The organism is Methylobacter sp. Wu8, from assembly GCF_036440755.1.
Classification (GTDB): domain Bacteria; phylum Pseudomonadota; class Gammaproteobacteria; order Methylococcales; family Methylomonadaceae; genus Methylobacter_A; species Methylobacter_A tundripaludum_A.
Genome location: NZ_JAZGVT010000063.1, coordinates 1 through 50629, shown reverse-complemented (window position 1 = coordinate 50629; position 50629 = coordinate 1). Strand labels below are relative to the sequence as shown.

General features: G+C 47.0%; 53 protein-coding genes. 37 read left to right on the top strand and 16 right to left on the bottom strand.

Going from position 1 to position 50629, the window contains the following annotated elements; genetic code table 11:
* The 4 genes from V3O24_RS10220 to V3O24_RS10205 form a co-directional block, all read left to right on the top strand.
* The coding region (locus V3O24_RS10220; RefSeq protein WP_331307161.1) for an energy transducer TonB at nucleotides 1–435 on the top strand (435 nt) is incomplete at its 5' end.
* A gap of 282 nt (nucleotides 436–717) precedes the next feature.
* On the top strand, nucleotides 718–1386 hold the full coding sequence (locus V3O24_RS10215; RefSeq protein WP_104425478.1) for a MotA/TolQ/ExbB proton channel family protein: 669 nt from the start codon (nucleotides 718–720) through the stop codon (nucleotides 1384–1386).
* A 5-nt stretch (nucleotides 1387–1391) separates the two neighbouring features.
* On the top strand, nucleotides 1392–1802 hold the full coding sequence (locus V3O24_RS10210) for a biopolymer transporter ExbD (protein WP_104425477.1): 411 nt from the start codon (nucleotides 1392–1394) through the stop codon (nucleotides 1800–1802).
* A gap of 377 nt (nucleotides 1803–2179) precedes the next feature.
* Complete coding sequence (locus V3O24_RS10205) at nucleotides 2180–4066, top strand: potassium transporter Kup (RefSeq protein WP_331307160.1); 1887 nt, start codon at nucleotides 2180–2182, stop codon at nucleotides 4064–4066.
* A 66-nt stretch (nucleotides 4067–4132) separates the two neighbouring features.
* Here V3O24_RS10205 and V3O24_RS10200 read toward each other — a convergent pair whose 3' ends face one another.
* Nucleotides 4133–4651 carry a hypothetical protein gene (locus V3O24_RS10200; protein ID WP_104425475.1) on the bottom strand — a complete coding sequence of 173 codons (519 nt, stop codon included), beginning with the start codon at nucleotides 4649–4651 and terminating at the stop codon, nucleotides 4133–4135.
* A gap of 274 nt (nucleotides 4652–4925) precedes the next feature.
* Here V3O24_RS10200 and V3O24_RS10195 point away from each other — a divergent pair, with 274 nt between their 5' ends.
* Nucleotides 4926–5528 (top strand): peroxiredoxin C, encoded by a 603-nt coding sequence (locus V3O24_RS10195; protein WP_104425474.1) that lies wholly within the window; start codon nucleotides 4926–4928, stop codon nucleotides 5526–5528.
* A 215-nt stretch (nucleotides 5529–5743) separates the two neighbouring features.
* On the opposite strand, the gene V3O24_RS10190 is transcribed toward V3O24_RS10195, so the two are convergent.
* Complete coding sequence (locus tag V3O24_RS10190) at nucleotides 5744–6529, bottom strand: hypothetical protein (protein WP_331307159.1); 786 nt, start codon at nucleotides 6527–6529, stop codon at nucleotides 5744–5746.
* 11 nt (nucleotides 6530–6540) lie between these two features.
* Complete coding sequence (gene hslO, locus V3O24_RS10185; protein WP_331307158.1) at nucleotides 6541–7410, bottom strand: Hsp33 family molecular chaperone HslO; 870 nt, start codon at nucleotides 7408–7410, stop codon at nucleotides 6541–6543.
* Between the two features lie 88 nt (nucleotides 7411–7498).
* Here hslO and msrA point away from each other — a divergent pair, with 88 nt between their 5' ends.
* The 4 genes from msrA to V3O24_RS10165 all read left to right on the top strand — a co-directional run bounded on the left by msrA (nucleotide 7499) and on the right by V3O24_RS10165 (nucleotide 11017).
* Nucleotides 7499–8137 carry a peptide-methionine (S)-S-oxide reductase MsrA gene (msrA, locus tag V3O24_RS10180; protein WP_331307157.1) on the top strand — a complete coding sequence of 213 codons (639 nt, stop codon included), beginning with the start codon at nucleotides 7499–7501 and terminating at the stop codon, nucleotides 8135–8137.
* A gap of 266 nt (nucleotides 8138–8403) precedes the next feature.
* The gene (locus tag V3O24_RS10175; protein ID WP_104425470.1) at nucleotides 8404–9786 is read left to right on the top strand and encodes an ATP-binding protein; all 1383 of its coding nucleotides are present in this window, start codon (nucleotides 8404–8406) and stop codon (nucleotides 9784–9786) included.
* Complete coding sequence (locus tag V3O24_RS10170) at nucleotides 9764–10312, top strand: response regulator transcription factor (RefSeq protein ID WP_104425469.1); 549 nt, start codon at nucleotides 9764–9766, stop codon at nucleotides 10310–10312. Before V3O24_RS10175 ends, V3O24_RS10170 begins: the two co-directional genes overlap by 23 nt.
* 513 nt (nucleotides 10313–10825) lie before the next feature.
* Nucleotides 10826–11017, top strand: a complete 192-nt coding sequence (locus tag V3O24_RS10165; protein ID WP_104425468.1) for a hypothetical protein — start codon at nucleotides 10826–10828, stop codon at nucleotides 11015–11017.
* Nucleotides 11018–11129: 112 nt separating this feature from the next.
* Here V3O24_RS10165 and lpxD read toward each other — a convergent pair whose 3' ends face one another.
* Together lpxD and moaC are read right to left on the bottom strand one after the other, a co-directional pair.
* The gene (lpxD, locus tag V3O24_RS10160) at nucleotides 11130–12170 is read right to left on the bottom strand and encodes a UDP-3-O-(3-hydroxymyristoyl)glucosamine N-acyltransferase (protein WP_104425467.1); all 1041 of its coding nucleotides are present in this window, start codon (nucleotides 12168–12170) and stop codon (nucleotides 11130–11132) included.
* A 196-nt stretch (nucleotides 12171–12366) separates the two neighbouring features.
* Nucleotides 12367–12858 (bottom strand): cyclic pyranopterin monophosphate synthase MoaC, encoded by a 492-nt coding sequence (moaC, locus tag V3O24_RS10155; protein ID WP_331307156.1) that lies wholly within the window; start codon nucleotides 12856–12858, stop codon nucleotides 12367–12369.
* Between the two features lie 126 nt (nucleotides 12859–12984).
* On the opposite strand from moaC, the gene moaD reads away from it, so the two are divergent.
* The 8 genes from moaD to V3O24_RS10115 all read left to right on the top strand — a co-directional run bounded on the left by moaD (nucleotide 12985) and on the right by V3O24_RS10115 (nucleotide 19018).
* A complete protein-coding gene (moaD, locus tag V3O24_RS10150; protein WP_104425465.1) occupies nucleotides 12985–13218 on the top strand; it encodes a molybdopterin converting factor subunit 1 in 234 nt (77 codons plus the stop codon).
* 2 nt (nucleotides 13219–13220) lie between these two features.
* Nucleotides 13221–13667: a molybdenum cofactor biosynthesis protein MoaE gene (locus V3O24_RS10145; RefSeq protein WP_331307155.1), complete on the top strand. Its 447-nt coding sequence runs from the start codon at nucleotides 13221–13223 to the stop codon at nucleotides 13665–13667.
* Between the two features lie 37 nt (nucleotides 13668–13704).
* Complete coding sequence (locus tag V3O24_RS10140; RefSeq protein ID WP_331307154.1) at nucleotides 13705–14520, top strand: DUF2797 domain-containing protein; 816 nt, start codon at nucleotides 13705–13707, stop codon at nucleotides 14518–14520.
* Nucleotides 14521–14942: 422 nt separating this feature from the next.
* The gene (locus tag V3O24_RS10135; RefSeq protein WP_331307153.1) at nucleotides 14943–16679 is read left to right on the top strand and encodes an acetolactate synthase 3 large subunit; all 1737 of its coding nucleotides are present in this window, start codon (nucleotides 14943–14945) and stop codon (nucleotides 16677–16679) included.
* Complete coding sequence (ilvN, locus tag V3O24_RS10130) at nucleotides 16679–17170, top strand: acetolactate synthase small subunit (RefSeq protein WP_104425461.1); 492 nt, start codon at nucleotides 16679–16681, stop codon at nucleotides 17168–17170. The genes V3O24_RS10135 and ilvN overlap by 1 nt, the downstream gene beginning before the upstream one ends.
* A 53-nt stretch (nucleotides 17171–17223) precedes the next feature.
* Complete coding sequence (gene ilvC / locus V3O24_RS10125) at nucleotides 17224–18240, top strand: ketol-acid reductoisomerase (protein WP_104425460.1); 1017 nt, start codon at nucleotides 17224–17226, stop codon at nucleotides 18238–18240.
* Nucleotides 18241–18437: 197 nt separating this feature from the next.
* A complete protein-coding gene (locus V3O24_RS10120) occupies nucleotides 18438–18704 on the top strand; it encodes an AbrB/MazE/SpoVT family DNA-binding domain-containing protein (RefSeq protein WP_331307152.1) in 267 nt (88 codons plus the stop codon).
* Nucleotides 18698–19018, top strand: a complete 321-nt coding sequence (locus V3O24_RS10115) for a type II toxin-antitoxin system PemK/MazF family toxin (RefSeq protein ID WP_331307151.1) — start codon at nucleotides 18698–18700, stop codon at nucleotides 19016–19018. The genes V3O24_RS10120 and V3O24_RS10115 overlap by 7 nt, the downstream gene beginning before the upstream one ends.
* Before the next feature lie 19 nt (nucleotides 19019–19037).
* Here V3O24_RS10115 and V3O24_RS10110 read toward each other — a convergent pair whose 3' ends face one another.
* Nucleotides 19038–20393: a cytochrome P450 gene (locus tag V3O24_RS10110; protein WP_331307150.1), complete on the bottom strand. Its 1356-nt coding sequence runs from the start codon at nucleotides 20391–20393 to the stop codon at nucleotides 19038–19040.
* A gap of 194 nt (nucleotides 20394–20587) precedes the next feature.
* On the opposite strand from V3O24_RS10110, the gene V3O24_RS10105 reads away from it, so the two are divergent.
* From V3O24_RS10105 to V3O24_RS10095, 3 genes are all read left to right on the top strand, one after another.
* Nucleotides 20588–20809 (top strand): addiction module protein, encoded by a 222-nt coding sequence (locus V3O24_RS10105; RefSeq protein ID WP_331307149.1) that lies wholly within the window; start codon nucleotides 20588–20590, stop codon nucleotides 20807–20809.
* A gap of 171 nt (nucleotides 20810–20980) precedes the next feature.
* A complete protein-coding gene (locus tag V3O24_RS10100; RefSeq protein ID WP_331307148.1) occupies nucleotides 20981–21139 on the top strand; it encodes a type II toxin-antitoxin system HicA family toxin in 159 nt (52 codons plus the stop codon).
* Nucleotides 21136–21468: a type II toxin-antitoxin system HicB family antitoxin gene (locus tag V3O24_RS10095; protein ID WP_331307147.1), complete on the top strand. Its 333-nt coding sequence runs from the start codon at nucleotides 21136–21138 to the stop codon at nucleotides 21466–21468. The genes V3O24_RS10100 and V3O24_RS10095 overlap by 4 nt, the downstream gene beginning before the upstream one ends.
* 98 nt (nucleotides 21469–21566) lie before the next feature.
* Here V3O24_RS10095 and V3O24_RS10090 read toward each other — a convergent pair whose 3' ends face one another.
* From V3O24_RS10090 to V3O24_RS10080, 3 genes are all read right to left on the bottom strand, one after another.
* Nucleotides 21567–23903, bottom strand: coding sequence for a hypothetical protein (locus tag V3O24_RS10090; protein ID WP_331307146.1), 2337 nt, complete (start codon nucleotides 23901–23903; stop codon nucleotides 21567–21569).
* Nucleotides 23904–24157: 254 nt separating this feature from the next.
* Nucleotides 24158–24433, bottom strand: coding sequence for a type II toxin-antitoxin system RelE/ParE family toxin (locus V3O24_RS10085; RefSeq protein ID WP_331307145.1), 276 nt, complete (start codon nucleotides 24431–24433; stop codon nucleotides 24158–24160).
* Nucleotides 24433–24693 (bottom strand): ribbon-helix-helix domain-containing protein, encoded by a 261-nt coding sequence (locus V3O24_RS10080; protein WP_331307144.1) that lies wholly within the window; start codon nucleotides 24691–24693, stop codon nucleotides 24433–24435. Before V3O24_RS10080 ends, V3O24_RS10085 begins: the two co-directional genes overlap by 1 nt.
* A gap of 136 nt (nucleotides 24694–24829) precedes the next feature.
* On the opposite strand from V3O24_RS10080, the gene V3O24_RS10075 reads away from it, so the two are divergent.
* The 8 genes from V3O24_RS10075 to trmL all read left to right on the top strand — a co-directional run bounded on the left by V3O24_RS10075 (nucleotide 24830) and on the right by trmL (nucleotide 32899).
* Nucleotides 24830–25024 carry a type II toxin-antitoxin system VapB family antitoxin gene (locus V3O24_RS10075; protein WP_104425431.1) on the top strand — a complete coding sequence of 65 codons (195 nt, stop codon included), beginning with the start codon at nucleotides 24830–24832 and terminating at the stop codon, nucleotides 25022–25024.
* The gene (locus V3O24_RS10070; RefSeq protein WP_331307143.1) at nucleotides 25021–25410 is read left to right on the top strand and encodes a PIN domain nuclease; all 390 of its coding nucleotides are present in this window, start codon (nucleotides 25021–25023) and stop codon (nucleotides 25408–25410) included. Before V3O24_RS10075 ends, V3O24_RS10070 begins: the two co-directional genes overlap by 4 nt.
* Nucleotides 25411–25586: 176 nt before the next feature.
* Nucleotides 25587–27656 (top strand): carbon starvation CstA family protein, encoded by a 2070-nt coding sequence (locus V3O24_RS10065; protein WP_331307142.1) that lies wholly within the window; start codon nucleotides 25587–25589, stop codon nucleotides 27654–27656.
* Nucleotides 27656–27835, top strand: coding sequence for a YbdD/YjiX family protein (locus V3O24_RS10060; protein WP_331307141.1), 180 nt, complete (start codon nucleotides 27656–27658; stop codon nucleotides 27833–27835). Before V3O24_RS10065 ends, V3O24_RS10060 begins: the two co-directional genes overlap by 1 nt.
* A 213-nt stretch (nucleotides 27836–28048) precedes the next feature.
* On the top strand, nucleotides 28049–28546 hold the full coding sequence (locus V3O24_RS10055; RefSeq protein WP_331307140.1) for a hypothetical protein: 498 nt from the start codon (nucleotides 28049–28051) through the stop codon (nucleotides 28544–28546).
* Nucleotides 28547–28560: 14 nt separating this feature from the next.
* Entirely contained in the window at nucleotides 28561–29802 is a 1242-nt protein-coding gene (locus V3O24_RS10050) for a dicarboxylate/amino acid:cation symporter (RefSeq protein ID WP_331307139.1), read from the top strand.
* A 116-nt stretch (nucleotides 29803–29918) separates the two neighbouring features.
* A complete protein-coding gene (locus V3O24_RS10045) occupies nucleotides 29919–32426 on the top strand; it encodes a glycogen/starch/alpha-glucan phosphorylase (RefSeq protein WP_104425427.1) in 2508 nt (835 codons plus the stop codon).
* 2 nt (nucleotides 32427–32428) lie between these two features.
* On the top strand, nucleotides 32429–32899 hold the full coding sequence (trmL, locus tag V3O24_RS10040; RefSeq protein ID WP_104425426.1) for a tRNA (uridine(34)/cytosine(34)/5-carboxymethylaminomethyluridine(34)-2'-O)-methyltransferase TrmL: 471 nt from the start codon (nucleotides 32429–32431) through the stop codon (nucleotides 32897–32899).
* A gap of 268 nt (nucleotides 32900–33167) precedes the next feature.
* On the opposite strand, the gene V3O24_RS10035 is transcribed toward trmL, so the two are convergent.
* Genes V3O24_RS10035 through V3O24_RS10020 form a run of 4 tightly spaced genes read right to left on the bottom strand, consistent with a single transcriptional unit; the run spans nucleotide 33168 to nucleotide 35500 of the window.
* A complete protein-coding gene (locus tag V3O24_RS10035; protein WP_104425425.1) occupies nucleotides 33168–34166 on the bottom strand; it encodes an NAD(P)H-dependent glycerol-3-phosphate dehydrogenase in 999 nt (332 codons plus the stop codon).
* A gap of 32 nt (nucleotides 34167–34198) precedes the next feature.
* Entirely contained in the window at nucleotides 34199–34666 is a 468-nt protein-coding gene (gene secB / locus V3O24_RS10030) for a protein-export chaperone SecB (RefSeq protein ID WP_104425424.1), read from the bottom strand.
* 42 nt (nucleotides 34667–34708) lie between these two features.
* The gene (locus V3O24_RS10025; protein ID WP_104425423.1) at nucleotides 34709–35152 is read right to left on the bottom strand and encodes a rhodanese-like domain-containing protein; all 444 of its coding nucleotides are present in this window, start codon (nucleotides 35150–35152) and stop codon (nucleotides 34709–34711) included.
* A gap of 33 nt (nucleotides 35153–35185) precedes the next feature.
* Nucleotides 35186–35500 (bottom strand): metalloregulator ArsR/SmtB family transcription factor, encoded by a 315-nt coding sequence (locus V3O24_RS10020; RefSeq protein ID WP_104425422.1) that lies wholly within the window; start codon nucleotides 35498–35500, stop codon nucleotides 35186–35188.
* A gap of 347 nt (nucleotides 35501–35847) precedes the next feature.
* Between V3O24_RS10020 and V3O24_RS10015 the strand changes: the two genes are divergently transcribed.
* The 3 genes from V3O24_RS10015 (at nucleotide 35848) to V3O24_RS10005 (ending at nucleotide 39953) form a co-directional block, all read left to right on the top strand.
* Complete coding sequence (locus V3O24_RS10015) at nucleotides 35848–37119, top strand: peptidoglycan DD-metalloendopeptidase family protein (RefSeq protein ID WP_331307138.1); 1272 nt, start codon at nucleotides 35848–35850, stop codon at nucleotides 37117–37119.
* 69 nt (nucleotides 37120–37188) lie between these two features.
* Nucleotides 37189–38505: a S41 family peptidase gene (locus V3O24_RS10010; RefSeq protein ID WP_331307137.1), complete on the top strand. Its 1317-nt coding sequence runs from the start codon at nucleotides 37189–37191 to the stop codon at nucleotides 38503–38505.
* Nucleotides 38506–38780: 275 nt separating this feature from the next.
* Entirely contained in the window at nucleotides 38781–39953 is a 1173-nt protein-coding gene (locus V3O24_RS10005; RefSeq protein ID WP_331307136.1) for a hypothetical protein, read from the top strand.
* Nucleotides 39954–40557: 604 nt separating this feature from the next.
* Here the strand turns inward: V3O24_RS10005 and V3O24_RS10000 are convergent.
* Both V3O24_RS10000 and V3O24_RS09995 read right to left on the bottom strand, forming a co-directional pair.
* Nucleotides 40558–41010 carry a DUF934 domain-containing protein gene (locus V3O24_RS10000; protein ID WP_331307135.1) on the bottom strand — a complete coding sequence of 151 codons (453 nt, stop codon included), beginning with the start codon at nucleotides 41008–41010 and terminating at the stop codon, nucleotides 40558–40560.
* Nucleotides 40997–42649, bottom strand: a complete 1653-nt coding sequence (locus V3O24_RS09995) for a nitrite/sulfite reductase (protein ID WP_331307134.1) — start codon at nucleotides 42647–42649, stop codon at nucleotides 40997–40999. Before V3O24_RS09995 ends, V3O24_RS10000 begins: the two co-directional genes overlap by 14 nt.
* A 213-nt stretch (nucleotides 42650–42862) precedes the next feature.
* On the opposite strand from V3O24_RS09995, the gene nhaD reads away from it, so the two are divergent.
* The 3 genes from nhaD to rpmE all read left to right on the top strand — a co-directional run bounded on the left by nhaD (nucleotide 42863) and on the right by rpmE (nucleotide 46387).
* Nucleotides 42863–44170: a sodium:proton antiporter NhaD gene (gene nhaD, locus V3O24_RS09990; protein WP_181049957.1), complete on the top strand. Its 1308-nt coding sequence runs from the start codon at nucleotides 42863–42865 to the stop codon at nucleotides 44168–44170.
* A 273-nt stretch (nucleotides 44171–44443) separates the two neighbouring features.
* Entirely contained in the window at nucleotides 44444–45697 is a 1254-nt protein-coding gene (locus V3O24_RS09985; RefSeq protein ID WP_331307133.1) for an AmpG family muropeptide MFS transporter, read from the top strand.
* 489 nt (nucleotides 45698–46186) lie between these two features.
* On the top strand, nucleotides 46187–46387 hold the full coding sequence (gene rpmE / locus V3O24_RS09980) for a 50S ribosomal protein L31 (protein WP_006891794.1): 201 nt from the start codon (nucleotides 46187–46189) through the stop codon (nucleotides 46385–46387).
* 330 nt (nucleotides 46388–46717) lie between these two features.
* Here the strand turns inward: rpmE and V3O24_RS09975 are convergent, their stop codons facing one another.
* Nucleotides 46718–47152, bottom strand: coding sequence for a hypothetical protein (locus tag V3O24_RS09975; protein WP_104425415.1), 435 nt, complete (start codon nucleotides 47150–47152; stop codon nucleotides 46718–46720).
* 281 nt (nucleotides 47153–47433) lie between these two features.
* Between V3O24_RS09975 and amoC the strand changes: the two genes are divergently transcribed.
* The 3 genes from amoC to amoB all read left to right on the top strand — a co-directional run bounded on the left by amoC (nucleotide 47434) and on the right by amoB (nucleotide 50407).
* Nucleotides 47434–48186 (top strand): bacterial ammonia monooxygenase, subunit AmoC, encoded by a 753-nt coding sequence (gene amoC, locus V3O24_RS09970; RefSeq protein WP_104425414.1) that lies wholly within the window; start codon nucleotides 47434–47436, stop codon nucleotides 48184–48186.
* Nucleotides 48187–48307: 121 nt separating this feature from the next.
* Nucleotides 48308–49051, top strand: a complete 744-nt coding sequence (gene amoA, locus V3O24_RS09965; protein WP_104425413.1) for a bacterial ammonia monooxygenase, subunit AmoA — start codon at nucleotides 48308–48310, stop codon at nucleotides 49049–49051.
* Nucleotides 49052–49162: 111 nt separating this feature from the next.
* Nucleotides 49163–50407, top strand: a complete 1245-nt coding sequence (gene amoB, locus V3O24_RS09960; RefSeq protein WP_104425412.1) for a bacterial ammonia monooxygenase, subunit AmoB — start codon at nucleotides 49163–49165, stop codon at nucleotides 50405–50407.
* The last annotated feature ends 222 nt before the right edge of the window (nucleotides 50408–50629 follow it).

Sequence of the window (50629 nt, the reverse complement as noted above, 5' to 3'; positions counted from 1 at the left end):
CCGGTCAAGAAAAAAGAACCGGTCGTCCGCAAACAGGCGGAGCTGCCGAAACCGTTGCCGATGTCCGAGTCAACGCTGCCCGCGCCATCCAGTGCGCCGCCGGTAGCGGCAAGCGCCGCTCCCAGCAAGCCGGCCGCAGCCGCAGCGCCGTTTACCGAAGCGAATTTCAACGCCAACTACGGCTCCAACCCAAAGCCTAAGTACCCGCGTATCGCTACCAGCCGGGGCTGGGAGGGTACCGTGCGTCTGTTGGTCAAGGTCTCCGCCGAAGGCGATAGCGAGGAAATCACCGTGCAAACCAGCAGCGGTCACGACGTACTTGACGAGGCCGCCATCGAAGCGGTCGAAAAATGGAAATTCATTCCAGCCAAGCGGGGCGACACGCCGGTGGCCAGTTCGGTTATCGTACCCATTAACTTTGTTTTGAATAACTAATAAGTAGACGTTCAAAAGTCTTTTAACGTAACCATGAAGAGCATGAAGGACGTGAAGTTATTTTTCTTCTTCATGATCTTCGTGTTCTTCATGGTAAATAAGAAGACACATGTTTTTTCATTGGGTTAAAAAACATTTGCTTACTTACATGTACTGCCCAATGGACAGTGCGAAATTGGAGTGCGGGCTTCGCCTGTCTGGCAAGCGAAGCTTGAACTCCCGTTTTCGCGTCTTTCGTGGACAGCGCTTAACCCCAATTAATAAATAAAAAAGGAGACATTAATGCCCACTCATATTTCGCCGGAAGTCATCATCGACGGCACTTTGTACACACTGCTGATCTTCTCGGTGGCGACCTGGACGGTGATACTTTTTAAAATTTGGGAGTTTGCCAATAACAGCTATCGCAACCGGCGTTTTCACGCCGCGTTCTGGGATGCAGCCGATTTGGCGCAAGCCGAAACCGTGTCTTCGGATGCCGTCGCCATCGGCCCGCAGGCCCGGATCGCGCAAAAGGGCTTCGCCTGGCTCAATGAAAGCCGCTTATCCGACGGCAAGCATCTAAAATACTGCGGCGCTCCGGCCGACTTGCTGGAACAGGCCATGCTTGAGCAAATGCAGCAGGAGCAACACCGGATGGAAAGCGGCCTGACCATGCTCGCCAGCATCGGCAGCACCGCGCCGTTCGTCGGCCTGTTCGGCACCGTATTGGGCATCATGCATGCGATGCATGAAATTACCGCCAGCGGATCGACCAGCCTCGATGTCGTGGCGGGTCCGATCGGCGACGCCCTGGTCGCCACCGCAATCGGTATCGCCGTCGCGGTACCGGCCGTATTGGCCTACAACTTCTTCCTGCGCCGGGTCAAACAGCACCGCGCCGGCTTGGAAAACTTCGTCGCCAGCTTTCTGCATATCGTCTTCGGCGCAGACGGCAAAGATAAGGAATAGACATCATGGCCTTTAAACCCCAATCGGAAGATGAAGGAGCGATGAGCGAGATTAACGTCACGCCGCTGGTCGATGTGATGTTGGTGCTGGTCATTATTTTGCTGGTGACCGCGCCTATGCTGACGCAATCGGTGCATGTCAAGTTGCCGAAAACCGCCGAGACCACGGCGGATACCAAAGATCAGCCGCTACAGCTCGGCATTGATGCGCAGGGGGCGATAACGCTGAATAAACTGCCGATGGCCGACCTGGCCGCATTGGAAACGGCGTTGAAGAACGAGCTCGTGCAAAACCCCGAGATCGGCTTGCATTTATATGCCGATCAGGATGTTGTTTATTCCAAGGTTGCCGAAGTCATGGCGACGGTGCAGCACGCGGGGATCGCCAAAATAGCGTTCGTGACCGAGCAGCAGTAGTCAATTTCTTCGCAGACAAGACCACGAAGAAACGTTCCGCAAAAGCGGTATTCTTCGTGGTTTGCTAATACCCCTATATAATTCTCGACTAGCCGGAATTTCAGCTTTGGTTCAAGCGATGAATACGGCGCGCGGCAATTATGTCGAATTCCATTAGGCTTTGATCAATCGATGCTGAACGCGATGAAAGTGAGCATCGGCGGATGTGATGGTTATGCCCGCCGATAAAAGTTATACTTTTGCCTCCCGTTTGCGTTTTTTGTCGGCGGCGGTACGGGGCGACGTCCACGGTTCTTTTTCTGCAATTTACAGGGTATGCGCTATGTTCAAAACAGAATGCCGGCCCGTTAATTTTTTTCCCAATCCATATTCTTACTATGTCGATCAGCTCACAGAGCCAGTCCAGAAAGCAAGTAACGGTTTTAGCGCTAAGCGCAATCGGCGTTGTATTTGGCGATATTGGCACCAGTCCTTTATATGCTGTTAAGGAAATCTTCGGCAGCCATTTGCCTATTGATAAACCCCATGTATTAGGCGTTCTGTCGCTGGTTTTCTGGGCATTGACCTTGATTGTTGCGATCAAATACGCGACTTTTATTATGCGTGTTAACAATAAAGGGGAGGGCGGCATCATGGCGCTAATGACTTTTGCACTGCAAAGCGCTAATGATAATCCGCAAAAGACACGATTTATCATCACCATTGGTTTGCTCGGTGCCGCATTGTTTTACGGCGACGGCATTATTACTCCCGCAATTTCAGTATTAAGCGCAGTCGAAGGCTTGCAAATTGTTGCGCCCTCTTTAAGTCATTATGTATTGCCCGTCACCATCGCAGTGCTCTTCGCGCTTTTTATATTGCAGGCTAAAGGAACCGGAACGGTTGGAAAGCTGTTTTCACCGATCATGTGTCTTTGGTTTGCGACATTGGGCGGTCTTGGTGTGGTTAATATCGGTCACGCTCCGGGCGTGTTGGTCGCGGTTAATCCCTATTACGCGATTCATTTATTGATCGAATTGGGGTGGCACGGCTTTTTAATTATGGGGGCTGTGGTGTTGGCCGTCACCGGCGCTGAAGCGCTTTACGCCGATATGGGGCATTTTGGATTGAAGCCCATCCGTTACGCCTGGTTCGGTTTTGTTTTCCCCGCTTTGTTGCTTAACTATTTTGGACAAGGCGCGCTGCTGCTTGAGCACCCTGAGGCGGTGAAAAATCCATTCTATTTGCTTGCGCCGACCTGGTCGAGGTATCCGCTATTGATTTTGGCGACAATGGCCTCTGTTATTGCCTCTCAAGCAGTCATATCGGGCGCATTCTCGGTCACCAGACAAGCCATACAGCTTGGTTACTGCCCACGCATGAATATTTCGCATACTTCGGGCCGGGAAGTAGGGCAAGTGTATATTCCCGCGATCAACTGGTTATTGATGGTTTCGGTATTTGTTGTGGTGTTGAGTTTTAAATCTTCCTCGGCGCTCGCTTCCGCTTACGGTATTGCCGTTACCGGCACCATGATTGTCGATACGGTGTTGGTGTTCATCGTCATTCAAGAGCTGTGGCAATGGAAAAAATCGGCCGGCGTTACCTTTTTGACAACGTTTTTAACCGTAGATTTTTTGTTTCTGTCATCCAACAGTCTAAAAATACCGACCGGCGGCTGGCTGCCTTTGGTTATCGGGTGTGTGTTGTTTTTGATGATGACCACATGGATTAAAGGCCGGGCATTGCTGGCGGAGTATATCGATGAGAGACGGATGTTGTTTGAGGAGTTGGAAGACAGGATAGCCAGTCATCGGCCGGTAACCGTTAAAGGCTCAGCGATTTACCTGACTAAAAGTTTACATGGCGTACCGCAGGTATTTCTGCATAATTTTGAGCATAACCATGTGCTGCACGAACAAATCGTCGTATTAACCATAGTGACTAAGGACGAGCCATACGTTGATGTGGCGCATCGGATCAAGATTCGCTCCTTTGGCAAGGAGGGCAATTTTTACCGGGTCAAGCTTTATTATGGCTTCCAGCAAAGCCCGGATGTCAGGCAAGCCTTAGAACAATGCGCTCAGGAAGGATTAAATATCGATTTCAAGCTGACATCGTTTTTCATCGGTAGCGAACGGCTCTCTTTTAGGAGAAAAAGTTCGATGCCTCAATGGCGCAGGCCTTTATTCAGGTTTTTATTCCACAATGCCTCAAGCGCGATAGAATTTTTCAAAATTCCGGTTGATCGCGTCATTGAATTGGGCATTCGCATCGAACTTTAGCGGTTCATGAGAGCCGGTTGTTTAGCAGGCCAACTGCCCGCCCGGCGTCTAACGCGGAATCTTCGCTTATGCCATCGCTACTGCGTTCAAATTCTCGTCATCATACAGACGTGTTTTTTTCCAGCCTGCAAATTTGCCGTCATAAAATTCAAGGTCATTATCAATTGAATATTCATAGCAGCTTCTAAACAGCTTGGCGGTGCGGAATGCATGCAATTCATCGTCCGCCGTTACTTTATCGACATTGCCGACCTGGAAGGTTTTATTCCTGGATTTGCCGTTACTGACCCAAAAAACGGTATAGCAAAGGTAGCTTTTGTCTTTACGATGATCATACTTGACGGTTCTGGACACGCCTGTGACACCGGTGGTGGTCTTGTTTTTCGGTGGTTTAAGAAAACGTGTCTTGCTGCCTTTTAATACGGTCAGCATCTGGTCGCGCCAAGTTATTGCGGCTTTCAGCGATTTGCCTTTGTTACCCCACAGTTTATGTGAAAAATAACGGCTGCTCTCCTTGCCGCGTCTTACGATGCGTACTTGAAAACCAAACACATCGGGTTCGGTAATATGTTTATTTTTTGCCATGATAGAATTCCATTAAATGAATTAACCAAAATGAATTTAACAGCCAGGTTAGGGCGACAAGCTTCAAAAAACTCTGGCGAGAGTTAATGCCCGACATTATTGTAAGCTATTGATGACAAATTATGGCTAAAATTGAAATTAAAGCAAGCTAAAAATCATAACAATTCGACAATTTCCTACTAAACTGATGTACAATTTCATCAATCCACTGCTTCAGTGGCTAACATCAAGTTAACAGTCTTTTGTTTTTTTCACTATTTATTGGAGATAATCAATGAGCGTATTAGTCGGTAAACAAGCACCTGATTTTACAGTTCCTGCCGTTTTGGGCGATGGTCAAATAGTTGATTCATTTAGCTTTTCTGAGGCTACTAGCGGCAAGTATGCGGTAGTGTTTTTCTATCCGTTAGATTTCACTTTTGTTTGTCCAAGCGAGTTGATCGCTTTGGATCACCGTATCGATGAATTCAAAAGCCGTAATGTTGAAGTGATCGCCGTCTCTATCGACTCTCATTTCACTCATAACGCATGGCGCAACACACCTGTTAATAAAGGTGGTATCGGCCCTGTTCGTTACACAATGGCTGCCGACATATCCCATTCTATTTGTAAAGATTATGATGTTGAAGCCGGTGGCGGCGTGGCTTACCGCGGCACATTCCTGATCGATCGCGCCGGTCTGGTTCGTCATCAGGTTGTTAACGATCTGCCTTTAGGCCGTAACATGGATGAATTGCTGCGCATGATCGACGCGTTACAATTCCACGAAGAACATGGTGAAGTATGCCCGGCCGGATGGCGTAAAGGCGATTCCGGTATGAATGCAAATCCTGACGGTGTAGCGGAATACCTGGATAAAAATGCTGACAAGCTGTAAATAACAGCTAATTATTGTGTCGGTCCAACCGGTTTGGACGGCATCAAACAAAGGCCTAGGCAGTAACTGCCTAGGCCTTTTTTATTGCCCAAGGGGATGTAATTTATAAAAATGGATCGCGGATGCCAAAACTGGGCGCTTATAGACGAAGCGGATTAGGCATAATAAATGCTGATTTAAAATCCGCCCAATCCGGGGGCTCATCGATGATTTTGTTACTCGGGATTATTTTTTGCGACAGCCGGCGCCTCGTCCAGAAATTTACGATAATTAATGGAAACCTTAAGTCCGGCAAAGCGTCCCGCCATCCTAATCAACTCCTGCGTTTTCTTGTCAAAGGTGATTTTGACTTCGTTTAAGGCGCGATCCTCATAACCTTCTTCTATGCGATGAGTTTCCAGCAGAAAACGGTAAATATACACCTCCTGTTCCCCTTCATCTTTAATTTCAAAAGGGGCGCCCAACTGCGCCAGAACGGCCGGTTTTCTGGGCAAATCGTCGGATATTTTTTCCAACAATGCGGAGTTGGCTTTAAGTTGCTGCTTTTCTTTATCGATTTCGGCGCCGCCGATAGAACGTAAAGAAACCTCTAAAAACTTGGGCGGGGCAATGGCTAAAAACAGCGAAGAAAACGACCAGGCAATCAATCGGTTTTCTTTATTGAAGCTCAAATCCGAGTAAAACTTTATTTCCGGCTTGATCAGGTTGTTGTTGCCGTCAACCTTACGAAACCAGTATCGCCAGCGTCTCCCTTCCGGCGTAGGATCATCCTGGCTGGCATACAGTTTGGACAGGGAAACAAAGTCCTGGCTGTAAAGAATGGGATCTTTGAAGTGTAAGGTAAATTCATCGGTGGTCTCTACGGAAAAGTGGCGGTCAAATTCATCCATTTGCAGGTAGACTTGGTAAGCCCGAATCCAGTACATGCAACCGGATAATGAGGCTGTCAGCGCCAGCAAAAAAATAATGCGAAAACTGCGTTTAATTATTCCGGTTTTCATAGGATGAGTTATCAATGTCGTGTTTCGAAGTCAGTAGCGGTGTTTTTCTGAGACAGGATATTTTCGACATCAACTTTATCGAAGCGGTAGTGTTCGCTACAGAATTCGCAAGTGACTTCAATAATGTCCCGCTCCTTTAGAATATCTTCGAGTTCAGTCCGGCCCATGGCGAATAATGTTTTCTCGATGTTTGACCGTGAACAGGCGCAGCTGAATTCAACCGGTTCTGGATCAAAGAGTCTTACTTTTTCCTGATGGAACAATCGGGACAGCAGCTGTTCGCAATCCAGGTCGAACAGTTCCTGCTCGGTCACTGTATTTGCCAGTATTTCGATATGTTCCCAATCAGCCTGGTAATTTTCCTGCGCCGGCAGTTCCTGTAACAATAATCCTACGGCATGGGTGGCACTGGCGAATAACCACAAGCGGGTCTTAAGCTGCTCCGATTGCTCAAAATAGGTTTGCAAGGCGGCGGCCAAATTACTACCGTGCAGCGGAACGATGCCTTGATAGGGATGGCCGTTTTGCGATTCGATAGTGAGTACCAGCCGTCCGTGTCCGAACATGGATTCTAATGAGCCGACAGTCACGTTTTCCTTGCCTCTTACCAAGCCTCTGATTTTTCGCTGATCCGTTGCCTGAGCAACCAGCGTCTTAATATCGCCGTCGCCTTGAGCCTGAAGAATCATCGAGCCTTTAAACTTGACCGTAGCCGACAACATGACAACGGCTGCGAGAGCCTGTCCCAATTGTTGCTGCACATTTTCAGATCCGCGCTGATGCTGTTTTGCGGCCTGCCAGCTGGTGGTTAATTTAACCCACTCTCCTCGAACGCCCAGTTCTTCAAATAAAAAACGGCGTAGTAAATCTTGTTCTATCATGTTTCCCCGGTTAAAAAAATCGTGCATTTTACGGCATCAGGCTCATAATAATGTTCGCCCAAAAAGTCTTATAAAAATACCACAGGCTATGATTTTTTCATCTAAAAAACTTATTTTACCCGATCCTAAAGAAGCCTTGCCCGGCCGAAATACGCCCATGTCTGTTATCAACAGGCATTTCGTGACAGGCAACCCGATAGTTCCGCCGTTTCCGGAAAACATGGAGCAGGTTGTGTTTGGAATGGGGTGTTTCTGGGGCGCGGAGCGGAGGTTTTGGCAATGCCGTGGCGTGTTTAGCACGGCAGTCGGTTATACCGGCGGCTACACGCCTAATCCGACTTATGAGGAGTTATGCACCGGTTTAACCGGGCATAATGAGGTCGTCAAAGTGATTTATGATCCGGCTATTATTTCATTCCGTGACCTACTTCAGGTTTTTTGGGAGTCCCATAACCCGACGCAGGGCATGAGGCAAGGCAATGACATCGGCACGCAATATCGATCCGGGATTTATACCTATACTCAGGAACAATTTGATGAGGCGCTGGCATCAAAACAACACTACCAGAATCAACTCACTCGAGCAGGATTCGGCCAAATAACCACAGAGATTATATCGGTTGGCGAGTTTTATTATGCCGAGGATATGCATCAGCAATATCTGGCCAAGAATCCTATGGGGTACTGCGGTTTAGGAGGGCTGGGAGTGGTTTTTGATCAGGTTTGATTTCGCCGGGCAAAAAAAAGGCGGTTTAAAAAAACCGCCTTGGAATATATTTAGGAAGAATATAACGCAACTTTTCAGCTATGGTGCTCTACTAGAGCCTTAAAAGTTAGGTTAATAATATCAACAAATATTTCAACATAAAATGTGACATATTGTCGCAGTTGTGTATTGGTTATTTATATTTAAAAAATCCAACCGATAATATACCTAAATATTGTTAGTTTCTTGATTTAGGATATTTCTACAACATACCGTTTTAATAAAAAATGCTTTCATACGCCTCGCATAAATCAGAACTTTCCGCCCGACAAAACCTGAAATGGCTGTTTATTCTCAGGAATTTGATGATACTCAGTGAGGTTATACTCATTGTTTTATCGGTATATGGCCTTAATATTCGCCTGCCTGAGCAGCCGCTCTGGCTGGTGATATTGTCGATAGGCGCGGTCAATGTCTATACCTCAATGCGTTTACAGACGGAAGATCCGGTTACGGAGCTGGAAATTTTTTCCCAGTTAGTTATTGATGTTTGTGGCATTACAGCATTGCTGTACCTGACCGGAGGCGCCTCGAACCCGATTACCTGGGTATTCCTGTTGCCGTTGATTATTACCGCCATCATGCTGCATCAATCCTATGCTTGGTATATGGTGATTTTAACCACGTCCATGTATACGGCGCTAATGGCCTACAATATTCCTTTGCCGTCGATAGAACCCCACATGCCCAACCCGGAAATGCGGTATTCCGATGCAAAAAATTATGAGCTGTTGCAGCATGTGCATTCGATGAATGACAGTCAATATTTTAATCTTCATATTTTCGGCATGTGGTTCGGTTTTGTATTCAGCGCCGGCTTAGTCGCATTCTTTGTCGTTGAGCTGGCTAAAACGCTGAAAGCCCAGGAACGCAGTTTGGCCGAAGCACGGGAAAATGCGTTAAGGGATGAGCGTGTTGTTGCTTTAGGGACATTGGCGGCTAGCGCCGCCCACGACATGGGAACGCCATTAGGCACTATTGCCATTGTGTCGCATGAGCTTGAGCAAGAGTACCCGACGCATCGTTTTCCAGATTTGCATGAGAAACTATTGATCATGCAGCAACAGATTGATCGCTGTAAAACAGCGCTGTCGGTGATGTCGGCTTCTGCCGGCGAAATGCGCGCAGAATCCGGTCGAGCCATGCTGCTGACCGATTATATTGATGAGGTCATCAACCAGTGGCGTACTCACAAACCGACGGTAAAACTGAGTTTTTTTATCAATCCTGAAGTTGAGACGCAGGCAAAAATTATTGCCGAGCTCACGCTGACCCATTCGATTATTAACATTCTGAATAATGCCGCTGAAGCATCTCCCTCGGAAAAAGGTATCGAATTTCATGCGTCATGGGATTTAGACCATGTGGTTATTAAAATCAAGGATTTTGGCCCAGGCTTGCCCCCGGAATTGATTGATTTTGCCGGTAAACAACCCGTTGTCAGTAAAAAGCGCGGCTTAGGGGTGGGGCTATTTTTAGCTTATTCCACTATTAATCGACTGGGCGGTAAAATTAATTTTTACAACAGCGAGGCGGGCGGCGCCTGCGTGGAAATCATCTTACCCCTTTTAAATACAGAGAATAATCATGACAACCCAGGAAACGGATAAACCACGGCTGTTGCTGGTGGATGACGATGTGACTTTTTGCAATGTATTGAAGAGTGCATTGGAAAAAAGAAATTATGAGGTATTGGTCGCCAACGACGTTAAAACAGGCATATCGTTTGCCGAGCGTTATCTGCCCGAATATGCCGTGATTGACTTGCGTATCGGTCATGAATCCGGCCTGGAGCTGGTGAAAACGCTGATCTCTTTGGACGACAATACCGTTTGCGTGATGTTAACCGGTTTCGCCAGCATTGCTACAGCGGTGGAAGCCATAAAGCTGGGCGCCACACATTATCTAACCAAGCCGGCCAATGCGGACGAAATTGTAAACGCCCTGCATAAAAATGATGGCGACTCATCGGTCTCGATTAGTGAAAACCCCTTGTCCGTAAAACGCCTGGAATGGGAGCATCTGCAAAAAGTGTTGATGCAGCACGACGGCAACATTTCCGCTGCCGCCAGGGCGTTGAACATGCACAGGCGCACGCTGCAACGAAAACTGGATAAAAAGCCGGTCAGAGAGTAGCGGATCATTATCAGGGCGTAAAGCCCATCTTCAATTCTTTCGGGAAATGAATGGCCCTGTTCTTCCGCGTTGAAGCAAAAAATACTTTCGTATTGCCTCAATTAAATCGCCTGTGCTCTCATGTATCCGATTTGTAGTGCGATTGGGTTCGGCAATTTTAGACACGATTATCTTTCCAATGCTGGTGGCTTGATTTCCGGTCGAAACGAGTCAATCGGCAGCAATGCCCTAATATCGTTTGAGGCTCCGGTATATTTTCATTAGTTTTCATTTGGTTGCCGAGCATCATCTTGCCGTTTTTAATTGTCAGAAATCTTCTTTACCTCATGGAGCCTGATGCGATTGGTGTTTTTTTATTTATAGCTTTGACATAACGCCGTATCTCATGATAAAAAGTACCCTGTCGTTTATTACTTAATTCGACAAGCAACTCAATAACACAGTTATTGAGGAGCTCCCTTTGAGGAAAGGGAATACAACAATATAATTAAATAAACTTTCGAGGATTTTAAAATGGCTGAAGAACAAGAAAAAGATAACACATGGTTGATTGCTGGTGTTGCTATTGCTGCTGTTATTGTTTTAGTTGTATTGCTGAAACAAGATGAAACTAAACACTTACAAAGCGGTAGTGTAGCTCAGTTGCAACAAGAAACTTTCTCAAACATCGAGAAAAGAAAAACCAGCAACAAAACCGCTCAGTAAGACTACAAACCTAGTTTAACTGGAAAAAACCCTCCATCGTTTCGGTGGAGGGTTTTTTTTGCTTTGCAGTTTTTGTTTCGAAACGCTAGGTCGGAAGCCTTTGATGCGTGGACTATGAATTGCCTTCCAGCATCTGGATTTTTTCCTCCAGCATTTTTACTTTCTTCAACAGCTCGGGCAACTTGCTGATTGCGATCTGCTCTTTATAAGCTGTTTTCTTGTCTTTTGCCGGACTGCCGAAAACCTGGGCGCCTGCCTGGACGTCGCCCGCCACGCCGGAACGGGCCATGACAACTGCGCCTCGGCCAATCGTAACGTGATCGGCAATGCCAGAGCTTCCCGCCAGAATCGCATAGTCTTCAATGTTGCAAGAGCCGGATACGCCCGTTAAGCCGCACATAATGACGTTTTTGCCGACTTTGTTGTTGTGCCCAATCTGCACCAGATTATCGATTTTGCTGCCGGCTCCTATTAAGGTGCTTCCCAATGCGCCTCTGTCTATGCAGGTATTGGCGCCAATCTCGACATTGTCTTCGATAACCACATTGCCGACTTGAGGGACTTTGACATGCGCGTTATTCCGAAACTTATAACCAAAGCCGTCAGCGCCAATGATGGCTCCCGAATGAATAATGACATTATTGCCTATGACCACATCGTCATAAATAACGGCATAAGGGTAAATCCGGCAGTTTTTGCCTATTTTGACATTTTTACCGACATAGGCCCCCGCATGTATCTGGCTGTCATCGCCTATGCTTGAGTCTTCGCCGATGATGGCGTAAGGGCCTATATACAAGTTATTACCTAAGATTATATTGGCCTCAAGCACCGCCTGCGGCGCAATTTTCTGTTCGTAAGTTCTGGCAGGATGCAGTAATTCGACCGCTTTGATAAAGCTGAGCTCAGGATCGGGGCAAATTAACAGCGTCATGCTTTCCGGTACATTTTCAACACCGAAGCCTTCCGCAATAAAGCAGGCGGAAGCCATTGAATGTTTAAGGTGCCGGGTATAGCGACTGTTGGTCAGCTGCGTGACTTGACCTTGATGTGCAGAGGTGATTTCTGCCGCTGAATGGATGGTTGCTGATGAATCGCCGCCTTCAATCCGCGCGCCACAAAGATCGGCCAGTTCTTTTAATATAATCGACATAGTTGTCTCTGCTGTTATTTGAGATAACGCCAAAACAATCGGCGCCTTGTTGCAAAAATAAGTTTAGTGTAACAAATCTGATAGGCATCGACATTACCTGTATCGGCTTGCTCGTCAGAATGATAAGGAGGGCAGTGTAGCCGGTTTGGTTTTTGTATTCTGTTTTCCAGCGCCCAAATGCACAATTTAGGCTGTTTCAGGCAACATTCTGTTGATCGTATTGCCAGTGTCCCGATTTGCCGCCATCTTTTTCCAGTAGCCGGACTGACTGGATAACCATGCCTCTATCTACGGCTTTGCACATATCGTAAATGGTCAGTAAGGCAATTTGCGTGGCGTTTAGCGCTTCCATTTCTACGCCGGTCTGCCCGTTTGTTTTTACGGTGGTTTGGCAGCGTATCCGGTTGTTGTCGATTTCAGCGCTCAGCTTGATTTCAACATGCGTTAGCGGCAGCGGGTGACAGAGCGGAATCAGGTCCGCAGTTTTTTTGCTGGCCATGATGCCGGCAATTCTTGCTATAGCCAGCACGTCGCCTTTTTTGTGGCCGCCGTCTACGATCAGCTTGAGCGTTTCCGGCTGCATTTCAATATAGCCTTCAGTGATCGCGGTGCGCTGGGTGATCGCCTTCTCGCCGACGTTAACCATATGCGCTTCGCCGGATTGATTAAAGTGGGTTAATGCAGTCATTTTTCTGTAAAATTAGCAGCGAAACAGTCAAGTGGTTTTTATTATAACAACTGCCGGTTAAGAAAACTAAAAAGGAGGCCGGTCTCCCGTAATGCACCTGGTGCCCGTTTTATTGAGTGAATGACTATGTCGATTAAGGTGCGGTATTTCGCCAGCTTGAAAGAAAGTATCGGCCGTTCGGAAGACAATCTGGAGATTGCAGGCTTGGCTACAGTCGGCGACGTGTGGCGCTACGCCAATCCGAACAAAGTGCTGCCGGATAATATCCTGGCGGCGGTGAATATGGATTATGTCGAATGGGACGCTGCTGTTAATGACGGCGATGAAGTGGCTTTTTTTCCGCCGGTGACCGGAGGTTGACCGTGGATATAAAAATTTGCCCTGAGCCTTTCGATCCCTGGCGGGAGGTTCAGGCGCACCAGTCTTCGGCAACGGACATGCCCGGCAAGTTCGGCGCAACCAGCATTTTTATTGGCACGATGCGCGATTTCAATGAAGGCGATGATGTAAAGGGCATGACGCTGGAACATTATCCCGGCATGACCGAAAAACAGCTGGAAAAAATCGTCGCCGAAGCCATGCGGCAATGGCCGGTCATTGATGCGTTGGTGGTGCATCGGGTGGGTGATATTCTGCCGAATGAGCCGATTGTGTTGGTGGCGGTCTGGACATCGCATCGAGGCGATGCCTTTGATGCGAGCCGATATATTATGGAGGCGTTAAAATCGAGAGCGCCTTTCTGGAAAAAGGAGCTGTTAAAATCCCAATCCGAGCGTTGGTTGGTAAAAAATACCGACGGTTATCTTTAACCGGTCCATTGTTATTATATTTTTAGGGAATGTCTGAATGCAGGGGCAATTAAGAAAAATGCGCGTCCGACTGGAGCAGCAGGTTCAGTACGAGCTGCCGGTCGGTGATCAATCGGTTTCGTTAAATCCGCTGATCGGCAAGCCGGTTAAGCTGACGTATACCGGAAAAATATTTTGCATGCACTGCAACAGGGCGATTAAAAAGAGTTTTAACCAGGGCTATTGCTACCCCTGTTTTACCTCGCTGGCGCAATGCGACATGTGCATCATGAAGCCGGAAACCTGTCATTATGAGGCGGGTACCTGCCGGGAACCCGCATGGGGAGAGGAGTTCTGTTTTCAGCCGCATGTGGTTTATTTGGCCAATTCCAGCGGTATTAAGGTCGGCATTACCCGTCAGTCTCAAATTCCGACGCGTTGGATAGATCAAGGCGCGGTGCAGGCGCTGCCGATTTTTAAGGTGCAGTCGCGTTATATTTCCGGCCTGATTGAAATCGCCATCGCCAAACATGTCAGCGATAAAACCAGCTGGCAGCAAATGCTTAAAAGTAAGGCCGAACCTGTCGATCTACTTGTAAAACGGGATGAATTAGTCGCGGTTTGCGAGGCGGAGTTGGCCGGCATTACCCAGCGTTTCGGCCAACAGGCGATTGAGTGTTTAATCGATCAGCCGGTGGTGGACATTCATTTTCCTGTAGACAGTTATCCGGTCAAGGTTAAGTCGTTTAATCTTGATAAAGACGCCGAAGTATCAGGGGTGCTGCACGGTATTAAAGGCCAGTATTTATTGCTGGATACCGGCGTGATTAATATCCGCAAGTTTGCCGGTTACGAGGTTGAATTTTCAGCGTAGTCGAGGCCTGTTCCAGAAAAACAGTTAGTCCGCGAAAGACATAAAAAGCACAAAAAATACAAAGGCACGCCAAACTGTCGACATGGAACAACGCCGTAATCGCGTCATCGGGCTCAACACCGGTATTGCACCAACTTTCCTTTAAATTCACCGGCAACACTTTTTAACGATATTTTTATCCGGCGGCTAATGATGAGCTGTAATTGATTGTTATCGGCCGGGCAAGAATCAAAAAGGATAAGAGATGCGTGTACAATTCGACCAAAAACCTAGTAAAATGCTTGCATTATGCCGTCTGAACAAGGCGGCTGCCAGCAGCAGTTTATCTGGCGTCTTTAAAAACACACCGGGTATTTGGGGGCTTGAGTTTTTTAAAACGCAGTTAATCGGCTTAATTCGAAAGTCTATTTGAGGGTATTAGCGTGGAGCTAAACGGCGCACAAATCGTAGTTCAGAGTCTTAAGGACGAAGGCGTAGAATATATTTTTGGCTATCCCGGCGGGGCGGTATTGCATTTATACGATGCTCTTTTCCAGCAGGATGATGTCAAACACATTCTGGTTCGGCACGAACAGGGCGCGACCCATGCGGCGGACGGCTATGCCCGCGCTACCGGCAAACCGGGCGTAGTTCTGGTTACTTCAGGCCCTGGCGCAACCAATGCCGTAACCGGCATTGCCACCGCTTATATGGACTCCATCCCGATGGTGGTTATTTCCGGGCAGGTACCGTTGCCGGTCATCGGCAGCGATGCGTTCCAGGAAGTCGATATGGTCGGTATTACCCGGCCCTGCGTGAAGCATAATTTCCTGGTCAAAGACGTCAATAAACTGGCTGAAACCATCAAGAAGGCTTTTTATGTCGCGACAACCGGCCGCCCCGGTCCTGTTGTTGTCGACGTGCCTAAAGACATCACCGATCCCAGAATCAAAGTGCCTTATAAATACCCTAAAAAAGTATCTATCCGTTCTTATAACCCTGCGGTTAACGGTCATAAGGGGCAAATTAAAAAAGCCGTTGATTTATTATTGACCGCACAAAAGCCGATCATTTATTCCGGCGGCGGCGTGATTTTAGGCGAAGCCAGCAAGGAACTGACCGAATTTGCTCACACGCTGGGTTTTCCGATCACCAATACCTTGATGGGCTTGGGCGCTTATCCTGCAACCGACAAGCAGTTCGTCGGCATGCTCGGGATGCACGGCACTTATGAAGCCAATATGGCGATGCATGACAGCGATGTGATTATCGCTATCGGAGCGCGTTTTGACGACCGCGTTACCGGCAAGCTGGACGAATTTTGCCCGCACGCCCAGATTATCCATATCGATGTCGATCCTGCGTCTATTTCCAAAACCGTTAAGGTTGCGATTCCTATCGTCGGCGAAGTTAAACCGGTATTGGAGCAGATGCTGGAAATGATCAGGGAAAGCAAAAAGAAACCGTCCAAGAAAGCCTTGGAAAGCTGGTGGAAGCAGATCGACCAATGGCGGGCCGTCAAGTGCATGGAATACGACCGCAGCAGCCGTTTGATCAAACCGCAATACGTGATCGAACAGTTGTACGAAGTCACCAAAGGCGAGGCCTATGTCACATCGGATGTAGGGCAGCATCAAATGTGGGCGGCCCAGTATTATCCGTTCGACAAGCCGAGGCATTGGATTAATTCGGGCGGTTTGGGCACGATGGGATTCGGCTTGCCTGCGGCCATCGGCGTTAAGCTGGCGTTTCCCGATTCGGACGTCGCCTGCGTGACCGGCGACGGCAGCATCCAAATGTGCATTCAGGAATTATCGACTGCATTGCAATACAATGCGCCGGTAAAAATCATCAACCTGAACAACAGCTATTTGGGCATGGTTCGCCAATGGCAGGAATTTAGCTACGAAAGCCGCTACTCGCATTCGTACATGGATACTATCCCGGATTTCGTCAAACTGACCGAGGCATACGGCCATGTCGGCATGCGTATCGACAAACCGGAAGATGTCAGGCCTGCGCTGGAAGAAGCGTTTGCGATGAAAGACCGCACGGTATTTTTGGACATCCTGACCGACCGGACCGAAAATGTTTACCCGATGATTGAAGCGGGCAAGGCCCATAACGATATGACCTTAAGAGTCGCGGACGGCACATCAACCGACAGGGAATTGGCGTAATGAGACATATTATTTCTATCCTGATTGAAAATGAATCCGGCGCGTTATCGCGGGTCGCAGGCTTGTTTTCCGCGCGCGGCTACAATATCGAGTCCTTGACCGTAGCGCCTACCGAAGACCCCAGCCTGTCGCGTATGACCCTGGTCACGCGCGGCAGCGACGACATTATCGAGCAAATCACCAAGCAGCTGAATAAACTGATTGATGTGGTTAAACTGATCGACTTGGTCGAATCCGTTCATATCGAACGGGAACTGATGATGGTCAAGATCAGGACCACCGAGCACACACGCGAAGAAATCAGAGGTATGGCGGATATATTCCGCGGCAAGATTATCGACGTGACGCCAACCACTTATGTCGTGGAAATGACCGGTCCGTCCAGTAAACTCGATGCGTTTATCGCAGCCATTGACGGCGACAGCATTATTGAAGTCGTCCGTTCCGGGCCGACAGGTATATCGAGAGGCGAAAAAGGGTTGCATTTGTAAGCTTTAGCTTTTCGTCTAATTAATTTTAAAAACACCAAAAACAGGAAAAAACCATGCAAGTTTATTACGACAAAGATGCCGATCTTTCAATCATCAAAGGTAAAAAAGTGGCCATTATCGGTTACGGATCGCAAGGCCATGCCCACGCTCTTAATCTAAAAGAATCCGGCGTTTCGGTTGTCGTGGGCTTGCGCGCAGGATCACCTTCAGTGGCTAAGGCTGAAGCGCATGGTTTAATCGTACAGCCGGTTGCACAAGCGGTTGCCGGTGCGGACATCGTCATGATTCTGACGCCTGATGAATTCCAATCAAAATTGTACAAGGACGAAATTGAACCGAACATCAAACAAGGTTCAGTATTGGCATTTGCCCACGGCTTCTCAATTTTGTACAACCAAGTCGTGCCACGCGCCGATTTGGACGTGATCATGATCGCGCCTAAAGCCCCAGGCCATACCGTTCGTTCTGAATTTGTACGCGGCGGCGGCGTTCCCGACTTAATCGCAGTTCATCAAGATGCTTCAGGCACAGCTAAATCGATCTGCTTGTCTTACGCGTCAGCCATCGGCGGCGGCCGTTCAGGCATCATCGAAACCACGTTCCGCGACGAATGTGAAACCGATTTATTCGGCGAACAAGCGGTATTATGCGGCGGTGCGGTTGAACTCGTAAAAATGGGTTTTGAAACCCTGGTTGAAGCGGGTTATGAGCCTGAAATGGCCTACTTCGAATGCTTGCACGAATTGAAGTTGATTGTTGATTTAATGTTTGAAGGCGGTATCGCCAACATGAACTACTCCATTTCCAACAATGCAGAGTACGGCGAATACGTTACCGGCCCAAGAGTCATCAACGAAGAAAGCCGCTGGGCGATGCGTGAAGCGTTGAAAAACATCAGAAACGGCGAGTACGCCAAGCAATTCATTATGGAAGGCATGACCAACTATCCTGAAATGACCGCCAAGCGTCGTTTGAATGCAGAGCACCCGATTGAAGTCGTCGGCGCGAAACTGCGCAGCATGATGCCTTGGATCAAAGCCAACCAGATTGTTGATAAAACCAAAAACTGATTTTATCTTCCTCTCTTGCACCTTCTCCCTTGAGGGAGAAGGTTGGGATGAGGGGTATAAATCTATAGTCAGTTTAAGCGTTTAAAAAAGCCCGTCTTTATGATGGGCTTTTTTTTGCGCTAAAGTGAATTTGACCACCGACCTCAAAAGTAATTACAATGTAACTATATTTTATTAAGGGCTAAAAGGAGTCAAATATGGCGCATTTAATCAAAATAGGAAATTCTCAAGGCATCAGGATACCGCAACCGCTTATTAAACAAGCCAATCTTCAAGATCAGGAGTTTGAAATTCACGTTGTAGATAATGGCTTATTAATTACTCCGATCAAAAAAACCAGACAAGGCTGGGAAGAGCAATTCAAAAGAATCACCGCAGCTCAAATTGAGCAAGATTTTAACAAAACCCATAGCAATCTTGACCATAGCGCGGAACTTCCGACCGGCGAGGCGTGGGAATGGTAGTCAATCGGTTCGAGGTTTATCTGATCGAGCTTGACCCGGCTATGGGCAGTGAAATTAAAAAAAACAGACCCTGCGTTATCGTTTCGCCCAATGAAATGAATTGCTTGAAAACGGTTTTAATCGCACCCATGACTACTAAAGGGTTTCATGCGCCCTCAAGAGTTGAGCTTGAGTTTCAGGATAAGACCGGGCTGGTTTTGCTGGATCAATTGCGGGCGGTCGATAAGTCCAGGCTGGTTAAAAAGCTCGGGACTATAGATGCTAAAGCACAAAAAATGATTTCATCAACTTTGGTTGATATGTTTGAGTTTTAAATTCAACTGATCAGCGCAACTAATGATGTCTGCTTCGAACGACTAACTTCGCCGGAACCCCGCCCTTAGGCTTCAGAGTCACCGCCATTTCAATTTCGGCTTCATCCGTATCAAGCAACTGCAAATCAAAATGCTGAAGTATCATGCTCAACAAAAGCTGGCTTTCCAGTAACGCAAAATGGTTGCCGATACAGATGCGTTCCCCGGTTCCAAACGGCATGAATGAAAACCTACGGCTTTCAGTATTTAAAAAACGTTCGGGATCGAACTGTTCAGGCTCTGGCCAGAAATCCGGATGATGGTGAATATTGTAAATACTGAACATCGCCAGCCTGCCTTGCTTTAACGAATGCCCGTCAATCTCAGTATCTTTAATAATTTTGCGCATCATAATGCCGACAGGCGGACGCAGGCGCATCGATTCGTTCAATACGGCTCTGGTATAGACAAACTGCTGCAAGTCTTCCGCCGTTGGGATTTCGCCGTGCAGCAATGTATCGAGTTCTTGACGCAGTTTAGCCAGTACATCCGGGTGGCGGGCCAATAAATAGAGGGTCCAGGTTAACAGGTTAGCGGTGGTTTCATGGCCTGCGGTAAAAATGGTAATGACTTCATCGCGAATCTGTTTATCGGACATAAGTTCGCCGTTCTCATCGCTTGCGTTCAGCAACATATCCAACAAATCGCTGTGTGCTGCCGGCTGGGCGCGGCGTTGCTCGATGATCCCGTAAATGAGATCATCCAATAGGGAGCTTGCAGCATTGAATTCCCGATTGGCCTGGGTGGGGATAAATAACGGAATGCGCAAAGGATTGATTACGGATTTGGCCGCATACCGCAGCAACGTGTCTAAAGCAGGCGCAATGCGTTCAATTTTATCGAGGACGCTGGTGCTGAACATGGTTTGAGTGATCACTTCAAGCGTTACCTGCATCATTTCATCAGAGAGATTAACATGAGCCCCGTCGCCTAATAGCCGCCATCTTGCCAATAAGTTATTGCCGGCGGTGACAATTTGCGGGAGCAATAAGGCCAAATTACGCCTCTGGAAAACCGGCTGCATTAACCGCCGCTGCTGTTGCCATAACTCGCCCTGACTGGTCACTAACCCTTGTCCTAAGACCAGTGCCAGACCGGTTGGTTTTTTAGGGTCGTACATTTTGACAAAGATATCGCTTTGTTTGATTAAAGCCTGTTCGATCAGCTTTGGGTGGCTGATTAAATAAAAATGGCGAACCGCCAGTCTGAAACTCACCAAATCGCCGTAATCACGCCGCCAGTCGCAAAGCGCTTGAAACGGATTGGCTTTCATCTGCCGTAAATTGCCGAGTAGAAATTCGCCTTTGGTTTTTGGGATTGTTTTGTTTTGGGGCATGGTTAATACGGTTAGAGGTTTTAGTTTCGGCAGAACTAAGTTCAATAAAATGACTTACAAGGCTAACGAGCTGGTTCTTTCATCGCCGCATTGTTGCCGAGCCGACGGAATGTGTGATTGCAAGAGCAGTGCTTTTCCTTTAAGGTTAAGCTGTCCGTGGTAAAGACGCAATATCAATCACAGGTACTTCCTATATGAGCATCGAAGAACTTCACAAGTTATCCGCCGTAGAAAAGCTAAAGATTATCGAGGCGCTTTGGGGTGATTTGGTCGGTGATGAAGATAATCTCTCCAGCCCATCCTGGCATGAAACCGAACTCATAGAAACTGAAAAACAATTTCTCTCCGGCGACATTGAAGTAATGGATTGGCAGCAAGCCAAGAAAGAATTGCACTCAACCCCGCTTGAAAAGTAACCTGACTTCTTTTCGCTTTTTGCGACTTACAAAATATAGATTACATTGCTATCGATATTTGGTAGCTTTTTGCCCCATGAAAGCCAAACACCTAAAAACCTTGCATTCCGTATTTGCCTTGCCTACACAAGCGTCTATTGTCTTTGCCGAGCTTGAGGCACTGCTAACGTATTGGGTGGAGAAAAGACCGAGCGCGAGGGTTCGCGTGTGAAATTCACGCTACAGGGCATGGAATGGCATGCGCACCGGCCTCACCCAGGAAAGGATGCCAAGAAATATCAGGTTGAGCAATTACGCGAAATGCTGAGCAAACTGGAGATTAAACCATGAACACTATGACTTATAAGGGCTATACAGCCCGCATTGAATTCGATGAGCGCGATGCAATTTTCGTGGGCCGTGTACTTGGAGTAAAAGCCATCATCGGCTTTCATGGCGAAACGGTAACCGAATTGCGTGCAGACTTCGAGGCCGCCATCGACTTCATGATTGATGATTGCAAGGCGCGTGGCGAGACGCCGGAAAAGCCTGCCAGCGGCAAGCTGATGCTGCGCGTGCCACCAGAGGTTCATGCGGCGGCGCTGGTAGCCGCTCAGGCTACCGGCAAAAGCCTGAATCAATGGGCTGCCGAGATACTTGGAAAAGCAGCTCATGTTTAAAGCATAAAAGTTGCGTAGCTCGTATGTAGCGTAGCGAAATACGGGATGATTGAAACCACGAAGCACCGGATTCCGCAAGCCCCATCCAGGTTACTCGCTCAATTATCGGATGATTTACAAAGTGAAATATAGTGATACGGTAGATCATCTTGATCGATATTTTTTGCTATGACTAGACAGCTTTTTACATGCTCTGGTTTGAGCCCAGAAGCAGCAGCATTTTCTATAAACTCATACCGTCTATGTGCATTGCCATCCTTAAATAAAACATAAGCAAGTGCATACTCCGACGCCTCAGGTGGGGCATAAATTATTGCATTTTTATGCCCTTCCTTTTGCCATGTTCTGCTAACACCTTTTTTAAGCATCTCAACAGCTGAAGCTAATTTCGATTGATCATTAGGTGAAAACATATTCAACAGAACACCAATCTCTGTCCATTGAGGAGTGGATCGTTCTTCAAGCTTGCGAAAAATATCATTAAACAGTTTGGAAATTTTTGGTCTTGGCTTCTCAAGAATTATTCCTTCATCCCTTGACATATAATACTTATCAAGTGGAGCTGACATCTCAGAAATTATAATTTCTGTTTTATCTTCCGACTGCATGCTTCCTAAATTAAAAAGTGTCATTGCATATAGCCCCATAAAATCCAGCTCATCGCCTAGGAAGCTAACATGCCCTTCTAGTTCGGTTCGACGCTGAAGATAATGGATTATTTGCACTGGATGATCCAAGAAATCGAACAAGGTCTCGAAATCCGCCAAGTTCATCGTTGGACATGGATAAAAATCTTCTGGTAGCCATTCAGTATCAATAAATCTGCTGAAGTTTGCTTGAAGAGAGGCAAAATCTTCTAAAGATACAGAAACTCGCAGCACTTTATGTATGCTACTCAGATCAACGGGTAATCTATCCCTCAAGGCATCACTGATGGTTGCGTCCAATCTCAGTTCATTCAGCCTGTTTTCTAAGCGCTTAGATTGAATGCTTGGTTCTACCAATATCTCCTTGATGTGGCGCTTTATCCGGTCAGGTGCCCCTCTCAAGGCTGACTTACTTATTTTATGAGCCTTTGCTTCGATTATGATTGCATGGGAATCAATGAAGGTTATTAAGTCTGTTTCAAACTGTTTTTCATCTACACGCCATTTAACACACGATACCGTTAAAGCTTCGGGGAATCGCCGCTTTACTATTTCTTCGATTTTCTCTTCCAAATAGTTTGCTCTTCTATCATGAAGCTTATCTTTATTATTTTTTTCAATAACTTCATCTAGTGACGAAAGCACAAAACTAAAAAATAATTGTGGCATGGGACAAAAATACGCTTTTTCATCCTTTATGATGGGTTTATTCCATACTGGGTTATCAAGAAATAAAAATTCGGTTTTATGAGTTTCTAAAGCTCCAGGAGAATATGAAAAATAATCTAACACTAAGTTGGTGCTTTCAGAATCAATCCCAGTCTTGGAAGAGACTGCCTCTGCCGTGAAATAAAAAGAGTCTGACATTCCAAGATCATAGTGGCTCAAAAGCATTAAAAACAAACTCTTTATTGGGAGCTTTGAAATGCCATCTACTTCATAAAACTGGTCGGCTTCCTCTTGTCCCTGACCAATGAGCTCATGATATTTTAAGACTAATTCTTTTGGTTTTTTGATGGCTTTAAGCTTGCTTAATGCAACATGCCTTTCTGTCAAAGATTTTTCCATTGATCTGAGCATGAAATTGAATGTTTTTATAATCGTGGTCGCGCTAAATTCATGCTTATCAAGCAGTATTTCATCAAAGTAACTATATAACTCCGTTGAAATGTTAAATACCTGAGAATAATAGCCCCAATTCCTGACGGTTTGTGTATTGCTCCTAACCAAGAATTGTATGCAATCGATAGCTTTACCTTTTGCACTAGCATCTAGGCGCCCGTTATTCATGCCACTGAAGGAAAAAGCTCTACCTAATTCGGTTAATGTATCGAATCCTTTCTGAACCACATCAGGTGTAACTGGATTTGTTCCCCAATCACTCCTTGGTATTTGTAAAAGCAATGCTTGAAGCATTTCGACGTGTGATTGGGTTATTAGCGCACGCCCCTCATTAGATTGAACCCCCGTGTCACCTGCTCCCACACTCAAGCCATACCCAGAAATTATTGCTAATAAGGTAATTGGATCATGCGCTTTTAATAAATCTTGGATATTATTCAGAGATTTTTGAAATTTCTTCTTATTGTCCTCTCCTATCTGCCAAATCAAATCTCTCCTCTGAGTATCAGTTAAATTCCTGAGCGGATTATCCAACATAGTAAACACTGGTGATGATAGGCTAGATTTGGTGATAGTCTTACATGTCTGTTGAGCCCTTAGTTTTTTAAGTTTTTTTGTTATTTGATTCTTTTTTTCAGCTCTACGAGCTTTATTATTCTTTCCCACAAATAATTCCTTTTGATAAAAGATCAAAGAACTAGTTTCTTAGCTCAACCGACAAAATATCCAGGTAGCCTGGTAGGGTATGCAGAGCGTACCTTAAAATCTAACGTATCATATTATGATCTAAAGTGTTCGGTTTGCACGACTGGGAGTCATTAGGGTCAGGCCTTACATTTTACGTGCCTGCAAAAAAACAAATGTAATTTGTAATGTCCGCTCCTACAACGCTTAATTTAATGGCATTGTCTCTAACATAGCTATCGATCTTCGCGCGTATGCCACAGCCGCAATATATAGATAGTGGAATCCTGAATCTCGTAACGCATTTCATATCGTTCAACCAAGATACGGCGAACCTCACGTGGTTCGAACTCTTCCAATTTTTCGCCGATATAGGGTTGTTCAAGTAGCCGAGTGGGGGCGGCGGTTAATAATTGCACTGTGCGGGCTGCCGCCGGTTTGTTTACCGCTGCTAAAAACTCATAAAGCCGCGCTAGATCGTCCAGCGCTTTGCTCGTCCACTTCAACCGCATCAGCGCGGAATCGGCAGCGGCTTGTCGGTATCGAGGCTATTGGCCCAAGCTTGCACCGCTTGGTGGTCGATGACGTGTCCGGTGTCAACATCTGCCAGCGCTTCCAACGTCAGACGCCTGCGCTCTTCTTCTTGTCCGAGCCAATCCGCCAACGCCTGTTTGATAACCCAACCGCGTGAGCGATCCAAGCGAGCGGCTATTTGGTCAACTTTGTCGGCCAGTTCTTCTGGAACATGTGCGCTAATGACTTTGGTGTTCATTGTTCACTCCATTAAAATCGGATTTCATCATATAGAGTAAATTTGGTTATTTCAATGGCTTATATAATATTGAATGATGTCAATAGACATGCTCTAATGTGTATTGTTTATAAATTCCTTACACAAGGGTAATCCGATGCGAACCAATATAATCATTGACGACACCTTAATGGCCGATGTTTTAAAAGCGACGGGCGCAAAATCCAAGCGCGAAGCGGTAGAGCTAGGTCTAAAAACCTTATTGATGTTGAAGCAGCAAGAGGGCATCAAAGCTTTTAAAGGCAAATTGAAATGGGAGGGCGATTTGGAGCAAATGAGGACTGATCGGTGATCCTGGTCGATTCCAGTGTCTGGATCGATTACTTTAACGGCACAGAAACACTGGCAACCAAAAAGCTGGATAACTTACTGGGTGTACAGCCGGTATGTATCGGGGATTTGATTCTGGCTGAAGTGCTGCAAGGATTTAGATCGGATTCCGATTACCAGACCGCAAAAACCTTGCTTTGCTCCCTGCCTGTCCACGCCATGTTGGGCGTAACCCTCAGTTTAAAGAGCGCTGAAAATTTCAGAAACTTGCGTAAACAAGGTATTACGACCCGAAAAACCATCGACACGATGATTGCTACTTACTGCATTGAAAACGAATTGCCGTTATTGCATTCGGACAAGGATTTTCAACCCTTTCAGCAGTTTTTGGGCTTGCAGGTTGTATAGAGGTTCTCTTTATGCCTTCATTTTTTAAATAGCGCGTCATTCCGGCAGATACTTGTGAATAAAAACGAGCGCTGTAGCGTGGGATCTGACCATAATCCTATCGCAATTTAGCCATTTTCAAGGATAATCTCCTTGGTTTTACCATTAAAACATCAATAATAAATAGAAGATGCCTAATGAATAATCTACTGAAAAACTCCATCTGGGTACTGATTGCCGCGCTCGGCGCGGCAGCTGTCGGCGGCATTGCCTTGAACCGCGGCGAGCACATCAACACGTTGTGGTTTATAACCGCCGCCTTGTGCGTTTACGCCATTGCCTACCGTTTTTACGCGGCGTGGATTACTGCGACGGTATTGGTGGTTGACGAGACGCGGGCGACACCGGCCGAACGTTTGGATAACGGCCGAGATTTTGTGCCGACCAATAAATGGATCGTGTTCGGTCATCATTTTGCGGCGATTGCGGGGCCGGGGCCGCTGGTCGGCCCGACGCTGGCCGCGCAGTTCGGCTATTTGCCGGGCACATTGTGGATATTGTTCGGCGCGGTGCTGGGCGGTTGCGTGCAGGATATGACGACACTGTTTTTGTCCACCCGGCGCGACGCCAAAAGCCTGGGCCAGATGGCGCGCGACGAGCTGGGCGCATTGGGCGGGACGGCGGCGCTGATCGGTACGTTTGCGATTATGATCATCCTGATTGCGGTGCTGGGGCTGGTCGTGGTCAACGCGATGAAGCACAGCCCGTGGGCGACGGCTACGGTGTCGGCGACGATTCCGATTGCGATGATCGTCGGCCTGTACATGCGCAGTTTCCGTCCCGGCCAAGTGCTGGAAGCGTCTGCGTTGGGCGTGACTTTGCTGTTGCTGGCCGTGGTCGGTGGCGGTTGGATCGATCACAATCCTACCCTGCGCGTTTGGTTCGATCACGAAGGTTTGACGCTGGCCTGGTGGGTGATGGCTTACGGTTTTGCGGCGGCGATTTTGCCGGTTTGGCTGTTGCTGGCGCCGCGCGATTATCTGTCGACTTACGTTAAGCTCGGCACGATTACTTTGCTGGCGGTGGCGATTATCATGTTGCAGCCGACCGTGAAGATGCCTGCGTTGACGCAGTTTATCGACGGCACCGGGCCTATTTTCGGCGGCAAGTTGTTCCCGTTCGTGTTTATTACCATTGCTTGCGGGGCTATTTCCGGTTTCCACTCGCTGATCGCTTCCGGCACCACGCCGAAACTGCTCAGCAACGAGCGTGATATACGCATGATCGGCTACGGCGGCATGTTGCTGGAATCCTTTGTCGCGATCATGGCAATGATGGCGGCGACCGTGCTTGATCCGGGCGTGTTTTTTGCGATCAACAGCCCGGCGGGCGTGGTCGGCAAGGAGGCTGTTGACGCCGTTGCCAAGATTTCCTCGTGGGGCTTTCCGGTTACTGTAGAGCAGATGCGGTTGTTGGCCAGTCAAATGGGCGAGGCGACGCTGTTCGCCAGAACCGGCGGTGCGCCGTCTTTGGCTGTCGGCATGGCGAGTATTTTCGGCAGCGCGTTCGGCGAGAGCATGCTGGCTTTGTGGTACCACTTTGCGATCATGTTCGAGGCTATTTTTATCCTGACCACACTGGATGCCGGAACCCGCGTCGGCCGCTTCATGTTGCAGGACATGCTCGGCAATATCTGGCCGAAAATGGGCGAAACTTCGTGGACGCCTTCGGTTATTTTGACCAGTGGGTTGGTCGTGGCAGGGTGGGGTTATTTCCTTTATATCGGCGTGATAGACCCGAACGGCGGGGTCAATATCTTGTGGCCGCTGTTCGGCATTGCCAACCAGATGCTGGCCGCGATTGCGCTGTGCGTGGCGACCGGCATTTTGGTTAAATCGGACAAATTCAAATACGCTTGGGTGACCGGCTTGCCGCTGACCTGGCTGGTGACGATCACCAGCACGGCGGCATGGGAGAAAATCGTCAGCGACAATATACGCATCGGCTTCTTTTCCGCGGCCAACGATTTGGCCGACAAGCTGGCGGCAGGTGCGTTGCCGCCGGAGAAAACGGCTGTTGCGCCGCAGTTGATCTTCAACCTGCATCTGGACGGCTGGATAACGCTGTTTTTTGTGGCCTTGTTGTGGTTGATCGTGTTCGATATGCTGCGGGTTTGCAGCCGTTATCTGGCAGGAAAACCGGTGCTGCCGCTGGCGGAATCGCCGCATACGCCGAGCCGTCTGGTTGAAGACTGGGTGAGGGACTGATGTTTAGCAAACTCAAAACCTTTTGGCGGGTGGTGCGTCGTCTTTCCGGCGATGACGCTTACGAGCGCTATTTACAGCACCATGCAGAACATCATCAAGCCGATATGCCGCTGAGCAAAGAGGCTTTTTTCAAGCAGTGGCAGGATGAAAAGTGGAACGGGATTAAGCGGTGTTGTTAGCAGACCTTCCAGGTCTCTAAGACCTGGAAGGTTTTACTCTCAAGGTTAAATATGTCAAAAGAAACGCTCTTAATTAACGGCCACTACTATCATATCTACAACCGAGGCAATAATGGCGAAAACTTGTTTCCCGAAGAACGGAATTATCATCATTTTCTCAAACTTTACATCCGTTATATTTATCCGATTGCCGATACCTACGCGTATTGTTTGATGAAAAACCACTTTCATTTGTTGGTTAGGATTAATCCGAAACCAGACCTTCCAGGTTCTAAAAACCTGGAAGGTCTAAATCTGAGCCGGGAACCAAACCTTCCAGGTCTTCAAGACCTGGAAGGTTTAATTCGGCACAATTATTCGCAATCTTTTTCAAACTTGTTTAATGCTTATACCAAAGCAATTAACAAGGCTTACGGTCGTTCAGGCAGTTTATTCGAAAAAAACTTCAACCGCATCTTGATCGACACAGACCGCTATTTCGTTCACTTGGTCAGCTATATTCACCGTAATCCGCAAAAGCACGGGTTTGTCGACGACTTTCGCACTTATCCTCATTCTTCCTATCAAGCGATTCGACAACAGAAACAAAGCCGCATTGAACAGCAACAAGTTTTACAATGGTTCGGTAGCATGCAGTCTTTTGAGAATTATCATCAGCAATTCGACGAAAGCCAAATTCAGCACTTAATTGAAGAAGACAACTTTAACTAGGCCTTTTTAAGTTTATGACCTCTCACATCCAGCAGCCCAATCGCCAAACCCTTTATGTCGCAGTAGCATTAATCATAGGTATCATCGTCGGCGAGCTGCTTAGCCTGACCTTGGGCGGAACCGAAACGCTAAAGCCGGTTATCGCTGTTTTCGCCGCGCTGACCGATATTTTCCTGCGTCTGGTCAAGATGATTATCGCGCCGCTGGTTTTTTCGACGCTGGTTGTGGGCATGGCCAAAATGGGCGACATCCAAACCGTCGGACGGGTCGGTATCAAGGCGATGTTGTGGTTTTTCTCGGCGTCGATTTTCAGCCTGCTACTGGGGATGCTGCTGGTGAATGGCTTTGAACCGGGCAGTTCGCTGCACATGGCGCTGCCCGAAGTCGGAGCGAAAACCGGCTTGCCGCAGGCTGCCCCGACACTGGGCAATTTTGTTTCGCATATGTTCCCAAAAAGCATCATCGAAGCGATGGCGGCCAACGAGATATTGCAGATCGTGGTGTTCTCGATGTTCTTCGGCGTGGCCTGCGCCTCGTTGGGCGAACTCGCTCATCCGACCATCAAGCTGCTCGATTCATTAGCGCACATCATGTTGAAAGTCACCGGCTACGTGATGCACACCGCCCCGGTTGCGGTTTTTTCGGCGGTGGCTTCGGTTATCGCGCAAAACGGCATCGGCGTGTTGCTCAGTTACGGCCGGTTTATCGGGGAGTTTTATTTGGGGCTGGTGCTGCTGTGCGCTGTGCTGGGCTGTGTCGGCTTCCTGATTCTGGGGCGCAAGATTCTGTCACTGATTCGCCACATCCGCGAACCGATGCTGCTGGCGTTCGGCACCGCCAGCAGCGAAAGCGCTTACCCGAAACTGTTGCAGCAACTGGAACGCTTCGGCTGCGATGAAAAGGTCTGCGGGCTGGTGCTGCCGTTGGGTTATTCGTTCAATCTCGACGGCAGCATGATGTACATGACCTTTGCGGTGCTGTTTATCGCCCAGGCCTACGGCATCGACATGGCGCTGGGCGACCAGCTGATCATGCTGTTGACGCTGCTGTTCACCAGCAAGGGCGTGGCCGGGGTACCCAGGGCTTCGTTAATTGTCATTGCGGCCACGTTGTCGATGTTTCATATCCCCGAGGCCGGTTTGCTGTTGCTGCTGGCCGTCGATCAGGTGCTGGATATGGGGCGTAGCGCAACCAACGTGTTCGGCAACAGCATCGCCGCCGCGGTCGTAAGCCGCTGGGAAAAAGCCCTGCGATAGGATTAAAAGACGGCTGTATGAAGCGGAAGCCCGGTAGCGGCGCGTCGAATAATTTTGGTCAAATAACAAAAAGTCGTTAACATCAACCTAATATCAACTTTGTAGTATTTAAGAATATGCCGCACAGAAGTTTTAAAACAAGCAAACCGAAATCCACAATTACTATACTCCCTGAATTGGGCATGGCTGAGCAGGATTTTGTTGCCGATTTCAAGCGTTATTACAGCCACCGTTTGGGTAGGGATGAAAACTGCACGTCGCCGCACTATGCTTATGAGGCGCTGTCGATGGCTATCAGCGACCGGCTCATAGAGCGCTGGAAAAAAACTTACAATACTTATAAAGAGACGGATTGCAAACGGGCCTACTATCTGTCGATGGAGTTTTTAATGGGACGGACCCTAAGTAATGCGATGCTGAATCTGGGCATTACCGAGGCGGTTGAACAGGCCATGTACGATTTGGGCCTTGAGATGGAGGAGCTGGTTGAAAGCGAGCCGGATGCCGGTTTGGGCAATGGCGGCCTGGGCCGTTTGGCGGCTTGTTTTATCGATAGTTGTGCAACCTTGCGGCTGCCGGTGACCGGCTACGGTTTGCGTTATGAATACGGGATGTTTTCTCAGGATATTATCAATGGCGAGCAGGTCGAAAAACCGGACCATTGGCTGCGTAACGGCAATGTCTGGGAAATTGAACGTCCCGAATACACGCACAGGATTAAATTCGGCGGGCGCACAGAGTCGCATATCGATGAGTTCGGCAACAAGAGGACCAGCTGGATGGACACGCAGGATATACTTGCGGTGCCTTACGATACGCCGATTCCGGGATACAGGAACGGCACCGTAAACACGTTGCGCTTATGGAAAGCCACGGCGACTGAAGAATTTAATTTGCAGGAGTTCAATGCCGGCGATTACGCCGAATCGGTCGCGGCAAAAAATACCGCTGAAAATATTACGATGGTGCTGTATCCGAATGACGCCAATGAAAATGGTAAGGCCTTGCGCCTGCGTCAGCAGTACCTGCTTGCTTCCGCCAGTTTGCAGGATGTGATCGGTTCCTGGGTTGGCCGTCACGGCAATAATTTTTCCGAGTTTGCGGCGAAGAATACCTTTCAGTTAAACGATACGCATCCGAGCATAGCGGTTGCGGAACTCATGCGCTTACTGTTGGATGTCCACGGCTTGGTTTGGGACGATGCATGGGCGATTACCCGCAAGACGATGGCCTATACCAATCATACCTTGTTGCCGGAGGCCCTGGAACGGTGGTCGGTGAGCCTGTTCAAGCAGCTGTTGCCAAGGCTGATGGAGATCATCTTCGATATTAACGCCCATTTTATGGCCGAAGTCTCCGCGCATTGGCCGGGTGATACCGACCGGTTAAGACGCATGTCTATTATTGAAGAAGGTGACGAGCAACATGTCAGGATGGCCTATCTGGCTATCGTCGGCAGCTATTCGGTCAACGGCGTTGCTGCGTTGCATTCGAAATTATTGCAGCAAGGTTTGTTCCGTGATTTTTACGAGTTCTGGCCGGACAAATTCAACAATAAAACCAATGGCGTTACCCCGCGTCGCTGGCTGGCGGCATGTAATCCCGAGTTGGCCGAACTGATTACCGCTACGATAGGCAACGGCTGGCTGACGGATTTGTCGCAGTTGAAGAAGCTCGAGCCTTTTGCCGAAGATAAGAAGTTCCGCAAGCGCTGGCATGAAATCAAGCAAGGTGCAAAGCAAAAACTGATCGATTACAAGAAGCATGAACATGACGTCGATTTTAATGTCGACGCCATTTTTGACGTGCAGGTTAAGCGCGTTCATGAATACAAACGCCAACTGTTGAATGTGCTGCATGTGATTCATCTGTACGACCGGATTAAGCGCGGCGACACGGCGAACTGGACGGATCGTTGCGTATTGATCGGCGGGAAAGCTGCGCCGGGCTATTACATGGCGAAAAAAATCATCAAGCTGATCAACAATGTCTCAAACGTGATTAATTCCGACCCCGACGTGGGCAGAAAATTAAAGCTGGTTTTCTTGCCCAATTACCGGGTTTCCGCGATGGAGAAAATCTGTCCGGGCGCCGACCTTTCTGAGCAAATTTCAACGGCCGGTAAAGAAGCTTCGGGTACCGGCAATATGAAGTTTATGATGAACGGCGCGTTGACTATCGGCACATTGGACGGCGCCAATATTGAGATTCGCGAAGAAGTCGGGGATGAGAATTTCTTCCTGTTCGGTTTGACCGAAGAGCAGGTTGAAGAAATGAGCCGTCACTATGACCCTAATGCGATCATCAATCAGGATGAGGATTTGCTGAGGGTCATTAAGCTGCTCGAGTGCGGGCATTTTAATCAATTCGAGCCGGGTATTTTCGATGATATTCTGGCCTCAATAAAAAGTCCTCACGATCCCTGGATGACGGCAGCCGATTTTCGCAGTTTTATCGATGCACAAAAACGCGTGGAAGCGGCTTACAAGGATCAGGATCACTGGACCAAAATGAGTATCTTAAACTGCGCCGCCAGCGGCAAGTTTTCCACTGACAGAACCATCACCGATTACAACACCGAGATATGGAAACTGAAGCCGGTCAATATCGATAACAAGTTCTGAGCATGTTTCATATCGTTTTGTTTGAGCCGGAAATTCCCGCCAACACCGGGAATATTATCCGGCTATGCGCCAACGCCGGCATGCAGTTGCATTTGATCAAGCCGCTGGGTTTTGAATTGGATGACAAAAAACTGCGCAGGGCCGGGCTGGATTACCATGAGTGGGTGGCGGTTAAAGAGCACGACTCATTGGCTGATTTTGTCGACAGCATTAAGCCGGGGCGGATGTTTGCGCTGACGACCAAAGGGAACGCTTGTTACAGTGAAGTGAGTTTTCAGCCGCAGGATGCTTTTTTGTTCGGGCCTGAGACGCGCGGCTTGCCTGCAACTGTATTGGCGGACTTAGGTGTCGAGCGATGCTTGTATTTGCCGATGCAGGCGGAAAGCCGCAGTCTGAATTTGTCCAATACCGTCGCTATTGTCTTGTATGAGGCTTGGCGGCAGCTGGGTTTTGCCGGAGCGGCGATAAAATAGGCTTAGGAACAGACATCAATTAATTTACGCAATGACCATGAAGGACATGAAGACATCAATCCTTCATGCCTTTCATGTTCTTCATGGTTTAAAAATAAAACGTGCTCAAGTTATTCATGCACATTCCTTAATAGCTAGAGAAATGGAATACGGATGACACTGATGAGACGGGTTTAAACGGATTTGATTTTCTATAAATAGTTTTTCCGTATAAAATTTTTATCTGTGTTTATCAGTCAAATCCGTGTCATCCGTGTTCTGTTGTAAATTACGACTCGGCTTTTTGTTCGCGGGCCAGCAGGTTTTGCACGGCCTCCAGCGGGGCCAGACCTTCATATAAAACCTTGTAGGTTTGTTCGGTGATAGGCATGTCCACGCCATGCTTTTTAGCCAGCAAAAAGGTTTCTTTTGCCGCTGAAATGCCCTCAATTTCCTGGCCGATTTCCTGTATAGCCTCTGCCCGGTCTTTGCCCTGTCCCAAGGCTAAACCGAAGCGCCGGTTTCTGGATTGGTTGTCGGTGCAGGTCAAGATAAGGTCGCCAAGGCCCGCCAAGCCCATAAAGGTTTCCTGTTTGCCGCCAAGTTTGACCCCGAGCCGGATAATTTCGTTTAGCCCACGGGTGATCAGTGCCGCCCGCGTGTTGGCGCCTAAGCCGAGGCCGTCGGCAATGCCCGCTGCTATCGCCATGACGTTTTTGACGGCGCCGCCGACTTCTACGCCGATCAGATCCGAGTTGGTGTAAGTTCGGAAACGCTCGCTATGCAGGATGTCGGCCAGAAGCGCTGCAAAATCCGGCTGGGGCGAAGCGATCGTGATGGCTGTCGGCAGGTCGGCCGCGACTTCCGCAGCAAAACTGGGGCCCGAAAGCAAGGCCGCCGGAGTTTGCTCGGAAAAAATATCGGCTACGACTTTGTGCAGCAAGGAGCCGTTATCGGAATTAAAGCCTTTGGTTGCCCACGCTATTTGTATGCCATCGGGCAAATACGCTTTGAGTTTAAGCAGGGTGTCTTTAAATGCATGACTGGGAACGGAAACCAGTATCAGGTTGCAAAAACCCGCCACTTCAGCCAAATCGGAAGTCACGCTGAGGTTTTCAGGGAAAACCGGGCCGGGTAAATAGCGTTTGTTTTCCCGATCTTGTGCCAGCGATGCCATGTGTTCCCGGTTATGACCCCATAAAAGCGTCCGGCAACCATTTCTGGCTGCCAGAATCGCCAAAGTCGTTCCCCATGAGCCAGCACCAAGGACGGCTATTTTTTTATTCATCGAGCGATCCTTCGACAAGCTCAGGACGGAGGTTAGTTGATGGCGTCGGAGCCTGGCGCTTGCTGTGCTTGTTGTAAATGCTGCGAGTATAACGCGTCGAAATTTACCGGGGCTAAAACCATCTGCGGAAAGCCGCCTCTAGTGACGAGATCGGAAATAGCCTCTCTTGCGTAAGGAAAAAGGATATTGGGGCAAAAACTGCCAAGCATGGGTCCCATTTCGGCATCATTAAAACCGGCTAAAGCAAAAATTCCTGCTTGATTGACTTCAACAAGATAGGCTGTCGCGTCGCCGTTTTTTACGGTGATGGTTACCGCAAGGGCTACTTCGTACATTGAGTTATCTAAAGGCAAAACATGGGTGCCCAGATTAAAGTCGACAGCGGGCTCCCATTTTTCGGTGAATACCTTGGGCGAGTTGGGGGTCTCAAAAGACAGGTCTTTGGTATAAATTTTCTGGATGGAAAATTGTTTTTCTACTGCGTTGCTTTCTTCGGTCATGATGAATTTTTAAGATTAGGGCTAATGAATGGGAGTGTCGATTTAGTTTTTGTGTTTACCGGCTGCTTTGATAGGCAATTTGTAGTCGTTTTCCCAGGCCTGCATGCCGCCGGTGATAACGAAAACCTGTTCAAATCCTGCTTTAGTTAATATTTTTCCTGCGGATGCGGAGCGGGTTCCGCTTTGGCAGGCAATAAGGACAGGTTTGTTTTTGTCAGCTTCCAGTTTTGACAGGTGAGCAGGCAGGTTGCCCAACGGGGTGTTGATCGCGTTTTCAATATGGCCGGCAAGGAATTCCTCCGGCTCGCGGACATCAATGACGACTGTATCGCTATCATTCATTTTAGCGACAGCCAGTAAAGGAGAAATCGCGCCGAATTTCTTGAATGCGGCATCGAATAATTCCTGGATTAATAAGTAAGTAACGACTGCCAGAGCGAGAGATAAGATGTAGTGATTTAAAATGAATTCTAGGTAACGTTCCATGGATTTGTTGTAAAAGTTAAGTGAAAAGATGAATTAACGATTGGGGCAGAAGACTTCCTGCATCATTTTAATGAGTAACAGCATACGGGCATCGTCAATATAGTAATAAACGCGGTTAGCCTGTTTTTTGGAGCCGAGAATATTTTTCTCCTTGAGAATAGCCAAATGCTGGGAAATATTGCTTTGGCTGGTGCCGACCTGATCGACGATGTCTTGTACGCAGATTGAATCATTGCCCAGAACACACAATATTTTCAAACGCAATGGATGCGACATTGCCTTTAAGCAGTAAGCCGCCCTGGCTATATCGGCATCGGTTGTGTCTGTGTGCTGGTCTTTAATTTTCATAGGTGGGTTAACGCTTCTAGTTTATTGAATTTGATTAAAAAAGAACCCGTGAAGAATTATTTATACACAACTGTTGTCAACGTGTATTAATATAATGACTACTTGATTGCACAATTGGCACCAGCCAAAAGATAAAAAACCAGTAAATCTGGCAAAATAATACATCACTACAACCATTTTTGGTAATGAAGAATAAAATGGGGCGCAAAGCAGTTTGTTTTGTAGAGATAATAGTAATGTGGATTTTTTTTAGTATCGGGAGATAAAGATAAAGATGTTGAATCGGCCAAAGCCTCTGGTATTGCTGATCCTTGACGGATTCGGTTACATGTTGGACAAAGAAAACAATGCCATTGCAATGGCTGATGCACCTTTCAAGTCTGTTTAATCTGTGGATGATAAAGAAGCTGGTTTTTTGCCTTTTGCTGAGTGCGTTTGTTCATGAAAGTAATGCGGAAATCTCGGAAAAAAGCGAAGAGCTAAATGAAGTTCAGTCGGGCATAGCAGAGGCCGGACAAAATAGGGAGCGGATTCAACAGCAGCGAAATACGCTAAACACGCAGTTGGGTGAGGTTGAAAAACTCTACGGGAAGACGGCCGCTTTATTAAGAACATTGCAGACCCAAGTTGAACAAAAACGCCAGAATTTGACCAGGATTCGCCAGGAAAAGCAGCGTCTTCAAAATGAAGTCGCTAAGGAAAACAAAGAATTAGCAGGTCAAATAAAAGCCGCCTATGCAATGGGGCAAAAGGAACAGTTGAAGCTTCTGCTCAATCAGCAAGATCCTACATTATCCAGTCGGATGCTGGTTTATTATGATTATCTTAATAAGGCGCGCTTGACAAAACTGGCCAGTATTTCTGAGTCTGTGCGGCATTTGGATCAATTAGATGAGCAGCAACAGCAGGAAACCGAGCTTTTAGAGAAAAGTCTTGAGCAAAAGAAATCAGAGCAGATAGTCGCAGACGGCGTAAGAAAACGAAGATCTGAACTGCTGACGCAATTAAAAAGCGATTTGTCTTCAAATGAACAGCAAATAATTCACTTGAAAGAAAGTGAAAACAAGCTGAAAAATCTGGTATCGTCATTGCAAAGATCAACCAATGATCTTTCTTTTGAGGTTGAGCAATCCAAAAAATTGCATGAGGCTGTTGAGGCTCCGGCCGAGCCGGCCAAAGACTTGCCGGATTCCAAGGATGATTTTCCCAAGCTTAAGGGCGACTTTTCGTCACTTAAAGGACAACTGCCTTGGCCTGTCAAGGGGCGGTTAACCAACAAGTTCGGCAGTGTGCGGGCGGAGAGCACGGAGAGCATTTGGGATGGCGTGTTAATTGACGCCAGTGAGGGAACGGAGATACGTGCGATTACCAGCGGGAAAGTGGTATTTTCCGATTGGCTGCGCGGTTTTGGCTTGTTGATTATTATTGATCACGGCAAGGGCTATATGACCCTTTATGCGTTTAATCAGAGTTTATATCGGCAGGTTGGTGAGTGGGTGGATGTCGGTGAAGTCATTGCTTCCGTTGGGCAAAGCGGTGGGCGCAGTCATTCCGGGTTATATTTTGGAATACGCAACAAAGGTAAGCCGGTTGATCCGCTTGAGTGGTGCCGAAAGTAATCGGGATCAAGTTAGTTAACTGTGTATGGTCATGTTTTAGGAAATCCAGTGTTTGGAGTTGTAAGGTACATGTTAAAAAAGAAAAATATTTTCATTTTGTCCTTAGGGATTATGTTGGGTGTTTTTATGGGCATCTGCGGCAGCGTCTTTGCCGAGCGGGGTAAGGCAGAGCCTGTGGCTGAAACAGAAACCCTGCCTTATGAAGACTTGCGCGCATTCACGGAAATTTTCGGACGAATCAAAAGGGACTATGTAGAGCCCGTTTCCGACAAAAAATTATTGGAAGATGCCATCCGCGGCATGTTGAGCGGGCTTGATCCTCATTCCGCTTATTTGGTTGCCGAGGAATACCAGGAATTAAAAGAGGGTACAACCGGGCAATTCGGCGGCCTGGGCATCGAAGTTACGATGGAAAACGGCTTTGTTAAAGTGGTTTCCCCCATTGATGATACTCCGGCCCAAAGAGCCGGCATTAAAACCGGAGACCTGATTGTCAGACTTGATGATCAGCCGGTAAAAGGCATGACCTTGGCGGATGCGGTCAAGCTTATGCGTGGCGAGCCCGGCAGCAAGATTTTGTTGACGGTTGTTCGCGAAGGGATGGAGGCTCCTTTAAAAATCAACATAACCCGCGACATTATAAAAGTTAAAAGCGTAAAAAACCGGATGCTGGAAAAAGGTTACGGCTATGTGCGGATCAGCAGCTTTCAATCAGGAACCGGGGAAAGCCTTAAAGAAGCTCTCGCTGCATTGAAAAAAGAGAATGGGGGCAGTCTTAAAGGCTTGGTGCTGGATTTAAGAAACAATCCCGGTGGCGTGCTGAATGCAGCAGTTGAAGTCAGTGACGCGTTCATCAAGAGCGGCCTGATCGTCTACACCGAAGGCCGTATTGAAAACTCGGAAATGCGCTTTAATGCCGCTCCCGATGACCTTATTGACGGCGCGGCGATGGTCGTGTTGATCAACGCCGGTTCCGCCTCAGCCTCGGAGATTGTAGCCGGAGCCTTGCAGGATCAAAAGCGCGCTGTAATCATGGGTGAGAAATCGTTCGGTAAAGGGTCGGTGCAGACTATATTGCCAACCAGTAACGGTTCGGCGGTTAAGTTGACGACGGCCAGGTACTACACGCCTTCAGGCCGCTCCATCCAGGCCGAGGGTATTGAGCCGGATATCGCTTTGGGCCGCGTTAAGCTGGAGTCGTTGGAAAAAACGGAATTCAAGCCGGTCAAAGAGGCTGATTTGTCGCGTCATTTGCAAAACGGCAAAGGAAAAAGCACCGATGGAGAAGGCGAGCAAGGCGAAAACAAGGAAGCTCTGGAAACGAAGGATTATCCTTTATATGAGGCGCTGACCTTGTTAAAAGGCATGAGCATTATGCATAAATAAGCATTAGCTTGTAGCGGTAATCAAAAGCCCGGATTTTGGCAGGCAGGGATGTTTGCTGGGATTCGGGTTTTTTTGTGGGTTGAATTTGTTGGGGTGAGATTGCGGGTTGGGTTTGCCTGAAAGGTTGCTATTAATTGGTTGTTATAGCAAGATGGCTAGCGGATGTCTGGGGGGATTTTGTGCCCAGAATTGAAATTAATATGCACCTAAAAAGGTGTCTACTTTATATTAGGTTGAAATAATTCCTCACTAAATGATGAGGCATAAGAGTTTTTATGCAGAAAAACACTAATATATTCATGGTGGCACCCAAATTTATAGCTTTAGATTCTTCGATATTGAACTATCTTGCTAAGGACTACTTTTCATTGGATACATCAAAACAAAAGGATTCTGCAAATTTTTTAAAGTGTTTAGCTGATAATGCTTTTATTCCTTTCCTATGTGTACATCATTTTCATGAGCTTATTAAAATTCGCGATGACAAAGATGCAAAAGACAGATTTAATTTTCTTCGATTGCTTCCGCAAGTAGCTTGGGTATCAAGCATTCACGATAATCAGCTTGGGTCGATTGTTGATGTTTTGGTTGCAGAATGCCAAACGGTATTGCAAGGAAATAAACTTTCTTTGCTGGAGGTGCGAGATAAAACGCGCAACTCATTAATTCGTTTTGGCACTGGCATTGAAGCTATGTCTTCATATGAGGGAATCTGGGAAAACGGGCATCCGTATCGTCCATATCTTTGGCTGCAAGAAGCAAGGACAAGAGAAACCGTAGTAATTAGAAGATCTAAAGTAAATGATATTTCTAAAAAGCGAATAAGTAATTTTATGAACGGATCTATCCGTGAACAAAATGAAGCAATCGCTTTTCTTAAGCAGCTTAAAGCTCAAATGACTGAAGAAATTCAGCATCATGGCGATAAACGAATATCTAGTCCTAACGAGGTAGCAGAGCGTTTTTATGACGAAATAGCAGATAGCGAAGAGGTTTTCCATCTCAAAAACGGGGGATTACAGCAATTTCTATATTATCTTGAAATTGATATTGAAGAACTTGGCAAAAACGCTGTTATGGAGGATTTACTGAAGCTCATAGATTTTCGAGCGAAACTCAAGGTTGCGCATAAAAGGTTCAATATGCCTTGGGAGTCTTTTAAAAAATCAATTCAGCCAGAACAAATTCCTTCTTGGGTTATTGAAAGCTCATTATTCTTGCACTCCCAAGAGCAACCCGAATACAAGGGAAGTGAACTAAACGATTATTGGCTTGCATGTTTATCACCGTATGTCGATTTAATCTATGTTGATAAACGAGTAAAAAATGATTTTGAACGTGCTTTTAGAAAGGACTTGGTTTTTCGTGAATTTCTAAATAAAGTTAAAATCGAAAAAGTTCGTCCTTATAAAATCCTTCAAGAGCAAATTGAAGCAATGGGCTTATAAATTAGTTGTTCTGTAGGCTGAGCTGAATGCAATAAAGCCCAACATTAACAATGTGTCGCTACCGCGACGATTGATTTAATCGGGTTCTCGGACCCGAGGGCGAGATACTTTCTTTTGCTTCGCCTCGGTAACTGCTCCTGCGTTGCTCTACCTCCTGCATCCATGCAGTCGAAAAGAAAGTATCCAAAGAAAAGGCGACCCGGTTGCCGCTTATTTCCTCCGTTCCTCGCTTTCGACGGGGGTTGACGAAAGGGGCTCCTGCCCCTTCGTCAACGTGCGGCATCCCTGCCGCACCCCTAACGGGCTATTCCCGCCGAAAGCTCCGGTACTCGGCGCGGCATACGGGATTAAATCCGTACCACAGGCAAAATTTCTTCGCTCTCACTCGGCGTGAGAACGAGACAATTATCTCCACGTTAGAATGTGTAATCGAATGTCTGGTAACGAAAAGCCAGCGCGGTAGGATGGGGTGGAGCGTAGCGAAACCCATCACATGGAGGGTGGAGGGTGTTGGATATGATGGGTTTCGGCTACCGCCTCTGCCCATCCTACACCACTTCGTGTTCTTCGTGCCTTCGTGCCTTCGTGGTGAGTTTAACGCAAATTAACGAATCGATTTTTGATAATTGACGCTAAAGTCATTCAGGTTAGACAGCGCTACAGGCAGGTCTTCGGTTTTCTCAAGGCTGAACGCATTAACGCCGACACGAGACAAATAATACACCTGATCCCGCATGAAGTGGCCTGTCGCCCTGATTTCGCCTTGATAGTTGTAGCGGCCTCTGAGCAGCCAGGCATGGGAAAACATGCGGCCATCGGCAAAGGCGGGAAAATCCAGCTCGATTAATTGAATGTCCTTTAAATCGGCGGCGATGTCTTCAAGCGAATCGGCGGGTCCGATTCTGACGCCTATCTTGCCGTTAGATTTAAGCAATTGTTGCTTGTCTTTTTTCCAGCGGGCTAATGAAACGCTGATGTCGCCGTCTTTGAGTTCGGCGTCATCGGCAATATAGCTCCAGCTGTCGTCAACAATCTGTTTGTCTTTAATTATCTGCATAGACTTGCTCTTTGAATGGGTTGATGCCAACGCGCTTTACCATGTCCAGAAAGGACTCGTCTTCCAGACGTTGCTTGATATAAACGTCCAGTATGGTGGTAATGGCTTGGGTGACCTGGTCTTTGGCAATTGAAGGCCCAAGGCGTTCGCCGATAGCGGCCTCGTTTTCGGAGGAGCCGCCCAAGGTCAGCTGATACCATTCAACGCCTTTTTTATCGACGCCCAGTATGCCGATATGGCCGACGCTTTGATGTGCGCAGCCGTTCATGCAGCCGGACATGTTGATTTTTACATCGCCAATATCATGTAGGTAGTCCATGTCATCAAGCGCTTCGTTGATTTCTTTGGCGATGCCGATAGAGCCGGCGTTGGCGAGCGAGCAAAAGTCGAGACCGGGGCAGCAAATCATATCGGTTGCGGTGCCGATATTGGGTGTGGCCAGTTTCAGTGCGTCGAGTTGTTGCCACAGCGCGAACAGGTCGGCTTGTTTGACGTCGGCAAGAATCAGGTTTTGCCGGTGCGTGCTTCTGAGTTCGCCAAAGCTGTATTGATCGGCCAAGTCGGCAACCGCGTCAAGCTGCGTATCGGTCATGTCGCCCGGAGGCGAGTCCGGTGCTTTTAGAGAGATGAATGCGGCGCGGTATCCGGGTACTTTATGATCGGCAGTGTTGTGTTTAACCCAGGTGGCAAATGCCTTGTTTTCGAGTTGTTGCTGCGCAAAGCCGGTGTCTTGCGCGGCATCTGTCTCGTAAGCAGGCGGTGCAAATTGGGCTTTGATGGCTTCTATGCGATCAGGCGCCAGTTCCAGGTCGTCGCGGATTAGCAGCCATTCTTTTTCGACTAATTCGGAGAATTTCTCCATGCCCGATTCCTTGACCAGGATTTTAATACGCGCTTTGTATTTGTTGTCCCGGCGGCCAAACAGGTTGTATATCCGCAGTATGGCTTCCAGATAAGACAATAGGTGTTTCTTTTCTAAATAGGGTTTGATGACTTGGCCTATGATCGGCGTGCGTCCCAGGCCTCCGCCGACAAGCACTCTAAAGCCGGTTTCTCCTGCGTCGTTTTTAACCAAGTGCAAGCCGATGTCATGGAATTGGGTGGCTGCTCTATCATGCTTTGCACCGCTTACCGCAATCTTGAATTTTCGCGGCAGGTAGGCGAATTCTGGATGCAGGGTGGTCCATTGCCGGATAATCTCGCAATAAGGGCGGGGATCTTCAATCTCGTCGATACAGACACCGGCCAAGTGATCGGTTGAGGTGTTTCTCAGGCAGTTGCCGCTGGTTTGGATGGCATGCATCTGGACTTCGGCCAATTCTTCAAGAATATCGGGGACTCTTTCCAGTTGGGGCCAGTTGAACTGGATGTTTTGCCGGGTCGTAAAATGACAGTAATTTTTGTCGTAGGTACGGGCAATGTGCGCTAATTTTCGAATTTGTTTGGCGTTAAGCAGGCCGTAGGGGCCGGCTATCCGCAGCATCGGGGCGTGAGTTTGAATGTAGAGGCCATTCATTAAGCGCAATGCGCGAAATTGATCGTCAGAAATTTCGCCTTTTAAAAAGCTTTCCGTCTGCCTTCTAAATTGAGCTACCCGTTGTTCGATGAGTGTTTGGTCGGTGTCGTTATACTGATACATAAATAAGCGCTTAGTGCCTGTCCAGGCGAGTAATTATAACCAATTATCATATACTGCGGGTCATAAAATGACAAAGGTTATTGTATGGTGCTAATATTGTCCGCTAAATTTTGGGTGTTTTTGGTTAATTTATTTTGAAATAAAAATTAGGGGGTTATTTTGGTGCGGTCATTGGTTGTCTTGTTGTCTCTATTGCTGTTGCCTGGAATGGCGATGGCGGGTGGTTTTGAAAGTCTCGGGCTGACGGGGACGGAACGGGGTGTTTATACTGTTTTGATCTTTATCATTGCCTATGGCTTTGTTATGGCGGAAGAGTTTACTCATCTAAGCAAGTCCAAGCCGGTTATTCTGGCCGCCGGCATTATTTGGGCGAATGCGGCCGTTTTAGCTGCTCAAGCGGGTGTTTCTGCTGAGGACATGCACGAAGCTTTCGAATACAATTTGAAAGAATATGCAGAGTTAATGTTATTCCTGCTGGTTGCCATGACTTATATCAACTCAATGGCCGAGCGTAACGTGTTTGAGGCTTTGCGTTCCTGGCTGGTAAGAAGGCAGTTCGGCTATCGCAAGCTGTTTTTGATTACCGGCGTTATTACGTTCTTCTTGTCCTCGGTAGCTGATAACTTGACGGCGGCTTTATTGGTCGGCGCGGTGGTTATGGCGGTAGGTGCGGATAATCCGAAATTTGTCAGCATCGGTTTTGTTAATTTGGTGGTTGCGGCTAATGCGGGTGGTGCGTTCTGTCCTTTTGGCGATATTACTACCTTGATGGTTTGGCAGGCTGAGTACGCGGAGTTTTTTGATTTTTTCAAATTGTTTATTCCATCTGCGGTGAATTACGGGGTGCCGGCGGCAGTAATGTATTTTGCTGTACCTGATGAGCAACCGAAGGTTTCCGATGAGGCGGCGGTGCAATTAAAACCGGGTGCGATAGTGGTTTGTGTAATGTTCTTGTTGACTATCGTTACGGCGGTAAGCTTTAAGCAGGCGCTGCATTTGCCACCGTTTATGGGCATGATGGTCGGTCTTTCCGTGTTAATGCTTTACGGGTATCGTTTAAAAACTGTCTATCGCGTTGAAGGTGATGATGCGTTTGATATTTTCGATAAAGTGCGTCATGCCGAATGGGATACTTTGTTGTTTTTCTTCGGTGTGGTATTCGCTGTCGGCGGTTTAGGCTATATCGGTTATCTTGAGCTGCTGTCCAGCGCTATGTACGATGGTCTAGGCGCTACAACTGCAAATATTTTAGTGGGCGTGATTTCGGCGATTGTTGATAACATTCCTGTTATGTTTGCGGTGCTGAATATGAATCTGGATATGGATCTGTATCAGTGGTTATTGGTGACTTTAACTGCCGGTGTTGGTGGTTCGCTGTTATCGGTGGGTTCTGCTGCCGGGGTCGCCTTAATGGGGCAGTCCGATCATAAGTATACCTTTTTCAGTCACTTGAAATGGACGCCTGCAATTGCCGGTGGTTACGTGGCGAGTATTGTTGTTCATTATCTGATTAACGGTTAGTTTTTGCTAAGGCGCCGCACTTTCAGTGCGGTGCTGTTGTTTTGTAAGGCCGGATATTACGAATTGATGTTCGGCTTTTCTCATTTGTGTTTAGTTAATAGCTGGGCATGAAGTATTCTGATTCCTCTTAGCTAGTCTTTTGATTTTGGCTCTATTCAGTAAAAATGGCATGGGGCTGTTTATGGCTGAATTATTTGTCTGTCAAACTCTCAAAATTTAAACCAGTATAAATTTAGTCGCATCGTTGCGACATGTCGCTTTTAGAGGTGTTCTGTGGCAAATAATTCAAGCGTCAAACAGGCGTTCTTTAATAGGCGAATGCTCATTTGCGTTTTCACTGGATTTAGCTCTGGTTTGCCTCTGTATATTCTAATCGGACTGTTGCCGGCATGGTTGCGGTCTGAAGGCGTGGATTTAAAAGCCATAGGTTTGTTTGCTCTAATTCAATTGCCGTTTACCTGGAAGTTTCTTTGGGCGCCGCTGTTTGACCGCTACATTCCACCATTTGGGCGAAGGCGGGGCTGGCTCTTAATCACGCAAATAGCATTATTGTCATCCATTCCTGCATTTGGAATGCTGCATCCTGGCCCGGATTTATGGGCAATTGCCTATCTGGCCGTTGTGGTGGCATTTTTCAGTGCATCGCAAGATATTGTATTGGATGCCTATCGACGTGAATTGTTGCTGGATAATGAGCTGGGCCTTGGTAACGCTGTACATGTTAATGCATACAAAATTGCGGGTTTGATACCGGGATCTTTATCGCTCATTCTGGCTGATCATTTGCCGTGGAGCAGCGTGTTTTTTATTACTGCTTTGTTCATGTTGCTGGGTATCGCGATGACACTTTTCGTGAGTGAGCCGGTGCTTAAGAATGGTGCGCCGAAAACACTTAGGGCGGCCGTGGTTGAGCCATTTCAGGAATTTATCGGTCGCAACGGCTTGAAATCAGCGGGGCTGATACTCGGCTTCATCTTTTTTTACAAGCTGGGCGACAGTATGGCCACAGCGTTGGCTACGCCGTTTTATCTGGATATGGGTTTTAGCAAAACAGAGATTGGGCTCATCGCTAAGAATGCCGGTTTGTGGCCAAGTGTTGTGGGCGGGCTGCTCGGTGGTATTTGGATGGTCAAACTCGGTATTAACCGGGCCCTGTGGGTTTTTGGCTTGGTGCAGATGATTGCTATTTTAGGCTTCGCTTGGCTTGCGTCGGTGGGTCACAGTCTGCTGTGGCTGGGCATGGTTATTGGTATTGAGGCGTTAGGGGTAGGGTTGGGGACGGCGGCCTTTGTTGCTTTTATTGCTCATGCCACGCACCCGCTTTACACTGCAACGCAATTTGCGTTATTCACAAGTCTGGCCGCCGTGCCGCGCACGTTTGCTAATGCCGCAACGGGTTATTTGGTTGAGTGGTTCGGGTGGGTGGCTTTTTTCCTGTTTTGTTTCGTCATTGCGATCCCTGGGATGTTGCTTCTATTTAAAGTTGCGCCGTGGAATGGGCGGCAGGAGCTCGAAAATGCGCAATAGCCGGATTTGGTAAATAGAGGCGACTTCTTCATAAGTGAAGCTTGAAAACTTGTGTCTTTGCCAGATGAGTCGGAAGGTAAGCAAAGCGAAATGACGCTTAAATTTCCAAATTGAGCTTCGATAAAACAACTTTCTACGTCGACTTCCCGTCAGCCGATACCGTTAATGATTTTGTCGGGCTGACTTTTGCAGTATAAAGCCAGCCCGCTATAACCTTTTTTCTCATGCATCATAATAGAAGTAGCGGGGCAAAAAGGGGGGGATTAAGTCGATGTAGTTGGGCTTTTGTTTCCTAAATGCAAATAATGTCAGCGGTTTGTTGGCGCATTCGTGTGAAGAACTTTTTACGTTCCGCGGAGCGGACGCCGTTTGCATTTAAGGTGATAATGCGTAGGCGTATAAATTGAGTTGCGAACTTCTAATGAAAAACGTATTATACGAAGTTCTTCAATAAAGTATGTGGCCCATTTAAGGGTATGTGAAAGTAATATGAAACCAGAAATTCATCCAGAATATAAGCAAATTACTGTGACCTGCGGTTGCGGTAATAAATTTGAGACCGGTTCTGTATTGGGTAAGGATTTGCAAGTTGAGGTTTGTTCTTCATGTCATCCTTTTTATACAGGGAAACAACGCGTAGTTGATACCGCGGGTCGCGTCGATAAGTTCCGTAAAAAATATGGCAAATAAATCCTTTGCGGATTTTTGCTTGGATGGCTAATTTTGAGCGTGAGCACAAAAGCCATTGGTTATGATGAAGATGCAATAAGAAAATTGGTTTTGATTGATGTTGTAATGTATTAATCCTATCTAGTTTTGCATGGCAGTCAGAAAATAAAAAAGCCAGTACAGCTTGTTGTACTGGCTTTTTTATTTTCTGGGACTTGGTTTTTTAAAGGTTCATATTGTTCAAGTTGGGTAAGAGTTTTGTTCGGGCTTCGGAATTTTTTGTGGGTCCTGCACTGGATGTGAGAATGGTTCGCGATTTGGAGGGATTAAGTCATCGATTACGAGTCAGTTCTATAAATCCAGACCGGACAGTCCTTCAATGGACCAGTTGGCAAAATCATTGCTGCCTTCTGTGTCGTCGCCGTTTTTATAAGTAATACGGCAGGCATATTTTTTACTGACAGGGTTTGTATTCGTGCTGGTGATGTCGATTTCGCCGTTAATGACGTATTGGTAATTGCCGAGGCTCCAGGCATTGATAGGTTTTTCGGCGAAGTTAACGGATGTATCGGATCCAAGTTTTGATTTGATGTAGGTATTGCAATGGGCGAAAGCGAGTCCGGTTAGTGGTGTTGAGATAGGGGACTGGCTTCCTTGGTCTTTGCTGTCAACAAGAAATAAATCTGACTGGATTACTTTGTAAACGAGAGGCATGGCGATCTCTTTTTGAATCAAAAGGAGCGCTGTTAGGCCGACAATAAAGATTAAGATGGAGTATTTTTTCATGATTTAGGATGATTGGGTTGAAAATAAATAAAATTAATTTTAACAGGAATCAATGTTTTAAGTGTAGAGGAATTTATTGGCTAAGGATTGGGTTCAAGGAAATGAATTAGGCGTTTGTTTTTGACTTGACAAGGCTAATCGAACTGGTAGACTGACGGCTCACTAAATTGACTTGGTGGTGCTTGGTTCTTGGTATATCTAAGGCCAAGTGGGAAAATGGAGTTGTAACTATAGCCCCTGTCCATAACAAGTCAGGGATTTTATAATTTTTGGAGGTAGAAATGGCAGCTACAACTGAATCAGTGAGAGCTGATGCTGCGGAAGCACCGCTGTTAAATAAGAAAAATTTGATCCTGGGATCACTAGTATATGTAGTGTTCTATGCTTGGGTTCGTTGGTATGAAGGTATTTATGGCTGGTCAGCTGGTCTGGATTCATTCGCACCTGAATTCGAAACATATTGGATGAACTTTCTTTATATTGAGTTCGTTCTTGAAGTGGCTACTGCAGGTATCCTGTGGGGTTATATCTGGAAAACTCGTGATCGTAAAGTGATGTCAATAACACCAAGAGAAGAGTTGAGAAGACACTTTACTCATTGGACTTGGTTGGTAATGTACGCTTTCGCTATTTACTACGGCGCTAGCTACTTTACAGAGCAAGATGGTACATGGCATCAAACTATCGTTCGTGATACTGACTTCACACCAAGTCACATCATCGAATTCTATTTGAGCTATCCTATCTACATCATCACTGGTGGTGCTGCTTTCTTGTATGCAAAAACAAGACTTCCTACTTATCAGCAAGGTCTGCACCTTCAATATATGGTGGCAGTTGTTGGTCCTTTCATGATTCTGCCAAATGTTGGCTTGAACGAATGGGGTCACACTTTCTGGTTTATGGAAGAATTGTTCGTTGCTCCTTTGCACTATGGTTTCGTATTCTTCGGATGGGCGGCTTTAGGCGTAATGGGTGTTGTGAACACAGAAGTTGCAGCTATTGCTAAACTTTTGAAAAAAGACTTAGCTTAATAATATAAGTCTTTGGTTGTAATTACTATCTCCTCGGCTGTTTCGCTTTTTTTCAGGGTGAAACAGCTAAAGTTAGATAGTTATTAATAAAAATAATTTAAATCCTTTAGGAGGTAAGCTAATGAGCGCATCTCAATCAGCTGTACGTTCACGCGCTGAAGCAGTTAAAGTTTCACGCACGTTCGATTGGCTAATTTGCTTTACATTGTTCTTCGTAGTACTTGGTGGTTATCACATTCACTACATGTTAACTGGTGGTGACTGGGATTTCTGGACTGACTGGAAAGATAGACGCTTATGGGTAACCGTGGCTCCGATCGTTTCAATCACTTTTCCAGCAGCTGTTCAAGCTGTATTATGGTGGCGTTACCGTTTGCCTTTTGGCGCAGTGCTTTGCATTTTAGGTCTGCTGTTGGGTGAATGGGTCAACAGATACATGAACTTCTGGGGTTGGACTTATTTCCCTGTAAACTTCTGCTTCCCATCAAACCTGATGCCAGGCGCTATCGTTATTGACGTTATCTTAATGCTGACAAACAGCATGACAGTTACAGCAGTACTTGGTGGCATGGCGTGGGGTCTGTTGTTCTATCCAGGCAACTGGCCAGTTATTGCTCCATTACATGTTCCTGTTGAATACAATGGCATGATGATGACACTGGCTGACTTACAAGGTTACCACTATGTAAGAACTGGTACACCTGAGTACATCAGAATGGTTGAAAAAGGTACATTAAGAACTTTTGGTAAAGACGTTGCTCCAGTATCAGCGTTCTTCTCTGCTTTCGTGAGTATCTTGATTTACTTCTTGTGGCATTTCTTCGGTAAATGGTTCGGTGGCACTAGCTTCACTCAAAGTTCTTAAGAACCTTGTTTGTAGAAATTCACACAAAAAGACTGGTGTTAGCAAGAGAAAATCGACTGTTGGCACTAGATACTCTGAAAACTATAGATTCTCTATTATAGAGGAGGATATATGAAATTAATAAAAGACAAGGTTGCTAAATTATCCTTTGTCGCACTGCTGATAACTGTTACAGCAGCGATGTTTTACGCACCAACTGCATCTGCTCATGGTGAAAAGTCGCAAGCCGCTTTCATGCGTATGCGTACAATTCACTGGTTTGACCTGAACTGGTCAAAAGATACTGTGGCTGTTAACGACACTATGACAATTTCTGGTAAATTCCACGTTTTCGCTGGATGGCCTGAAACTGTTGATAAACCAGAAATATCTTTCTTGAACATCGGTATTCCAGGTCCTGTATTTATTCGTCAAGGTTCTTGGATCGGTGGTCAATTAGTTCCTCGTTCAGTTACTCTGGAACTGGGTGATACCTATGAGTTTAAAGTTTTGTTAAAAGCGCGTCGTCCAGGTGACTGGCACGTACACACTATGATGAACGTTAAAGGCGGTGGTCCAATCATCGGTCCAGGTAAATGGGTAACTGTTACTGGTACTATGGGATCATTTGTTAATCCAGTTACTACGTTGTTAGGCGATACTATCGACTTAGAAACATACAATCTGAGCAACACTTACTTCTGGCACGCTTTCTGGTATGCCTTAGGTTTGGCTTGGGTAGCTTATTGGATTCGTAAGCCTGTATTTGTTCCACGTCATATTGCTGTTGAAGCAGGTAAAGCAGACTCTTTGATTACTGCTGGCGACAGAAAAGTTGCTATGGGTTTTGCAATAGGTACAATTGCGATTGTTGCTTTCGGTATGAGCAGCACAAACGCAGCGTATCCTGTAACAACTCCATTGCAAGCTGGTTTGTTGCGTGGCATGAAACCAATTGAAATGCCTGCAAAAACTGTTAACGTTAAAGTTGAAGATGCAACTTATCGTGTACCAGGCCGTGCTATGCAAATGACACTGACTATCACTAACAATGGTGATTCTGCAGTGCGTTTAGGTGAGTTTAACACTGCTGGTGTTCGATTCTTAGATCCTAAAGTTCATGTTGATGAAACTGGCTATCCAGATGACTTGTTGGCTGAAGAAGGTTTGACTGTTAGCGATAACAGCCCAATTGCTCCAGGTACATCAAGAACTGTGCAAGTTACTGCTTCTGACGCTGCTTGGGAAGTTTACCGTTTAGCTGACTTGATCTATGATCCAGACAGCCGTTTTGCTGGTTTGTTGTTCTTCTTTGATGAAGCTGGCAACCGTCAAATGATCATGGTAGATGCTCCATTAATTCCATCTTTCATTTAATGAAATAATTAGCCGGCAGCCTTGGTTGTCGGCTAAGGAATTGAAACCCTCGTTACCAATAGGTAACGAGGGTTTTTTTTTGAGGTAAGGGTTTAATTAATCATGGGCGGATTCAACTCCGAAGTGCAATCCTAGTAATCATGCGGCATCCCTCTCTTGTTCAGGAAAAAAGACCTCATGAGGTGTTTTAAAATTGAGTGTTTTTCGAGGGCGATGGTTGAG

What these genes read in the sequence shown, in the direction of transcription:
- V3O24_RS10215 (WP_104425478.1), top strand. Translation starts at nt 718, where the DNA reads ATGCCCACTCATATTTCGCCGGAAGTCATCATCGACGGCACTTTGTAC.
- V3O24_RS10210 (WP_104425477.1), top strand. Translation starts at nt 1,392, where the DNA reads ATGGCCTTTAAACCCCAATCGGAAGATGAAGGAGCGATGAGCGAGATT.
- V3O24_RS10205 (WP_331307160.1), top strand. Translation starts at nt 2,180, where the DNA reads ATGTCGATCAGCTCACAGAGCCAGTCCAGAAAGCAAGTAACGGTTTTA.
- V3O24_RS10200 (WP_104425475.1), bottom strand. Translation starts at nt 4,651, where the DNA reads ATGGCAAAAAATAAACATATTACCGAACCCGATGTGTTTGGTTTTCAA.
- V3O24_RS10195 (WP_104425474.1), top strand. Translation starts at nt 4,926, where the DNA reads ATGAGCGTATTAGTCGGTAAACAAGCACCTGATTTTACAGTTCCTGCC.
- V3O24_RS10190 (WP_331307159.1), bottom strand. Translation starts at nt 6,529, where the DNA reads ATGAAAACCGGAATAATTAAACGCAGTTTTCGCATTATTTTTTTGCTG.
- hslO (WP_331307158.1), bottom strand. Translation starts at nt 7,410, where the DNA reads ATGATAGAACAAGATTTACTACGCCGTTTTTTATTTGAAGAACTGGGC.
- msrA (WP_331307157.1), top strand. Translation starts at nt 7,499, where the DNA reads ATGATTTTTTCATCTAAAAAACTTATTTTACCCGATCCTAAAGAAGCC.
- V3O24_RS10175 (WP_104425470.1), top strand. Translation starts at nt 8,404, where the DNA reads ATGCTTTCATACGCCTCGCATAAATCAGAACTTTCCGCCCGACAAAAC.
- V3O24_RS10170 (WP_104425469.1), top strand. Translation starts at nt 9,764, where the DNA reads ATGACAACCCAGGAAACGGATAAACCACGGCTGTTGCTGGTGGATGAC.
- V3O24_RS10165 (WP_104425468.1), top strand. Translation starts at nt 10,826, where the DNA reads ATGGCTGAAGAACAAGAAAAAGATAACACATGGTTGATTGCTGGTGTT.
- lpxD (WP_104425467.1), bottom strand. Translation starts at nt 12,170, where the DNA reads ATGTCGATTATATTAAAAGAACTGGCCGATCTTTGTGGCGCGCGGATT.
- moaC (WP_331307156.1), bottom strand. Translation starts at nt 12,858, where the DNA reads ATGACTGCATTAACCCACTTTAATCAATCCGGCGAAGCGCATATGGTT.
- moaD (WP_104425465.1), top strand. Translation starts at nt 12,985, where the DNA reads ATGTCGATTAAGGTGCGGTATTTCGCCAGCTTGAAAGAAAGTATCGGC.
- V3O24_RS10140 (WP_331307154.1), top strand. Translation starts at nt 13,705, where the DNA reads ATGCAGGGGCAATTAAGAAAAATGCGCGTCCGACTGGAGCAGCAGGTT.
- ilvN (WP_104425461.1), top strand. Translation starts at nt 16,679, where the DNA reads ATGAGACATATTATTTCTATCCTGATTGAAAATGAATCCGGCGCGTTA.
- ilvC (WP_104425460.1), top strand. Translation starts at nt 17,224, where the DNA reads ATGCAAGTTTATTACGACAAAGATGCCGATCTTTCAATCATCAAAGGT.
- V3O24_RS10120 (WP_331307152.1), top strand. Translation starts at nt 18,438, where the DNA reads ATGGCGCATTTAATCAAAATAGGAAATTCTCAAGGCATCAGGATACCG.
- V3O24_RS10115 (WP_331307151.1), top strand. Translation starts at nt 18,698, where the DNA reads ATGGTAGTCAATCGGTTCGAGGTTTATCTGATCGAGCTTGACCCGGCT.
- V3O24_RS10110 (WP_331307150.1), bottom strand. Translation starts at nt 20,393, where the DNA reads ATGCCCCAAAACAAAACAATCCCAAAAACCAAAGGCGAATTTCTACTC.
- V3O24_RS10105 (WP_331307149.1), top strand. Translation starts at nt 20,588, where the DNA reads ATGAGCATCGAAGAACTTCACAAGTTATCCGCCGTAGAAAAGCTAAAG.
- V3O24_RS10095 (WP_331307147.1), top strand. Translation starts at nt 21,136, where the DNA reads ATGAACACTATGACTTATAAGGGCTATACAGCCCGCATTGAATTCGAT.
- V3O24_RS10085 (WP_331307145.1), bottom strand. Translation starts at nt 24,433, where the DNA reads ATGCGGTTGAAGTGGACGAGCAAAGCGCTGGACGATCTAGCGCGGCTT.
- V3O24_RS10080 (WP_331307144.1), bottom strand. Translation starts at nt 24,693, where the DNA reads ATGAACACCAAAGTCATTAGCGCACATGTTCCAGAAGAACTGGCCGAC.
- V3O24_RS10075 (WP_104425431.1), top strand. Translation starts at nt 24,830, where the DNA reads ATGCGAACCAATATAATCATTGACGACACCTTAATGGCCGATGTTTTA.
- V3O24_RS10065 (WP_331307142.1), top strand. Translation starts at nt 25,587, where the DNA reads ATGAATAATCTACTGAAAAACTCCATCTGGGTACTGATTGCCGCGCTC.
- V3O24_RS10060 (WP_331307141.1), top strand. Translation starts at nt 27,656, where the DNA reads ATGTTTAGCAAACTCAAAACCTTTTGGCGGGTGGTGCGTCGTCTTTCC.
- V3O24_RS10055 (WP_331307140.1), top strand. Translation starts at nt 28,049, where the DNA reads ATGAAAAACCACTTTCATTTGTTGGTTAGGATTAATCCGAAACCAGAC.
- V3O24_RS10050 (WP_331307139.1), top strand. Translation starts at nt 28,561, where the DNA reads ATGACCTCTCACATCCAGCAGCCCAATCGCCAAACCCTTTATGTCGCA.
- V3O24_RS10045 (WP_104425427.1), top strand. Translation starts at nt 29,919, where the DNA reads ATGCCGCACAGAAGTTTTAAAACAAGCAAACCGAAATCCACAATTACT.
- trmL (WP_104425426.1), top strand. Translation starts at nt 32,429, where the DNA reads ATGTTTCATATCGTTTTGTTTGAGCCGGAAATTCCCGCCAACACCGGG.
- V3O24_RS10035 (WP_104425425.1), bottom strand. Translation starts at nt 34,166, where the DNA reads ATGAATAAAAAAATAGCCGTCCTTGGTGCTGGCTCATGGGGAACGACT.
- secB (WP_104425424.1), bottom strand. Translation starts at nt 34,666, where the DNA reads ATGACCGAAGAAAGCAACGCAGTAGAAAAACAATTTTCCATCCAGAAA.
- V3O24_RS10025 (WP_104425423.1), bottom strand. Translation starts at nt 35,152, where the DNA reads ATGGAACGTTACCTAGAATTCATTTTAAATCACTACATCTTATCTCTC.
- V3O24_RS10020 (WP_104425422.1), bottom strand. Translation starts at nt 35,500, where the DNA reads ATGAAAATTAAAGACCAGCACACAGACACAACCGATGCCGATATAGCC.
- V3O24_RS10015 (WP_331307138.1), top strand. Translation starts at nt 35,848, where the DNA reads ATGCCATTGCAATGGCTGATGCACCTTTCAAGTCTGTTTAATCTGTGG.
- V3O24_RS10010 (WP_331307137.1), top strand. Translation starts at nt 37,189, where the DNA reads ATGTTAAAAAAGAAAAATATTTTCATTTTGTCCTTAGGGATTATGTTG.
- V3O24_RS10005 (WP_331307136.1), top strand. Translation starts at nt 38,781, where the DNA reads ATGCAGAAAAACACTAATATATTCATGGTGGCACCCAAATTTATAGCT.
- V3O24_RS10000 (WP_331307135.1), bottom strand. Translation starts at nt 41,010, where the DNA reads ATGCAGATAATTAAAGACAAACAGATTGTTGACGACAGCTGGAGCTAT.
- V3O24_RS09995 (WP_331307134.1), bottom strand. Translation starts at nt 42,649, where the DNA reads ATGTATCAGTATAACGACACCGACCAAACACTCATCGAACAACGGGTA.
- nhaD (WP_181049957.1), top strand. Translation starts at nt 42,863, where the DNA reads ATGGCGGGTGGTTTTGAAAGTCTCGGGCTGACGGGGACGGAACGGGGT.
- rpmE (WP_006891794.1), top strand. Translation starts at nt 46,187, where the DNA reads ATGAAACCAGAAATTCATCCAGAATATAAGCAAATTACTGTGACCTGC.
- V3O24_RS09975 (WP_104425415.1), bottom strand. Translation starts at nt 47,152, where the DNA reads ATGAAAAAATACTCCATCTTAATCTTTATTGTCGGCCTAACAGCGCTC.
- amoC (WP_104425414.1), top strand. Translation starts at nt 47,434, where the DNA reads ATGGCAGCTACAACTGAATCAGTGAGAGCTGATGCTGCGGAAGCACCG.
- amoA (WP_104425413.1), top strand. Translation starts at nt 48,308, where the DNA reads ATGAGCGCATCTCAATCAGCTGTACGTTCACGCGCTGAAGCAGTTAAA.
- amoB (WP_104425412.1), top strand. Translation starts at nt 49,163, where the DNA reads ATGAAATTAATAAAAGACAAGGTTGCTAAATTATCCTTTGTCGCACTG.